Source organism: Caulobacter sp. GW821-FHT11A05 (assembly GCF_058809015.1).
Window position 1 is genome coordinate 1 of sequence record NZ_JBXASF010000014.1, and the last position, 56212, is coordinate 56212.

51 protein-coding genes and 1 tRNA gene (1 of these 52 cut by a window edge) are annotated in these 56212 nt (G+C 69.0%); 28 read left to right on the forward strand and 24 right to left on the reverse strand.

The window, feature by feature from the left end; translation table 11 throughout:
* The 12 genes from infB to AC1RSK_RS18290 form a co-directional block, all read left to right on the forward strand.
* Positions 1 to 2487 (forward strand): translation initiation factor IF-2 (gene infB / locus AC1RSK_RS18235; RefSeq protein WP_492909032.1); only part of this gene is annotated, 2487 nt, incomplete at its 5' end.
* Positions 2488 to 2562: 75 nt separating this feature from the next.
* Positions 2563 to 2994 (forward strand): hypothetical protein, encoded by a 432-nt coding sequence (locus tag AC1RSK_RS18240; RefSeq protein WP_492909033.1) that lies wholly within the window; start codon positions 2563 to 2565, stop codon positions 2992 to 2994.
* Between the two features lie 513 nt (positions 2995 to 3507).
* Positions 3508 to 3957 (forward strand): hypothetical protein, encoded by a 450-nt coding sequence (locus AC1RSK_RS18245; protein WP_492909034.1) that lies wholly within the window; start codon positions 3508 to 3510, stop codon positions 3955 to 3957.
* 65 nt (positions 3958 to 4022) lie between these two features.
* A complete protein-coding gene (locus tag AC1RSK_RS18250) occupies positions 4023 to 4553 on the forward strand; it encodes a DUF2939 domain-containing protein (RefSeq protein ID WP_492909035.1) in 531 nt (176 codons plus the stop codon).
* 11 nt (positions 4554 to 4564) lie between these two features.
* Positions 4565 to 5131 (forward strand): hypothetical protein, encoded by a 567-nt coding sequence (locus AC1RSK_RS18255; protein WP_492909036.1) that lies wholly within the window; start codon positions 4565 to 4567, stop codon positions 5129 to 5131.
* Between the two features lie 169 nt (positions 5132 to 5300).
* On the forward strand, positions 5301 to 7925 hold the full coding sequence (locus AC1RSK_RS18260; protein ID WP_492909037.1) for a glucokinase: 2625 nt from the start codon (positions 5301 to 5303) through the stop codon (positions 7923 to 7925).
* A 33-nt stretch (positions 7926 to 7958) separates the two neighbouring features.
* Positions 7959 to 8747, forward strand: a complete 789-nt coding sequence (locus tag AC1RSK_RS18265; protein WP_492909038.1) for a dienelactone hydrolase family protein — start codon at positions 7959 to 7961, stop codon at positions 8745 to 8747.
* A gap of 82 nt (positions 8748 to 8829) precedes the next feature.
* Positions 8830 to 9264: a 30S ribosome-binding factor RbfA gene (gene rbfA, locus AC1RSK_RS18270; RefSeq protein WP_492909039.1), complete on the forward strand. Its 435-nt coding sequence runs from the start codon at positions 8830 to 8832 to the stop codon at positions 9262 to 9264.
* The gene (gene truB, locus AC1RSK_RS18275; protein ID WP_492909040.1) at positions 9264 to 10196 is read left to right on the forward strand and encodes a tRNA pseudouridine(55) synthase TruB; all 933 of its coding nucleotides are present in this window, start codon (positions 9264 to 9266) and stop codon (positions 10194 to 10196) included. The genes rbfA and truB overlap by 1 nt, the downstream gene beginning before the upstream one ends.
* A 14-nt stretch (positions 10197 to 10210) precedes the next feature.
* Positions 10211 to 10486, forward strand: coding sequence for a 30S ribosomal protein S15 (gene rpsO, locus AC1RSK_RS18280; RefSeq protein WP_487299693.1), 276 nt, complete (start codon positions 10211 to 10213; stop codon positions 10484 to 10486).
* Positions 10487 to 10721: 235 nt separating this feature from the next.
* Positions 10722 to 12872 carry a polyribonucleotide nucleotidyltransferase gene (gene pnp, locus AC1RSK_RS18285; protein WP_492909041.1) on the forward strand — a complete coding sequence of 717 codons (2151 nt, stop codon included), beginning with the start codon at positions 10722 to 10724 and terminating at the stop codon, positions 12870 to 12872.
* Between the two features lie 347 nt (positions 12873 to 13219).
* Positions 13220 to 13831, forward strand: coding sequence for a TetR/AcrR family transcriptional regulator (locus tag AC1RSK_RS18290; protein ID WP_492909042.1), 612 nt, complete (start codon positions 13220 to 13222; stop codon positions 13829 to 13831).
* On the opposite strand, the gene AC1RSK_RS18295 is transcribed toward AC1RSK_RS18290, so the two are convergent.
* The 7 genes from AC1RSK_RS18295 to AC1RSK_RS18325 all read right to left on the reverse strand — a co-directional run bounded on the left by AC1RSK_RS18295 (position 13828) and on the right by AC1RSK_RS18325 (position 19939).
* Positions 13828 to 15138 carry a bifunctional folylpolyglutamate synthase/dihydrofolate synthase gene (locus AC1RSK_RS18295; RefSeq protein ID WP_492909043.1) on the reverse strand — a complete coding sequence of 437 codons (1311 nt, stop codon included), beginning with the start codon at positions 15136 to 15138 and terminating at the stop codon, positions 13828 to 13830. The genes AC1RSK_RS18290 and AC1RSK_RS18295 overlap by 4 nt on opposite strands.
* A gap of 148 nt (positions 15139 to 15286) precedes the next feature.
* On the reverse strand, positions 15287 to 16213 hold the full coding sequence (locus AC1RSK_RS18300) for an acetyl-CoA carboxylase carboxyltransferase subunit beta (RefSeq protein ID WP_492909044.1): 927 nt from the start codon (positions 16211 to 16213) through the stop codon (positions 15287 to 15289).
* A gap of 13 nt (positions 16214 to 16226) precedes the next feature.
* Positions 16227 to 17060 carry a tryptophan synthase subunit alpha gene (gene trpA / locus AC1RSK_RS18305; RefSeq protein WP_492909045.1) on the reverse strand — a complete coding sequence of 278 codons (834 nt, stop codon included), beginning with the start codon at positions 17058 to 17060 and terminating at the stop codon, positions 16227 to 16229.
* On the reverse strand, positions 17057 to 18277 hold the full coding sequence (trpB, locus tag AC1RSK_RS18310; protein ID WP_492909046.1) for a tryptophan synthase subunit beta: 1221 nt from the start codon (positions 18275 to 18277) through the stop codon (positions 17057 to 17059). Before trpB ends, trpA begins: the two co-directional genes overlap by 4 nt.
* 7 nt (positions 18278 to 18284) lie before the next feature.
* Positions 18285 to 18938 (reverse strand): phosphoribosylanthranilate isomerase, encoded by a 654-nt coding sequence (locus AC1RSK_RS18315; protein ID WP_492909047.1) that lies wholly within the window; start codon positions 18936 to 18938, stop codon positions 18285 to 18287.
* A 192-nt stretch (positions 18939 to 19130) separates the two neighbouring features.
* On the reverse strand, positions 19131 to 19634 hold the full coding sequence (mscL, locus tag AC1RSK_RS18320) for a large-conductance mechanosensitive channel protein MscL (RefSeq protein WP_492909048.1): 504 nt from the start codon (positions 19632 to 19634) through the stop codon (positions 19131 to 19133).
* Between the two features lie 23 nt (positions 19635 to 19657).
* On the reverse strand, positions 19658 to 19939 hold the full coding sequence (locus AC1RSK_RS18325) for an integration host factor subunit beta (protein ID WP_487299702.1): 282 nt from the start codon (positions 19937 to 19939) through the stop codon (positions 19658 to 19660).
* A 144-nt stretch (positions 19940 to 20083) separates the two neighbouring features.
* Between AC1RSK_RS18325 and AC1RSK_RS18330 the strand changes: the two genes are divergently transcribed.
* On the forward strand, positions 20084 to 20920 hold the full coding sequence (locus AC1RSK_RS18330; protein ID WP_492909049.1) for a hypothetical protein: 837 nt from the start codon (positions 20084 to 20086) through the stop codon (positions 20918 to 20920).
* A 7-nt stretch (positions 20921 to 20927) separates the two neighbouring features.
* Here AC1RSK_RS18330 and rpsA read toward each other — a convergent pair whose 3' ends face one another.
* The 3 genes from rpsA to aroA all read right to left on the reverse strand — a co-directional run bounded on the left by rpsA (position 20928) and on the right by aroA (position 24720).
* Positions 20928 to 22640, reverse strand: a complete 1713-nt coding sequence (rpsA, locus tag AC1RSK_RS18335) for a 30S ribosomal protein S1 (protein WP_492909050.1) — start codon at positions 22638 to 22640, stop codon at positions 20928 to 20930.
* A 119-nt stretch (positions 22641 to 22759) separates the two neighbouring features.
* Positions 22760 to 23398: a (d)CMP kinase gene (cmk, locus tag AC1RSK_RS18340; protein WP_492909051.1), complete on the reverse strand. Its 639-nt coding sequence runs from the start codon at positions 23396 to 23398 to the stop codon at positions 22760 to 22762.
* The gene (aroA, locus tag AC1RSK_RS18345) at positions 23398 to 24720 is read right to left on the reverse strand and encodes a 3-phosphoshikimate 1-carboxyvinyltransferase (RefSeq protein WP_492909052.1); all 1323 of its coding nucleotides are present in this window, start codon (positions 24718 to 24720) and stop codon (positions 23398 to 23400) included. The genes cmk and aroA overlap by 1 nt, the downstream gene beginning before the upstream one ends.
* Before the next feature lie 122 nt (positions 24721 to 24842).
* Here aroA and AC1RSK_RS18350 point away from each other — a divergent pair, with 122 nt between their 5' ends.
* The 3 genes from AC1RSK_RS18350 (at position 24843) to AC1RSK_RS18360 (ending at position 26099) form a co-directional block, all read left to right on the forward strand.
* Complete coding sequence (locus tag AC1RSK_RS18350; RefSeq protein WP_492909053.1) at positions 24843 to 25334, forward strand: TIGR02300 family protein; 492 nt, start codon at positions 24843 to 24845, stop codon at positions 25332 to 25334.
* 143 nt (positions 25335 to 25477) lie between these two features.
* Positions 25478 to 25553: transfer RNA gene (locus tag AC1RSK_RS18355), tRNA-Ala, on the forward strand.
* Between the two features lie 102 nt (positions 25554 to 25655).
* Complete coding sequence (locus AC1RSK_RS18360; RefSeq protein WP_492909054.1) at positions 25656 to 26099, forward strand: hypothetical protein; 444 nt, start codon at positions 25656 to 25658, stop codon at positions 26097 to 26099.
* Here the strand turns inward: AC1RSK_RS18360 and AC1RSK_RS18365 are convergent.
* Positions 26096 to 26806 (reverse strand): tetratricopeptide repeat protein, encoded by a 711-nt coding sequence (locus tag AC1RSK_RS18365; protein ID WP_492909055.1) that lies wholly within the window; start codon positions 26804 to 26806, stop codon positions 26096 to 26098. The two genes, AC1RSK_RS18360 and AC1RSK_RS18365, sit on opposite strands and share 4 nt — an antisense overlap.
* Positions 26807 to 26930: 124 nt before the next feature.
* Here AC1RSK_RS18365 and AC1RSK_RS18370 point away from each other — a divergent pair, with 124 nt between their 5' ends.
* The 6 genes from AC1RSK_RS18370 (at position 26931) to AC1RSK_RS18395 (ending at position 32337) form a co-directional block, all read left to right on the forward strand.
* Positions 26931 to 27356: an Hsp20 family protein gene (locus AC1RSK_RS18370; protein WP_492909056.1), complete on the forward strand. Its 426-nt coding sequence runs from the start codon at positions 26931 to 26933 to the stop codon at positions 27354 to 27356.
* Positions 27357 to 27401: 45 nt separating this feature from the next.
* Positions 27402 to 27659 carry a DUF1150 family protein gene (locus AC1RSK_RS18375; RefSeq protein WP_492909057.1) on the forward strand — a complete coding sequence of 86 codons (258 nt, stop codon included), beginning with the start codon at positions 27402 to 27404 and terminating at the stop codon, positions 27657 to 27659.
* A 206-nt stretch (positions 27660 to 27865) separates the two neighbouring features.
* On the forward strand, positions 27866 to 28858 hold the full coding sequence (locus AC1RSK_RS18380; protein WP_492909058.1) for a M23 family metallopeptidase: 993 nt from the start codon (positions 27866 to 27868) through the stop codon (positions 28856 to 28858).
* Between the two features lie 45 nt (positions 28859 to 28903).
* Positions 28904 to 29884 carry an alpha/beta fold hydrolase gene (locus AC1RSK_RS18385; RefSeq protein WP_492909059.1) on the forward strand — a complete coding sequence of 327 codons (981 nt, stop codon included), beginning with the start codon at positions 28904 to 28906 and terminating at the stop codon, positions 29882 to 29884.
* Positions 29885 to 30118: 234 nt separating this feature from the next.
* Positions 30119 to 31060 carry an ABC transporter ATP-binding protein gene (locus tag AC1RSK_RS18390; RefSeq protein WP_492909060.1) on the forward strand — a complete coding sequence of 314 codons (942 nt, stop codon included), beginning with the start codon at positions 30119 to 30121 and terminating at the stop codon, positions 31058 to 31060.
* Positions 31057 to 32337: an ABC transporter permease gene (locus tag AC1RSK_RS18395; RefSeq protein WP_492909061.1), complete on the forward strand. Its 1281-nt coding sequence runs from the start codon at positions 31057 to 31059 to the stop codon at positions 32335 to 32337. The genes AC1RSK_RS18390 and AC1RSK_RS18395 overlap by 4 nt, the downstream gene beginning before the upstream one ends.
* A gap of 191 nt (positions 32338 to 32528) precedes the next feature.
* Here the strand turns inward: AC1RSK_RS18395 and AC1RSK_RS18400 are convergent, their stop codons facing one another.
* From AC1RSK_RS18400 to mdh, 4 genes are all read right to left on the reverse strand, one after another.
* On the reverse strand, positions 32529 to 33152 hold the full coding sequence (locus tag AC1RSK_RS18400; RefSeq protein ID WP_492909062.1) for a carbonic anhydrase: 624 nt from the start codon (positions 33150 to 33152) through the stop codon (positions 32529 to 32531).
* Positions 33153 to 33155: 3 nt separating this feature from the next.
* Entirely contained in the window at positions 33156 to 33788 is a 633-nt protein-coding gene (gene maiA, locus AC1RSK_RS18405; RefSeq protein WP_492909063.1) for a maleylacetoacetate isomerase, read from the reverse strand.
* Complete coding sequence (locus tag AC1RSK_RS18410; protein WP_492909064.1) at positions 33788 to 34429, reverse strand: fumarylacetoacetate hydrolase family protein; 642 nt, start codon at positions 34427 to 34429, stop codon at positions 33788 to 33790. The genes maiA and AC1RSK_RS18410 overlap by 1 nt, the downstream gene beginning before the upstream one ends.
* Before the next feature lie 185 nt (positions 34430 to 34614).
* On the reverse strand, positions 34615 to 35577 hold the full coding sequence (gene mdh / locus AC1RSK_RS18415) for a malate dehydrogenase (RefSeq protein ID WP_492909065.1): 963 nt from the start codon (positions 35575 to 35577) through the stop codon (positions 34615 to 34617).
* Positions 35578 to 35710: 133 nt separating this feature from the next.
* On the opposite strand from mdh, the gene AC1RSK_RS18420 reads away from it, so the two are divergent.
* Both AC1RSK_RS18420 and AC1RSK_RS18425 read left to right on the forward strand, forming a co-directional pair.
* A complete protein-coding gene (locus tag AC1RSK_RS18420; protein ID WP_492909066.1) occupies positions 35711 to 36760 on the forward strand; it encodes a MaoC family dehydratase in 1050 nt (349 codons plus the stop codon).
* Entirely contained in the window at positions 36753 to 37172 is a 420-nt protein-coding gene (locus tag AC1RSK_RS18425; protein ID WP_492909067.1) for an HIT domain-containing protein, read from the forward strand. The genes AC1RSK_RS18420 and AC1RSK_RS18425 overlap by 8 nt, the downstream gene beginning before the upstream one ends.
* A 55-nt stretch (positions 37173 to 37227) precedes the next feature.
* Here the strand turns inward: AC1RSK_RS18425 and AC1RSK_RS18430 are convergent, their stop codons facing one another.
* The 3 genes from AC1RSK_RS18430 to AC1RSK_RS18440 form a co-directional block, all read right to left on the reverse strand.
* Positions 37228 to 39594 carry an FtsK/SpoIIIE family DNA translocase gene (locus tag AC1RSK_RS18430; protein WP_492909068.1) on the reverse strand — a complete coding sequence of 789 codons (2367 nt, stop codon included), beginning with the start codon at positions 39592 to 39594 and terminating at the stop codon, positions 37228 to 37230.
* A gap of 246 nt (positions 39595 to 39840) precedes the next feature.
* On the reverse strand, positions 39841 to 40503 hold the full coding sequence (locus tag AC1RSK_RS18435; RefSeq protein WP_492909069.1) for a cupin domain-containing protein: 663 nt from the start codon (positions 40501 to 40503) through the stop codon (positions 39841 to 39843).
* Positions 40504 to 40584: 81 nt separating this feature from the next.
* On the reverse strand, positions 40585 to 41145 hold the full coding sequence (locus tag AC1RSK_RS18440; protein ID WP_492909070.1) for a sigma-70 family RNA polymerase sigma factor: 561 nt from the start codon (positions 41143 to 41145) through the stop codon (positions 40585 to 40587).
* A 143-nt stretch (positions 41146 to 41288) separates the two neighbouring features.
* On the opposite strand from AC1RSK_RS18440, the gene AC1RSK_RS18445 reads away from it, so the two are divergent.
* On the forward strand, positions 41289 to 42551 hold the full coding sequence (locus tag AC1RSK_RS18445) for a polyhydroxyalkanoate depolymerase (RefSeq protein ID WP_492909071.1): 1263 nt from the start codon (positions 41289 to 41291) through the stop codon (positions 42549 to 42551).
* 74 nt (positions 42552 to 42625) lie between these two features.
* A complete protein-coding gene (locus AC1RSK_RS18450) occupies positions 42626 to 43351 on the forward strand; it encodes a M48 family metallopeptidase (protein ID WP_492909072.1) in 726 nt (241 codons plus the stop codon).
* 188 nt (positions 43352 to 43539) lie between these two features.
* On the opposite strand, the gene AC1RSK_RS18455 is transcribed toward AC1RSK_RS18450, so the two are convergent.
* Positions 43540 to 44115 (reverse strand): thiamine phosphate synthase, encoded by a 576-nt coding sequence (locus tag AC1RSK_RS18455; protein ID WP_492909073.1) that lies wholly within the window; start codon positions 44113 to 44115, stop codon positions 43540 to 43542.
* Positions 44116 to 44147: 32 nt separating this feature from the next.
* On the opposite strand from AC1RSK_RS18455, the gene AC1RSK_RS18460 reads away from it, so the two are divergent.
* Positions 44148 to 44813 carry a YggS family pyridoxal phosphate-dependent enzyme gene (locus AC1RSK_RS18460; RefSeq protein ID WP_492909074.1) on the forward strand — a complete coding sequence of 222 codons (666 nt, stop codon included), beginning with the start codon at positions 44148 to 44150 and terminating at the stop codon, positions 44811 to 44813.
* Between the two features lie 208 nt (positions 44814 to 45021).
* Here the strand turns inward: AC1RSK_RS18460 and AC1RSK_RS18465 are convergent, their stop codons facing one another.
* The 4 genes from AC1RSK_RS18465 to AC1RSK_RS18480 all read right to left on the reverse strand — a co-directional run bounded on the left by AC1RSK_RS18465 (position 45022) and on the right by AC1RSK_RS18480 (position 54813).
* Entirely contained in the window at positions 45022 to 48654 is a 3633-nt protein-coding gene (locus AC1RSK_RS18465; protein WP_492909075.1) for an ABC transporter permease/M1 family aminopeptidase, read from the reverse strand.
* Positions 48655 to 48669: 15 nt separating this feature from the next.
* Positions 48670 to 49545 (reverse strand): ABC transporter ATP-binding protein, encoded by an 876-nt coding sequence (locus AC1RSK_RS18470; RefSeq protein ID WP_492909076.1) that lies wholly within the window; start codon positions 49543 to 49545, stop codon positions 48670 to 48672.
* A 122-nt stretch (positions 49546 to 49667) separates the two neighbouring features.
* Positions 49668 to 52208 (reverse strand): hypothetical protein, encoded by a 2541-nt coding sequence (locus tag AC1RSK_RS18475; protein ID WP_492909077.1) that lies wholly within the window; start codon positions 52206 to 52208, stop codon positions 49668 to 49670.
* A 175-nt stretch (positions 52209 to 52383) separates the two neighbouring features.
* A complete protein-coding gene (locus AC1RSK_RS18480) occupies positions 52384 to 54813 on the reverse strand; it encodes a hypothetical protein (protein ID WP_492909079.1) in 2430 nt (809 codons plus the stop codon).
* 178 nt (positions 54814 to 54991) lie between these two features.
* Here AC1RSK_RS18480 and AC1RSK_RS18485 point away from each other — a divergent pair, with 178 nt between their 5' ends.
* Positions 54992 to 55957: a hypothetical protein gene (locus AC1RSK_RS18485; RefSeq protein WP_492909080.1), complete on the forward strand. Its 966-nt coding sequence runs from the start codon at positions 54992 to 54994 to the stop codon at positions 55955 to 55957.
* 69 nt (positions 55958 to 56026) lie between these two features.
* Here the strand turns inward: AC1RSK_RS18485 and AC1RSK_RS18490 are convergent, their stop codons facing one another.
* Positions 56027 to 56212, reverse strand: the 3' portion of a protein-coding gene (locus AC1RSK_RS18490; protein WP_492909081.1) for a hypothetical protein. It continues 2295 nt past the right edge of the window; 186 of the gene's 2481 nt are visible here — the last part of the coding sequence; its start codon lies beyond the right edge, outside the window; the stop codon is at positions 56027 to 56029.

The following is a 56212-nucleotide window of genomic DNA, read 5'->3' on the forward strand; positions in this document are numbered from 1 at the left end:
CCTCAGGCCGCCGCGCCGCGCCCGGCGGCTCCCGCGCCCCAGGCCCCCCGTCCGGGCGCGCCCTCCGCGCAGCCTTCGGCCGGCCAGACCCGCACCTACGAGCCGTCCCGCGATCGCCGCGACGACCGCTCCAGCACCACCACCTACCGGCCGCCGGCCCAGACCGGCAATTTCAACCAGCGCACGCCGCGGCCGGATGCGACCACCTTCAACCAGCGCGCCCCGCGCCCGGACGCCGACCGTCCGCGCAGCGACGCCCCGCGCCCCGACAACCGCGATCCGCGCGGTGGCGACAACCGTGGCGGCGACCGTCCGCAGCAGACCGTCCGCTACTCGGCCCTGGCTCCGCGTCCGGCCCCGGCCCGTCCCGGCGCGCCGCGTGGTCCGCGCCCCGGCGCCGGCCTGGCCGCCGAGGCTCCGGCGACGCCGGAAGTCACCCGCGCCACCCGCTCGGCCCCGCGGCCCGGCGGCGCGCTGCCCGACCGCCGTCCGGACGAGGACGACGATCGTCGCCGCGGCCCCGGTGGCCCGGGCGCCGGTCCCGGCAAGGCGGTTTCCCGCACCAAGGGTGAGCCCAAGCGCCGCGAAGGCCGCCTGACCATCCAGGCCGTGGCCGGTGACGACGAGGGCGCCGTCGAGCGCATGCGCTCGCTGGCCTCGGTCCGCCGGGCTCGCGAACGCGAAAAGGAAAAGCGCCGTGGCGGCGCCGCCGAACAGGCCCGCGCGGCCCGTGAAGTGGTCATCCCCGACGTCATCACCGTTCAGGAGCTGTCCAACCGGATGGCCGTGCGCGGCGTCGACATCATCAAGATGCTGATGCGCCAGGGCGTGATGCTGAAGATCAACGACGTCATCGACAGCGACACCGCTGAACTGGTGGCGACCGAGTTCGGCAACACCGTCCGCCGCGTCTCCGAAGCCGACGTCGAAGAAGGCTTCCTGGCCGCCGAGGACCACGACGACCATCAGGAGACCCGTCCCCCGGTGGTGACCATCATGGGTCACGTCGACCACGGCAAGACCAGCCTGCTCGACGCCCTGCGCACCACCGACGTGGCGGCGGGCGAAGCCGGCGGCATCACCCAGCACATCGGCGCCTACCAGGTTCGCCTGGAAAGCGGCGATCGCGTCACCTTCCTCGACACCCCTGGCCACGCGGCGTTCAGCGCCATGCGGGCCCGCGGCGCCAACATCACCGACATCGTCGTGCTGGTGGTGGCCGCCGACGACGGCGTCATGCCCCAGACCATCGAGGCCATCCAGCATGCGAAGGCGGCGAACGTGCCGATCATCGTGGCGGTCAACAAGATGGACAAGGACGGCGCCGACCCGACCCGGGTGATCAACGAGCTCCTGCAGCATGAGATCGTCGTCGAAAGCCTGGGTGGCGACACCCAGATCGTCGAGGTCTCGGCCAAGACCCGCCAGGGCCTCGACAATCTGATCGAGAACATCCTGATCCAGGCCGAACTGCTCGACCTCAAGGCCAACCCCGAGCGCACCGCCGAGGGCGTGGTCATCGAGGCCAAGCTGGACAAGGGTCGCGGCGCGGTCTCCACCGTGCTGGTCAAGCGCGGCACCCTGAAGCGCGGCGACATCGTCGTCGCCGGGGCCTCCTACGGCCGGGTTCGCGCCCTGCTCAACGAGCGCAACGAACAGCTGACCGAAGCCGGCCCCTCGACCCCGGTCGAGATTCTCGGCCTCGACTCGACGCCGTCTCCGGGTGAAGCCTTCGCCGTGGTGGAAAACGAAGCCCGCGCCCGCGAGCTGACCGAATACCGCAACCGCGTGAAGCGCGAGAAGTCGGCCGTCGGCGGCGTCGCCGGGGCCAGCCTCGCCGACATGATGGCCAAGCTCTCGGCCAAGAAGGTCAGCGAACTGCCGCTGGTCATCAAGGGCGACGTGCAGGGTTCGGTCGAAGCCATCGTCGGCTCACTGGACAAGCTGGGCACTGACGAGGTTCGCGCCCGGATCATCCTGCAAGGGGCCGGTGCGATCAGCGAAAGCGACGTGCAGCTGGCCAAGGGCGCCGGCGCCCCGATCATCGGCTTCAACGTCCGGGCCTCGGCCCAGGCGCGGGCCCTGGCCGAGCGTGAAGGCGTCGAGATCCGTTACTACGCGATCATCTACGACCTGATCGACGACATCAAAGGCGTCATGTCGGGGATGCTCTCGCCGATCCAGCGGGAAACCTTCCTGGGCAACGCCCGGGTGCTGCAGGCCTTCGACATCTCGAAGGTCGGCCGCGTCGCCGGTTGCCGCGTCACCGAAGGTGTCGTGCGTCGGGGCGCCAAGGTCCGGATCGTCCGCGACAACATCGTGGTTCTCGAACTGGGCACCCTGCAGACCCTCAAGCGCTTCAAGGACGAGGTGGCGGAAGTCACCAACGGCATGGAGTGCGGCATGGCCTTCGCCGGCTTCCAGGACATCCGCGAAGGCGACGAGATCGAATGCTTCACGGTCGAGGAAGTGGCGCGCTCGCTGTAGCGAACGGCTCTGCTTTCTGGGAAAGTCGAAAGGCGCGGACCGCAGGGTTCGCGCCTTTTGCTTTTGGGGGGATCGATGCCGGGCCGATGGATCGTCGCCGCGATGCTGGTCGCGCTCACCGTCGGCGCCTGCGCCCGCGAGCCGCAGGTGATCCCGATGATGCACGGCTGGTGCGCGCTGAAGACCGAGGGGCGGATCGAGGGCGTGGCGACGTTGGAGGGCCGGCCAGCCCTGGCCGAACCGGTTGTCGAGACCGGGCACGGGCAGTACGTGGGCCGGGCGATCCGGCAGGGTCTTGGCGGTAAGACCAGCCTGCTCTGCAGCCGGCCCGCCGACGGGCCGGCCCATTGTGTCGTGGCGTCGGTGAGCCCTGGCCACTACGGCTTCGAGGGCTGGGCGATGCGCACCGTGCCGCAGCTGGACATCCCCTCGCGGCCGAACGACCCGCCAGTGCGAGTGGATTTCGTTTTCACCCTGGTCGAGCCACGGACCTCGACCTGCGACTGATTTATCGCCAACCGACCTACGCAGTGTTCTGACGCCAGCGAGCCAGCAACGCGCGATGCCGACATGGTCGGCCAGGGCGCCGGCCTGGACCCACTACGGCCACGCCGCCGCAGTCCAAAGGATAAAAAATACCATTTTTTCAATTGCTTGTGGAATATGTCTAGACATATTCACCGGCCCTGACGGCCGTCGGCCGGGACCTGTTCCAAGGCGTTGGTCGCGGCGGCGCGCTTTCGACCAACAAACCCCGCCGATCGACCAACGCTCCGACCAACGCCCCAGGCTACAGCCACACGCCCCGGACCTACGCCAAAGCCAACGGGCCATGGCGTTTCGCCCGTTTTTCGCGGCTTTCGAGCGACGCCGCATTTTTGTTGGCCCTACGAGCGGCGGTATAATGGGTCTGGCGCTTCGATAGCGGCCGCGGGCGTCTGATCCATCGCCAACCAGCCCGGGCTGTGCTGAACTGGCTTAATCGAGCCGCCAGCGCCCGACGTGGGGGAGTTTCAGACCATGACCAATCGCGCCTTGCCCGCCATCCTCTGGGGCGGCCTTGTTTCCGGCGCCGCCGACATCGCCGCCGCCGCCCTGATCTGGAAAATCCCCGTCGATACCGTCTTCAAGTCGATCGCCCGCGGCTGGTATGGCAAGGCGGCGATGAAGGGCGGCTGGGACATGGTCGCCGTCGGGGCGGCCAGCCACTTCCTGATCACCCTGGTCTGCGCGGCCCTCTACGTCCTGGCGGCCCGGCGCGTCACGATCCTGACGCGGCAGCCGGTGATCTGCGGGGCGCTGTTCGGGCTGATCATCTATGGGGTGATGACCTATGTCGTCGTGCCGCTGTCGGCCATCGGACCGAGGCCGCAGCCGCCGGTGGACCTGACCTTCATCCTGGGCGTTCTGGCTAACGTGATGGTCGGGCTGATCATCGCCCTGTTCGCGGCGAGATACGCAAAACGTTGACCGCCACCGCTTCGTCGCGGAAAAGCCTGAAGTCTGTTCGACGCTTCCCGGCCGGAGACGACCGCATGCGCCTGTTTCGCGTAACGACCCTGATCGGCCTGGTGGCCATCCTGAGCGCCTCGTTGAGCGCCTGCGCCACCGCCACGCGGCTGGACGCGGCCGGCGACGTCCACGCCCTGCTGATCGCCATCCGTGACAACGACAAGGCCGCCTTCAACGCCCATGTCGATCGCCAGGCCCTCAAGGCCTCCATCGAGCACCGGCTGGTCGGCGAGGCCCAGAAGGCGACCGGGGACGAGAACCTGCGGGCGCTCGGGGCCCTGGCCGCCCCCTACCTGGCCGAGGCCGCCGACAAGGCGCTGATCCAGCCCTCGACCTTCCGCAGCGTGGCCTATCAGTACGGCTACAAGCCCGGCCAGCCGATCCCTGGACAGGTGGCCATCGCCGGTTCTCTGAAAGCCCTGCCCGACGGCCGTGTTTGCGCCACAAAATCCAAGGATGGGCCTTGCGTGCTGATCTTCACGCGCACGGACGGGGTCTGGAAGCTCTCGGGGTTCGAGGGCGACATCGCCGACCTGCGCGGCAAGCGTCGATAGGACCCAACTGTATGCTTCGTATCCTTTGCCTGACCGCTGTGGCGGCCGTTTCCCTCGCCGGCTTCGCGGTCCCGGCCCAGGCCGCCGAAAAGCGGATGGTGACCTTCGACAGCGCTTCATCGGAAGCCCGCCGGCTGACCGGCGCCGGCCTGACCTTCGTCTTCACCCGCCAGTATTTCCGCACCAACATCCTGGCGGTCCGCGCCACCGCCGTGCCGGTGGGCGTGGTGCCCAAGGCCTCGCACGACTCAGGCGTCAATCGCCAGCTCGACGGCCTGATGGGTCCCGAGGCCGGCAAGGGCGAGCTCTACGAGATCGATCCAGCCAAGGCCGAGGGCAAGGTGATGATCGCCGCCTTCTGCCCCGGTTCGACCAAGGGCTGGCTGGCCGTCGGGCCGGTCTACACCCGCAAGCCCCTGCGGGTTCACGCCTTCGGCGACGACGGGGCCGGCGGCGTCAAGCTGTGCGCCGCCATGGATTTCACCTGGCGCGGCGAATGGCAGATGCCCCGGCCCAAGGGCGGCAACACCCGGGCGGCGGTGACCAAGCCGACCTACGGCCGGCCGGACGGCAGCTGACGCCTCGCGGCTGTCGCCTGCGGCCCCCTGGGGTGGTATGACTGCCCCGGCGCAACCTCATGGACCTTGACGATGTTAGCGCTATCCTTAGGCTGAACATCGTTCAACCGGCGGCGTCAGATCGCTGGTGGCGCCGAGGAAGCCGGGCATAGTCCGCCAGGAGATCAGCATGGCCACCGGCGAGCTGTTCGCAACCGCCCTGGTCGCCGACATCGGTCCTCAGGCCTGCCGGTTCGCCCTGCTCAGCCAGGTCGAGGGCGACCGCCCGCTGTTCTCCCACACCGCCGAACTGGCCGTATCGCAGCACCGGGGTGCGGTGGAGGCCTTCGCGGCCTATCTGGCCTCCCTGGACCGGCCGGCCCCCACAACCCTCGGCCTGGCGGTCGCGGCGCCGGTCAATACCGAGCGGTTCGTCATCACCCAGTCCGGCTGGTCCTTCTCCGTGGAGGACCTGCGCGCCGCCTTCGGCTTCGAGACCGTGACGGCCATCAACGAGGCGGCGGCCACCGCCCTGTCGCTCGAGTGGCTGGGGGCCGGCGACACCCTGTCCATCGGCGGGTCGTCCATCCCGCCGTCGCCCCTGCCGCCCGGCCGCTACGCCATCGTCAGCCCCGATTTCGGCCTCGGGGTCTCGGCGGTGGAGATCAGCGAGAGCGGCTGCCAGGTCATCGACACCGAGGGCGGCCACATGGCCTTCGCCCCCAACAACGCCCTGGAGATCGAGCTGCTGCAGCGGTTGACGCCGACCTGGGGCCGGGTCTCCTACGAGCGGGTGATCTCCTGGCCCGGGCTGGCGGATATCTATTCGGTGATGGCGGCGCGGGAGCGCGGCCGGGCGGAGGCCTGGTCGCCGCTGGAGATCATGCTCCAGGCGCGGGATGGGGCCGACCCCCTGTGCCAGAAGGCGGTCCACTGCTTCCTCGACATCCTCGGCGCCTTCGCCGGTGACGTGGCCCTGGCGGTGGGGGCCAACCGCGGCGTCTTCCTGGCCGGCCGCTTCGTCCAGGAGGCGGCCGAGCTGATCGGCGCCAGCACCTTCCGGGCCCGCTTCGAGAGCAAGGGGCGGCTCTCGGCCGTGGTCGCCGCCCTGCCGACCTGGGCGGTGGTCTCCCGCAGCAGCGTGCTGAACGGCGTCGCCCGCCAGTTGGCGCTGAAGCGGCAGGCCGAACGCGGCGCGCCGTCGCCGGCCCCGGCCGCCAGGGCGCCGGCGAAGATCGCCAGGGCCCAGCCGGCCGACCTGATCGCCACCCTGCTGGACGGCGCCGGCTGCGGCCTGCTGGTCCTGGACGCCGCCTTGCGGATCGTGCTGACCAACGACCGCTATTGGGAGGGTTCGTCGGTGCGGCGGGACCTGCGGGCGCCGGGTCGCCCGATCCGGCCCTGTTTCGAGGCCCTGGCCGAGGGTCACGACTGGCGGCCGCAGGACGCCGCCGCCGTCCTGGACAGCCTGGCTGCCGGTCAGGCCTTCACCGCCGAACGCACGGCCCTGGGCGGGCGGGTGCTGCGGGACGAGGCGCGGCCGGTCCCCTCCGGCGGCTGGGTGTTCACCGCCCTGGACATCACCCTGTCGCGCCGCCGCGCCGTGGAGCTGGAGGCCCTGACCCTCGACCTGCGGACCGCCAAGCAACAGGCCGACGACGCCAGCCACGCCAAGACCGCCTTCCTGGCGACCATGAGCCACGAGATTCGCACCCCCCTGAACGGCGTGCTCGGCATGGCCCAGGCCATGGCCCATGAAGCCCTCTCGCCGGCCCAGGCCGAGCGGCTGGACGTCATCCGCCAATCGGGCGAGGCCCTGCTGGCCATCCTCAACGACGTGCTGGACCTGTCGAAGATCGAGGCCGGCAAGCTGGACCTGGAGCAGGTGGAATTCGACATCGGCCAGCTGCTGCAGGGCGCCAATTCCAGCTTCACCAGCCTGGCCCACGGCAAGGGCCTGTCCTTCTCCCTGCGGATCGAGCCCCGCGCCCTGGGCCGCTATCTGGGCGACCCGACCCGCGTCCGCCAGATCGCCTACAACCTGATCTCCAACGCCCTGAAGTTCACCGCTAGCGGCGAGGTCCGGGTGGTCGCTGACCGGGTCGAGGACGCCTTGAGGCTCACCGTCTCCGACACCGGCATCGGCATTCCGGCCGACCGGCTGGAGGCCCTGTTCGAGAAATTCGTCCAGGCCGACGTCTCCACCACCCGCAGCTACGGCGGCACGGGCCTGGGCCTGGCCATCTGCCGCGAGCTGACCCAGATGATGGGCGGGACCATCGAGGTCCGCAGCGAGCTGGGCCAGGGAACCTCATTCCAGGTGGATCTGCCCTTGACCCGCCTGGGCGGCGAGGTGGGCGCGGCGGCGAAGATTTCCGCCCCGGGGGCCGCCACGACCATGACCGTCAAGGTCCTGGCCGCCGAGGACAACACCGTCAACCAGCTGGTCCTCAAGACCATCCTGGGACAGATCGGCGCCGATCTGACGGTAGTCGACAATGGGCAGCAGGCGGTCGACGCCTGGGAGCGGGAGCGCTGGGACGTCATCCTGATGGACGTCCAGATGCCGGTCATGGACGGCCCCACCGCCGCCCGGCGGATCCGGCTGCTGGAAGGCGAAACCGGCCGGGCCCGCACGCCGATTGTCGCCCTGACCGCCAATGTCATGACCCACCAGACGACCACCTACCTGGCCGCGGGCATGGACGGCTGCGTCGCCAAGCCGATCCAGATCGCCGCCCTGCTGGAGGCCCTGGCCGACGCCTGTCGGCCGCCGCCGGACAGTCTCAAAAGCCAACCTGTCGGCGATCTGTGATATCGCATCCCAGGCTCAGCGGGAGGGCGGACCATGGCCGACAAGGACGTACTGGCGAGCTGGCACGAATCCCGCTTCGACGACGGACGCTGGACGCGGACGGTGTTTCGCAAGGGCGCCGGGCCGGCGGTGATCATCATCCATGAGGTGCCCGGCCTGCATCCGCTGGTCGTCGCCTATGCGGAAAAGGTCGTCGCGGCCGGCTTCACCGTCTTCCTGCCCAGCCTGTTCGGCAAGCCGGGCAAGCCGATCAGCGGCGGCTACGGCCTGACCGAGATTCTGCTCAACATCTGCGTCCGGCGCGAGTTCAATGTCTGGGCCAACGATCGCTCCAGCCCCATCGTCGACTGGCTGCGGGCCCTGGCCCGCAAGGCCCACAAGGAATGCGGCGGCAAGGGCGTCGGGGCCCTGGGCATGTGCTTCACCGGCGGCTTCGCCCTGGCGATGATGACCGAGCCGGCCGTGGTCGCCCCGGTGGTCAGCCAACCCTCCCTGCCGCTCGGCAAGAAGGGCGCGGCCAGGATCGACTGCTCGGCCGCCGAGATCGCCTGTGCCAGGCGCCGTTTCGAGGAAGAGGACCTGTCGGGCATCGGCCTGGCCTTCCACGACGACGGCTTCGTGCCGATGGCGCGGATGGACGCCCTGGAGGAGACTTTCGGCAAGGCCCGCTTCGAGGTCCACCGTATCGATCCGAAGGAGGGCAAGCAGGGCACGGGCCGGCCCCCGCACTCGGTGCTGACTGTCCATCTGACCAACAGCGGGCCCACCGCCGCCGCCGAGGCCAGGACCATCGAATTCTTCCACCAGCGGCTGGACGCCTAGACTCGGGCGCCTCGCGGCATTAGAAGCCCCGCTCCCCGCCGCAGCCGAGGTTCGATCCCTCGCCGGACGCAAGTTGGATACGATGAGCCGCAATCCGAAGACCAAGGGCCGCGAGACCGGTCCCAGCCAACGCCAGCTGCGCGCCGGCGAACTGATCCGTCACGCCCTGGTCGAGGTGCTGCGCGATGAGGCCCTGGCCGAGCCCGCCCTCGCCGGCGTCTCCCTGACCGTCTCGGAAGTGCGGATGAGCCCGGACCTCAAGCACGCCATCTGCTTCGTCGAGCCTCTCGGCGCCGGCGTTACCGGCCAGGGGACGAGCGAGATCGTCGCCGCCCTCAACCGCGCCTCCAAGTTCATTCGCGGCCGCCTGGCCCGGACCATCGACATGAAGTTCACGCCGGACCTGAAGTTCTTCCACGACGACAGCTTCAATTCCGCCGCCGCGATGGACAGGCTGTTCACCAACCCGCGCGTCCAGGCCGACATCCACAATGAAGGCGCCGGGGACGACGAGTAGTGGCCCGCCGCAAGAAGGGCCTGCCGGTCAGCGGCTGGGTCAATCTCGACAAGCCCTATGATCTCGGCTCGACCCAGGCCGTCGGCAAGGTCCGCTGGCTGTTCACCGCCCAGAAGGCGGGCCACGCCGGCACGCTGGACCCGCTGGCCACCGGCATCCTGCCGATCGCGCTCGGTGAAGCCACCAAGACCGTCAGCTTCCTGGTCGACGCCGACAAGACCTACCGCTTCACGCTGGAGTGGGGCCGCACCACCGCCACCTTCGACCGCGAGGGCGAGACCACCGCCGAGTCCGACGTCCGCCCGACCCGCGATGAGGTCGAGGCCCAGCTTGGCCAGTTCATCGGCGAGGTGACGCAGATCCCGCCCAACTACTCGGCCATCAAGGTCGACGGCGAGCGGGCCTATGACCTGGCTCGCGACGGCGTCGAGTTCGAGCTGGCCGGCCGGCAGGTGACCATCCACGACCTGCGCATCGTCTCCGTCCCCGACGCCGACCACGTCGAGCTGGAAATGGACTGCGGCAAGGGCACCTACGTCCGCGCCGTGGCCCGCGATCTGGCCCTCGCCCTGGGGGCCTGCGCCCACGTCAGCCAGCTGCGCCGCACCCGGGTCGGCCCCTTTGGGGAAGAAACCGCGATAACACTGGAAATGTTGGAAAATTTAGGCCATAAGGCCGCGCTTCCGGAGGCTCTCCTTCCGGTCTCGACCGCGCTGGACGACATCCCGGCGCTGGCCGTTACCGCCGAAGACGCATTCCGGTTGGCTCAGGGACGATCCATCGTCCTCCTTCCGCGACAGGTGGAAGCCTTGCGTGATCAGCTTTCGGGCGGGTCGCGGACGGTTTGCGCAATGGACGGAGAGAGGCTCGTGGCCCTGGCCGAGATGCGTGCGGGATCGCTCAATCCGGTGCGTGTTTTTCAACTCACCTGAGCTGGAGAAATCCGATGTCGATCACGCCCGAGCGCAAAGCCGCTCTGATCACCGAACATGCCCGCACCCCGGGCGACACCGGCAGCGCCGAAGTCCAGGTCGCGATCCTCTCCGAGCGCATCGCCAACCTGACCGAGCACTTCAAGGGTCACAAGAAGGACAACCACAGCCGTCGTGGCCTTCTGCAGATGGTTTCGCAGCGCCGGTCGCTGCTGGGCCACCTGAAGAAGTCGGATGAGGCCCGTTACGAAGCCCTCATCGCCAAGCTCGGCCTGCGTCGTCAGCACTAACTAGAGTTCCAGAGGCGGAGTCCTGGTTTCACAGGGCTCCGCCTCTTCGCATATCCGCCCATCCCTCTCAGGTCCTGGGGGTCGGCGTCGGGGGTTCCCCCCACATTATCCGCAAGAGGCCATGAGGCTTCACCGGACCTGACACCGGAGAGGAAATCGCCCGCTGGGCTCCATCCCTGTCCACCCCCGCCAAGGAATACGCCTGGTGGGATTGAGAGAAGAAAGACTCCTCAAAATGTTCGAGATTCGACGCAAAACCATCGAGTGGGGCGGCAAGTCCATCACCCTCGAAACCGGCCGCATCGCCCGTCAGGCTGATGGCGCCGTTCTGGCCACCATGGGCGAAACCGTCGTCCTGGCCACCGCCGTCTTCGCCAAGACGCAAAAGCCCGGCCAGGACTTCTTCCCCCTGACCGTCAACTATCAGGAAAAGACCTTCGCGGCCGGCAAGATCCCCGGCGGCTTCTTCAAGCGCGAAGGCCGTCCGTCGGAAAAGGAAACCCTGGTTTCCCGCCTGATCGACCGTCCGATCCGCCCGCTGTTCGTCAAGGGCTTCAAGAACGAAGTCCAGGTTGTCTGCACCGTGCTGCAGCATGACCTCGAGAACGACCCCGACATCATCGCCATGGTCGCCGCCTCGGCCGCCCTGGTCATCTCCGGCGCCCCCTTCATGGGCCCGATCGCCGCCGCCCGCGTCGCCTATGTCGACGGCGGTTACATCCTGAACCCGACGGCTGACGAGCTGAAGGACAGCAAGATGGACCTCGTCGTGGCCGGCACCGCCGACGCCGTGATGATGGTTGAATCGGAAATCCAGGAACTGGACGAAGCCACCGTTCTGGGCGGCATCCAGTTCGCCCACGACGGCATGCAGCCGGTCATCCAGGGCATCATCGACCTGGCCGAGCACGCCGCCAAGGACGCCTTCGACTTCGAGCCGGAAGACACCGACGCCATCAAGGCGGCGATGAAGCCCCTGGTCGGCGAAGACATCATCGCCGGCTACAAGATCCAGAAGAAGCAGGACCGCTACGAAGCGATCGGCGCCGCCAAGAAGAAGGCCATCGCGGCCCTCGGCAAGAGCGAAGCCAATCCGGAAGGCCATGACCCGCTGAAGCTGGCCGGCGTGTTCAAGGAACTGGAAGCCGACGTCGTGCGTCGCGCCATCCTCGACACCGGCCTGCGCATCGACGGCCGTGACGTCCGGACGGTTCGCCCGATCCTCGGTGAAGTCGGCATCCTGCCGCGCACGCACGGCTCGGCCCTGTTCACCCGCGGCGAGACCCAGGCCCTCGTGGTCGCGACCCTCGGCACCGGCGACGACGAGCAGTTCATCGACGCCCTGGAAGGCACCTACAAGGAAAGCTTCCTGCTGCACTACAACTTCCCTCCCTACTCGGTCGGTGAGACCGGTCGGATGGGCAGCCCCGGCCGCCGCGAAATCGGCCACGGCAAGCTGGCCTGGCGCGCCCTGCGCCCGATGCTGCCGTCGAAGGAAGACTTCCCCTACACCATCCGCCTGGTCTCCGAGATCACCGAGTCGAACGGCTCGTCCTCGATGGCCACGGTCTGCGGCTCCTCGCTGGCCATGATGGACGCGGGCGTTCCGCTGATCCGTCCGGTCTCGGGCATCGCCATGGGCCTGATCCTGGAAAGCGACGGCTTCGCCGTTCTCTCCGACATCCTGGGCGACGAGGATCATCTCGGCGACATGGACTTCAAGGTGGCCGGCACCAGCGATGGCATCACCTCGCTGCAGATGGACATCAAGATCTCCGGGATCACCATCGAGATCATGAAGCAGGCCCTCGCCCAGGCGAAGGAAGGCCGTGATCACATCCTCGGCGAGATGAACAAGGCCATGGACGCGCCCCGCGAAGAGCTGGGCGAGTACGCGCCGAAGATCGAGACCATGAAGATCGCCGCGGACAAGATCCGTGAAGTGATCGGCACCGGCGGCAAGGTGATCCGCGAGATCGTCGCCACCACCGGCGCCAAGGTCGACATCGGTGACGACGGCACGATCAAGATCGCTGCTTCCGAGCAGTCCAAGATCGACGCCGCCCGCGACTGGATCAAGTCGATCGCCTCGGAGCCGGAAGTCGGCGCGATCTACAACGGCAAGGTCGTCAAGGTCGTCGACTTCGGCGCCTTCGTGAACTTCTTCGGCGCCAAGGACGGCCTGGTCCACGTCAGCCAGATCAGCAACGAACGCGTGGCCCGCCCCGCCGACGTTCTGCAAGAAGGCCAGATGGTCAAGGTCAAGCTCATCGGCTTCGACGATCGCGGCAAGACCAAGCTGTCGATGAAGATCGTCGACCAGGAAACCGGCGAAGACCTCTCCAAGAAGGAAGCGGTCGAACCGGAAGACGCCGTCACCACGTAAGACGCGTCTCCACAGCTTACGGAAAGGGCGGCTCGCAAGAGCCGCCCTTTTTCGTTGTGAGGATAGAAGCCGGCCGAAGGGGGCATCGCTCTCCGCCCTTGGGGCGGAGTGGCTTTCGCGAGCGCTGCAAGCGAGCGAAACCGAGGCGGGACTTCCACCGGCGGATGTGACGGGTAAAAGCCGCCAACGGCGTGTAAGGGAACGCGCTAGCCTTCAAACCCCGGTGGGCCCGCCTCCTGGTCCGTCGCTCACGCTCCGAACCGTCCTCCGCCCAGAGGGCGGAGAGCGAATCTCGCAAAGCCGCAACAACCCTTGCCCACAAACAGGCAATCTGTATCTTTCTTTCCATGCCCGAACGCCGCCCCAACGCCCAGCGCACCCGTGAGACGCGGGGCCGCATCCTCTGGGCCGCCCGCAATCTGTTCGCCGAGAAGGGCTACGCGGCGTCCTCGACCCCGGCCATCGTCGCCGCCGCCAAGGTGACGCGGGGGGCGATGTACCACCACTTCCCGGACAAGGCCGCCGTCTTCGCCGGGGTGGTCAACGCCGAGCAGGCCGACGTTGGCCAGCGGATGGCCAAGGCGGCCCTGGCCAATCCCGACCCGGTCGAGCAGCTGATCCTCGGCGGCGAGGCCTATGTCGTGGCCATGGCCGAGCCCGGCCGGCGGCGCATCCTGCTGATCGAAGGGCCGTCGGTGCTCGGGGCCGAGCGGATGGAGGCGGTGCGGGCGCAGCACCTCAAGGGCCGGCTGGAGACCGGCCTGCGCCAGATCGTGGCGGCGGGTATCGTGCCGGAGCTGCCGATTGGCCCGCTGGCCGACCTCTTGGCGGCGCTGTTCGACCGGGTGGCTCTGACCGCCGACCGCGAGAACTTCCCGGGCTACCGGCTGGCGCTGCGGGCCCTGATCGGAGGGCTTAAGGTCCCGCCGGCGGCGGCGGGGGATTTTGTGCTGATCTAGTCGGGCCAGGTCTCGCGGCTCAGCGCCAGCACCTCGCCGGCCAGGTAGAGCGAGCCACAGATCATCACCCGGGGCGGCGGCCCCTCGACGGCCAGCGCCTGTTCCAGGGCCGCCTCGACGTCCGTGGCCGCGCTGGCCTTCAGGCCGGCGGCGCGGGCGGCGGAGACCAGCCGCTCCGGTGGGCTGGCCGTCTCGGCGTTGAAGGCAGTGGCGATGACGCGTGGGTTCAGGCTCCGGAAGGCGTCGAAGAAGCCCTCGGCGTCCTTGTTGGCCAGCAGGCCGCAGATCAGCACCGTCTCCCGGCCGTCGCGGCCCTTGAGGGCGCCAAGCGCGTCGGCTAGGGCGCGGGCCGCATGGGCGTTGTGGCCGCCGTCGAGCCAGAGGTCGGTGGAGGCGGCGCGGGCGCGGGCCGCCAGCGGGCCGGCGGTGAGCCGCTGCATGCGGGCCGGCCAGCGGGCGGTCTCGACGCCCTTGGCAATGGCCTCTTCCGGCCAGTGAAGTTGCAGGGCGGCGATGGCGGCGACGCCGGCGTTGGCGATCTGGTGCGGACCCGGCAGCGACGGCATCGGCAGGTCGAGCAGCCGGTCCTCGGCCTGCACCGTCAGCCGGCCGCCCTGGGCATAGGCATCGACGTCGCGCCCCATGGCGGTCAGGGGGCTGCCCAGGACCCGGGCCCGAGCCTCGATGACCCCGAAGGCCTCCTCGCCCTGCCAACCAACCACGACGGGGCGGCCGCGCTTGATGATGCCGGCCTTCTCGCCGGCGATGGCGGTGATGGAGTCGCCGAGGAACTCGCGGTGGTCGTGGTCGACCGGGCAGATGACGCTGACGGCCGGATGCTCGATGACGTTGGTGGCGTCCAGGGCGCCGCCGAGGCCGACCTCCAGCAGGATGAGGTCGGCCGGAACCTCGCTGAAGGCCTGGAAGGCGGCGGCAGTGGTGATCTCGAAGAAGGTGATCGGCTCGCCGGCGTTGGCGGTCTCCACCGTCTCCAGCACGGCGGCCAGGTGCTCGTCGGTGATCAGGCTGCCGGCCAGGCGGATGCGTTCGGCGAAGCGCACCAGATGCGGCGAGGTGAAGACATGCACCCGCATCCCCGCCGCCTCGGCCATGGCCCGCAGGAAGGCGACAGTGGAGCCCTTGCCATTGGTGCCGGCCACATGCACCACCGGCGGGAAACGCCGCTGAGGGTCGCCCAGAGCGGCGCACAGCCGCCGCATACGGCCGAGCGACAGGTCGATCAGCTTTGGGTGCAGGAGCCTGAGGCGTTCGAGGGCGGCGTCGTGGGGGAGCAGGTGGTCGGTCATCCCAAACACCGATCATTCCCGCGAAGGCGGGAATCCAAGCGATGCTTCAGCCGAGGCGGAAGCCAGACGTAGTCCACTGACATCTGTCGCAAGCCTTCCCGACGCATGGATTCCCGCCTTCGCGGGAACGATCGGTGGACGAGGGTGACTAAGCCGCCTTGCGCGCCCGTCCCATCATCAGGGTGCCCATCAGGCTGCCGAGGATGGCCGGCAGTTCGCCGCGCGGCACGACCCGGTCGACCATGCCCTTCTCGACCAGATACTCCGAACGCTGGAAGCCCGGCGGCAGGGTCTCGCGGATGGTCTGTTCGATCACCCGGGGACCGGCGAAGCCGATCAGGGCGCCGGGCTCGGCCAGGTGGATGTCGCCCAGCATGGCGTAGCTGGCGGTGACCCCGCCCGTGGTCGGGTCGGTCAGCACCACGATGTAGGGCAGCTTGGCCGCCTTCAGCTCCTGGATCGCCAGCGTCGTGCGGGCCATCTGCATGAGGGAGAGCGTGCCTTCCTGCATCCGCGCGCCACCGGCGGCGGTGAAGGCGACCAGCGGGCACTGGCGCTTGATGGCTTCGCGGGCCGCGGCGATGAAGGCCTCGCCGGCGGCCATGCCGAGCGACCCGCCCATGAAGGCGAAGTCCTGCACCAGCACCACGGCCGACACATCACGGATCTTGCCGGCGGCGATGGCCACGGCGTCCGGTGCGCCGGTCGCCTTGCGGGCGGCGGCCAGGCGTTCGGGATAGGGCTTGCCGTCGAAGAACTTCAGCGGGTCTTCGGGGACCTCGGGCGTCGGCAGGGCCTCATAGACGCCGCCGTCGAAGGTGTACTGGAACCGCTGCTTGGAGCCGATCCGCATATGTCGGCCGGCCGGCGTCACCCACAGGGCGGCCTCCAGGTCCGGGCGATAGATCATCTCGCCGGTGTCGGGGCATTTGACCCACAGGTTCTCGGGCGTCTCGCGCTTGGCGAAGGCCCCGCGAACCCCGGGGGCGATCCTGCTCAGCCAGCCGCCGCTGCGCTCCTTGCCGGATGCGGGGGGACGGGTGGGCTTGTCGCCCTTGGATTCTGCCATAGCCATCGTCTTTGAAGCCTCAAGCCTGACCGACTCTCGCCGACTGCACAGCTTTCGCCAATGCCTCGGCTTTGGAAAGAACGCTTTTGGTCACGTTTTCGTTCGTCCCGCCCTCCAAGGCGTCCTGGATGGCGTCGACGAAGGCGGAGCCGACAACGACGCCGTCGGCCACCCTGGCCACCGCCGCGGCCTGCTCGGGCGTGCGGATGCCAAAGCCCACGGCGACCGGCAGGCCGGAGGCCGCCTTGACCCGCGCCACCGCCGGCGCGACGTCGGCCGCGTCAGCCGACTTCACCCCGGTCACGCCCGCCACCGAGACGTAGTAGACGAAGCCGGAAGTGCGCTTGACCACGGCCGGCAGGCGCTTGTCGTCGGTGGTCGGGGCGGTCAGCCGGATCAGCGACAGGCCGTTGGCTTCCAGGGCGTCGGTCAGCTCGTCGGCCTCTTCGGGCGGACAGTCGACACAGATCAGGCCATCGACCCCGGCGTCGGCCGCCCGGGCCGCGAAGGCCTCATAGCCGGCGTTGAACAGCGGGTTGAGGTAGCCCATCAGCACGATGGGGGTGTCGCTGTCGCCCTTGCGGAACTCGGCGATCAGCTCGAGGGTCCGGTTCAGGGTCATGCCGGCCTTCAGGGCCCGCAGCGCGGCGCGCTGGATCGGCGGCCCTTCGGCCATCGGGTCGGAGAAGGCGAAGCCGACCTCGATCAGGTCGACACCGGCCCCGGGCAGACCCTTGAGGATCTCCAGCGAGGTCGCATAGTCGGGATCGCCGCCCATGACATAGGCGACGAAAGCGGCGCGCCCCTCGTCGGCGAGGGCCGCGAAGCGCTTGTCGATACGGGTATTGCTCAAATCGTCCGCCCCAGGGCTTCGGCGACGGTGAAGATGTCCTTGTCGCCACGGCCGCACATGTTCATCACGATGACGCCGTCCTTGCCCAGTTCCTTGGCCAGGTCGCCGACCCGGGCCAGGGCGTGAGCCGGTTCCAGGGCCGGGATGATCCCCTCCTGCTCGGCGCACAGCTGGAAGGCGGCCAGGGCCTCCTTGTCGGTGGCGCTGACGTATTCGGCCCGGCCGGTCTCGTGCAGGAAGCTGTGCTCGGGCCCGATGCCCGGATAGTCGAGGCCGGCGCTGATCGAGTGGGCGTCGATGATCTGGCCGTCGTCGTCCTGCAAGAGGTAGGTCTTGTTGCCGTGCAGGACGCCGGGGCGGCCGCCGGTCAGCGAGGCGGCATGCTGGCCGGTCTCGATGCCGTGGCCGGCCGCCTCGACGCCGATCAGCCGGACGCCCTCGTCGGCCAGGAAGGGGTGGAACAGGCCGATGGCGTTGGAGCCGCCGCCGATGCAGGCGACCACCGCGTCGGGCAGGCGGCCTTCCTGAGCCAGAATCTGCTCACGGGCCTCATGGCCGATGATCGACTGGAAGTCGCGGACCATGGCCGGATAGGGGTGCGGCCCGGCGGCGGTGCCGATCAGGTAGTAGGTATCCTCGACGTTCGTGACCCAGTCGCGCATCGCCTCGTTCATGGCGTCCTTGAGGGTGCCGGTGCCGGAGGTGACGGGGCGCACTTCGGCGCCGAGCAGGTTCATGCGGAAGACGTTGGGCTTCTGCCGCTCGACGTCGGTCGCGCCCATGTAGACGACGCAGGGCAGGCCGAAGCGGGCGCAGACGGTGGCGGTGGCCACCCCGTGCTGGCCGGCCCCGGTCTCGGCGATGATCCGGGTCTTGCCCATGCGGCGGGCCAGCAGGATCTGGCCCAGCGCATTGTTGATCTTGTGGCTGCCGGTGTGATTGAGCTCGTCGCGCTTGAAGTAGATTTTCGCGCCGCCGTAGTAGGTGGTCAGCCGCTCGGCGAAATACAGCGGGCTGGGGCGGCCGGTGTAGTGCTTGTGGAACCAGGCCAGCTCGGCCTGGTAGCCGGGGTCGGCCTTGGCGGCGGCGTAGGCCTCGCCCAGGTCCAGCACCAGCGGCATCAGGGTCTCGGCGACATAGAGGCCCCCAAACTCGCCGAACTTGCCGCGCGCGTCGGGCAGCGCGTTCCAATCGTTAGGTCTAGGTGGGGCGTTCAAGTCGGGCTCACAGGCTGCGGACGGCGTCGAGGAAGGCCTTGATCAAGGCGCTGTCCTTTATCCCCCGGCCCCGCTCCACGCCAGAGGAAACGTCCGCAATCGGGGCGTTTGAGAGGGTCAGCGCCTCTTTCACATTCCACGGGTCGAGGCCGCCGGCCAGGAAGTGCGGCCGGGCGTAGCGCTTGCCGGCCAGCAGGGTCCAGTCGAAGCGGGCTCCCATGCCGCCGGGCAGGTCGCTGCCCTTGGGCGGCCGGGCGTCGAACATCAGGTGATCGGCGAGGCCGTCCCACTTGTCGGCTCGCGCGATATCGGAGGCGTCGGAGACGGACAGCACCTTGATGATGCCGACGCCGGTGCGGGCGCGGATGGCCTGCGCGCGGGCGGGGGTCTCGTCGCCGTGCAGCTGGATGAAGTCCGGCCGCATGGCCTGGGCGATGTCGTCGAGCAGGGCGTCGGAGGGGTCGACCGTCACCGCCACCAGGGACGGCGGGCGGCGGGGGCCACCGCGGCGGGCCTGGACGGCCAGCCGGCCGGCGAGCTCAGGCGAGACGTAGCGCGGGCTCTTCTCGAAGAAATTGAGGCCCAGCCAGGCCGCGCCGCCGGCCATGGCGGCCTCGACGGTTTCGGGGGTTGAAAGCCCGCATATCTTGGCGCCGGCCATGGGTTATCCTTCTCCCGCTTGCCGGGAGAAGGTGGCGGCGAAGCCGACGGATGAGGGCAGCGCCAGCGGTTGGCGAGGACTCACGTTCTGACGCGGCACGGTCAACCTGCTTCTTCGAAACCTTCAAGGGGCGGTGCTGCCCTCATCCGACCCCCTACGGGGGCCACCTTCTCCCGGCAAGCGGGAGAGGGGTCACGTCTTCTTCAGGGCGGCAGGCTTCTTCGCCGCTGGCTTGCGGACCACCGCCTTGACCGGAACCACCTTCGCCGCCGGCGGGGCGACCTTCTGCGCCGCCAGCAGGTCGCGGATCTCGGTCAGCAGTTCCTCGCTCGGCGTCGGGGCCGGCGGTGCGCTGGGGGCAGGGCCTTCGGCCTCTTTCCGTCGCGCGGCGTTGACCAGCTTGACCAGCAGGAACACCGCGAAGGCGACGATGACGAACTGGATGAGGGTGTTGATGAAGGCGCCGTAGGCGATGGCCACCTCGGCGGTCTTGGTCGCGGCGTCGGCGGGGGCCAGGACGATTTTCAGGGCGGAGAAATCGACCTTGCCGAGGATCAGCCCGATCGGCGGCATGATGACACCATCGACCAGTACGGTGACGATCTTGCCGAAGGCCGCGCCGATGATGACGCCGACCGCCAGGTCGATGACGTTGCCGCGCGAGATGAACTGCCGGAATTCGCTGACCACACCCATGACTGGACTCCGCTGCTCGCGGGTCAGTCGGCGTTCAGCCGGGCCCGCAGTTCCTTGCCGCTCTTGAAGAAGGGCACATGTTTGGCTCGCACGTCCACGGTTTCGCCGGTGCGCGGATTGCGCCCCGAGCGGGCCGGGCGTGAACGCACCGAAAAGGCCCCGAAGCCGCGCAGCTCGACGCGACCGCCGTCTTCCAGCGCCGCGATCATCTTTTCCAGGATGACGCCGACCACGCGTTCGACATCGCGCTGGGTCAGGTGCGGATTTTCCGCCGCCAGACTGGCGATCAGCTCGGACTTGATCATGGTATCCCCGGTATCCCCGCCTGTCGGCGACGCGACCTTTGCCCAACTCACCTTGAGTCTTCAAGGGGTTGCGTGAAATTTGCGGGCGTTAAAGCGGGATCAAGCCTGCCTGACTAGGCTCAAGGCGAGTACGGGCGCTTAAACATGCAGCATTCTCCCGAGGCGCGAACGCCGCCGCCCGACAGCGCCGGCCTGGAGGCCATGCGCGGACCGCGTGTGCGCGTACGTCTGGCCGCCTCGGTCGGCATGGACCTGATCGTTGACGGGCGGCTGCGGCCGGCCGCCGACCTGAAGGAGGGGGGGCTGCGCGGCCGGGCCCTGTGCTACGGCCTGGTCGAGGCCGGCGGCGACAAACGGCGGGTGGCCCTGGCCAACCTCAACACCGTCGACGCCGAACGGGTCGACCTCGCCGTTCTCGACGCCGCCTTCGCCGCCGCCGGCCCGCCGGTCGCCGGCGAGCGGCCGCCGCTGCTGGTGCTGCCGGTCAGCTGGAGCACCCTGCGGGCCGAGAAATCGCGGCGCAAGCTGCTGCGGCGCGTCGCCGCCGGCCAGATCGAGCACGGCGTGCTGGCCATCTGCGAGGTGGTCGGCCTTGAGCAGGGCGCACCCCAGACCGCGGTGCGCGAGGTGGTCGGCGGCCTGAAGCCCATCTTCCGCGGCGTGCTGGCCCGCACCCCGCTGCAGCCGAGGCTGGTGCGCGCCCTGGAGGGTTGCGGCTTCAACGGCGCGACCCTTGAGACCGACGATCTTGAGCTGGCCGACGACGAGACCGAGATGCGGCGCCGGGTGGCGATGCTGCGGGCGATCGGCCCGGGCGTGCTGATCCATGGCGTCCGTTCGGTCATCGGCCTCAACGCCGTTCGCGGGGCCGGGGCCAGCTGGGCCAGCCTCGACATCCAGCCCGGCGGCGAAAACCTGATGGTCGAAACGAAAGCGGCGGCCGGGTCGCCCCGGCCGCCGCGATACGTCTTGGTGGACTAGAAGGAGATTAGTCCTTCGAGGCCTTCTCGCGGAGGGCCGCGCCGAGGATGTCGCCCAGCGAAGCGCCCGAGTCCGAGGACCCGTACTGCTCGATGGCGGCCTTCTCGTCCATCATCTCCAGGGCCTTGATCGAGACGGACACCCGACGGGCGGCCTTGTCGATGGCGGTGACCTGGGCGTCGACGCGGTCGCCGACGGCGAAGCGTTCCGGACGCTGCTCCTGACGATCGCGCGACAGGTCCGACTTGCGGATGAAGGCGGTCATCGGGGCGTCTTCTTCACCGAACTTCACTTCGATACCACCCGAGGTGATTTCGGTGACGGTGCAGGTGACGGTCTGGCCCTTGCGGAAGGTGTCGCCGGCCAGCGGGTCGCCGGCCAGTTGCTTGACGCCCAGGCTGATGCGTTCCTTCTCGACGTCGACGTCGAGAACGCGCGCCTTGACCATGTCGCCCTTCTTGTACTTGGCCAGGGCTTCTTCGCCCGACACGGCCCAGTCCAGGTCGGACAGGTGGACCATGCCGTCGATTTCCCCGTCCAGGCCGATGAACAGGCCGAACTCGGTGGCGTTCTTGACTTCGCCCTCGACGGTCGAACCGATCGGGTGATCGGCCAGGAACTTCTCCCACGGGTTGGCCGCGGCCTGCTTGAGGCCCAGGCTGACGCGGCGCTTGGAGCTGTCGACATCGAGAACGATGACGTCAACTTCTTGGCTGGTGGAGACGATCTTGCCGGGGTGGACGTTCTTCTTGGTCCAGGACATTTCCGAGACGTGCACCAGGCCTTCAACGCCGGCTTCCAGCTCAACAAACGCGCCGTAGTCGGTGATGTTGGTGATGCGGCCCGTGAACTTGGCGCCGACCGGGTACTTGGCTTCCACGCCGTCCCAGGGGTCGGACTGCAGTTGCTTCATGCCCAGGCTGATGCGTTGGGTGTCGGGGTTGATCTTGACGATCTGGACTTTCACCGTGTCGCCGACCGCGAGCACCTGGCTCGGGTGGTTGACGCGCTTCCAGCTCATGTCGGTGACGTGCAGCAGGCCGTCGATGCCGCCGAGGTCCACGAACGCGCCGTAGTCGGTGATGTTCTTGACGACGCCTTCGCGGATTTCACCCTCTTGCAGCTGGCTGACCAGCTCGGTGCGCTGTTCGGCGCGGGCTTCTTCCAGGATGGCGCGACGCGAGACGACGATGTTGCCGCGCGGACGGTCCATTTTCAGGATGGCGAAGGGCTGTTCCTTGCCCATCAGCGGGCCGACGTCGCGCACCGGGCGGATGTCGACTTGCGAACCCGGCAGGAAGGCGCTGGCGCCGCCCAGGTCGACGGTGAAGCCGCCCTTGACGCGGCCGACGATGGCGCCGTTGACCGGCTCATTGCGGGCGAAGACTTCTTCCAGACGGGTCCAGGCTTCTTCGCGCTTGGCCTTTTCGCGGCTGATGACCGCTTCACCCAGCGCGTTCTCGACGCGCTCGAGGAAGACTTCGACGGTGTCGCCGACCTTCAGGGTGGCCTTGCCGTCGGCGTCGACGCCGAATTCCTTGACGCTGATCCGGCCCTCGGTCTTCAGACCGATGTCGATGATCGCGACGTCTTTTTCGATCCCGACGACCTTGCCCTTGATCACGGTGCCTTCAGCGAAATCGCTGGCGCCGCCGAGGCTTTCATCGAGAAGGGCCGCGAAATCGTCGCGGGTCGGGTTGAAGTTCATATCATCAGCCATGTGGCTACTTACGTCTCTGTTGGGGAACGGCGGATGGCGCAGGGCCGGAGTCCGGACGTTCGGTTTCTTTAAGGTGGGTACTGAAGGGCCCGCGGTTTCAGAGGTGCGGCGCGGTTGGATTAGCTCTTGTGAGCGCGCGCCGTCTCGACAATGCGGCGGGCCGCATCGAAGGCGCGGTCTATAGTCATTTCCGTCGTGTCGAGCAAGACCGCGTCGTCTGCGATGACCATCGGGCTGTCGCTGCGGGCGCTGTCCCGTTCGTCGCGGATATGGATGTCGGCGAGGATGTCCTCATAGGTCACGCTCTCGCCCTGACCGGTCAGCTGCTTCCAGCGGCGCATGGCGCGCACTTCCGGGGTGGCGGTGACGAACAACTTTGCATCTGCCCCCGGGGCGATGACGGTGCCGATATCGCGGCCGTCGATGACCACCCCCGGCTCCTGGTTGGCGAAGTTGCGCTGGAAGGCGCGCAGGGCTTCGCGGACGGAGGTGTAGACGGCCACCCGGCTGGCCGCCTCGCCGGCCCGGCGGGTGCGGACTTCGGGATTTTCCAGGGTGGCGGGGTCGAGGGTCTCGGCGACCCGCGTGGCATGGGCCATGTCCGAGAGGTCGCCGCCCTCGGCCAGCACCCGCACCCCGACGGCGCGATAGAGCAGGCCGCTGTCCAGCACCGGATAGCCGTAGAGGGCCGCCAGCTTGGTGGCGATGGTGCCCTTGCCGGAGGCGGCGGGTCCGTCGACGGCGATCACGAAACCCATCAGCCCAGCTCCGCCCCCAGGCCGGTCATCAGCTCGACAAACCCCGGGAAGCTGGTGGCGATCATGCCGGGCTCGTCGACCTCGACGTCGCCCTGGGCGGCGAGGCCCAGCACCAGATGGCTCATGGCAATGCGGTGGTCGCCGTGGGTGACGACGCGGGCTCCGCCGCGCACCGGATGGTTGCCCCTGGCCGTGCCGACCACGGTGAAGCCCTCCGGCTCCTCCTCGACGCCGACGCCGCAGGCGGCCAGGCCGGCCGCCATCAGGGCGATGCGGTCGCTCTCCTTGACCCGCATCTCGCCGACGCCGCGCATCACCGTCGACCCGCTGGCGAAGGCGGCGGCCACGGCCAGGATGGGATATTCGTCGATCATCGCCGGGGCCCGCTCGGGCGGCACGACGACGCCCTTGAGGGCCGAGTGGCGGGCGGTGATGTCGCCGACCTCCTCGCCGCCGGCGCTGCGGCGGTTCGAAATGGTCAGGTCGGCGCCCATCTCGATCAGGGTGTCGAACAGGCCGGTGCGGGTGGCGTTGAGCATCACCCCCTCGACGGTGACCTCCGACCCCGGGGTGATCAACGCCGCGACGATCGGGAAGGCGGCCGAGGACGGGTCGGCCGGCACATCCACGTGGCAGCCGGTCAGCTTCTGGCCGCCGGCCAGCTTGATCAGCCGGCCCTCGGGCTCGTCCGACACGTCAACGGTCGCGCCAAAGGCCCGCAGCATCCGTTCGGTGTGGTCGCGGGTCGCTTCCGGCTCCAGCACATAGGTGTCGCCGGCCGCGTTCAGTCCCGCCAGCAGCACCGCCGACTTCACCTGCGCCGAGGCCATCGGCAGCACATAGCGGATCGCCGTCAGATGCCCGCCGCTCAGGGTCAGCGGCAAACGTTCGCCGGCCCGCGACAGCCATTTGGCGCCCATCAGGCCGAGCGGGGTCAACACCCGCCCCATCGGCCGTTTCTTCAGCGAGGCGTCGCCGGTGAAGGTCGCCCGGACGTCGAAACCCGCCGCCGCCCCCATGATCAACCGCACGCCGGTGCCGGCGTTGCCGCAGTCGACGATGTCGGCCGGTTCGGAAAATCCGCCCTGGCCCTCGACGGTCCAGGCCTTTTCACCGGTTCGTGTGACCTTTGCGCCGAAGGCCTGCATGGCCCGCCCGGTGGCCAGCACATCGTCGCCTTCCAAGAGGCCGGTGATGGTCGTGGTTCCGGTGGCGAGCGCCCCCAGGATCAACGCCCGGTGGGAAATCGACTTGTCGCCGGGCACGCGGATCGTTCCGCGCAAGGCCGCGCCAGGGCGGGCTCGGAGGGCGGCGGTGGTCATGCCGAGGCTTCGGCTCCCGTGAAGATAGGCTGGAATTGGGGGAAAGCCTTTTGACAGCGCCCCTGTCGCGTGGCAAGGGAGCCGCCGCTTTTCCAACACCCTACATAGAGAGGCCGCCCGCCTTGGCCAGCCCAGAACTCGGCGTCAAGCAGCTCTGCCCGACCTGCTCGGCGAAATTCTATGACCTGAACCGCCGTCCGGCCGTCTGCCCCAAGTGCGGCGAGTCGTTCGACCCGGAAGAGGCGGTCCGTAACCGCCGCGTCCGCGCTCGCGCCACGCCCGTCGATTACGAGGACGAGGTCGAGAAGGACGAAGAGGGCGCCGAAACCAAGAAGAAGGCCGCCCCCGAGGACGAGGACGGCTTCGAGGAAGAACCCGATACGACGCCGGAAATCGACGACGAGGCCGCCGCCGAGCCGATCGAAACCGACGACGAGGAAGGCGACGCCCCCGCCGCCGCTCCGGCCGATGACCTGGGCGTCGATTTCGCCGAGGACGAGGACCTGGCCGAAGACGAAGCCGACGACGTGCCGTTCCTCGAGGACGAAGACGACGACGACTTCCCGGAAGACGAGATCGACGGTCTGCCCGGCGAGGGCGACGAGGAGGTCTGACGAATTTCCAATGCGGCCGGGGCGTTTCGACACGCCCCGGCCCGCAGCGGAAAAAAACTGATGGGGAAGGCTTGATCGGCGAAAGCCGACAGACTAAGACCCCGCCCTCGCCGCCGGGCCACCGGCGACGTACCCGAGACTTCGGGGCTATAGCTCAGCTGGTAGAGCGCTTGAATGGCATTCAAGAGGTCAGCGGTTCGACTCCGCTTAGCTCCACCATAAGGGCCGCATCCGACGAGGATGCGGCCCTTTCCATTTTCAGCCCCTCGACAGACGTCCACGGCCCGCCGTAACTGGCCGCCAGTTGCGTGGGGGAAATCGATGAAGCGGATGTTTGCGGTCCTGATTGTGGCTCTGGGCCTGATGGCCTTCGTCGGCCCCTCCGACGATCCCCACCTGCTGCCGCGCGCCTATTTCGTGGCCGTGCAGGCGACCCCGGACGCCAACAACGGCCAGCCGGTCGCGGTCGATGTGGTGGTCAGCTGCGACGCGACGGTCGGCCGGCTGCTGACATCGATGACCGCCGCCCAGTGGTTTGCCCAGCGCGCCCAGCTCGGCAACGCCTCGGCCTCGCTCAACATCACCGGCTGGGAGGTGGCGCCGGGAACCTCGGTCGGCCGGACGAAGGCCGTCGCCCGCAAGTGCGCCAAGGCGGCTGTCGTCTACGCCAACTACGGCACGCCGGGCGACCACCGCCTGGTGCTGGGCCGGGACAGCCACGTCACCGTCCTGCTGCAACGGGACGGCATGGTCCTGAAGGACTAGCGCGGGTCGCCGAACGTCCGCTTCCAGTCGATCTTGATCTCTTCGGTCTTGCGCCGGTCCTCGACCGACAGCGTCTTGCCCAGCTCCTGCAGCATCGGCCCGGCGTTCCGGTCGCCGCCTTCGCGGGCCATCTCGGCGTAGGCCTGGCCGGTCAGGCTGTCGGCGGGGCCGCCCTCGCCGGTCAGCAGCATGAAGGCCAGACCGCGCAGGCCGTGGGCCGAGCCCTGTTCGGCGGCCTTGCGGTACCAGGCCCGGGCGGCGACATCGTCCTCCGCCACCCCCTCGCCGGTCGCCAGCATCACCGCGGCGCTGATCTGGCCGTTGGCATAGCCGGCCTGCGCCGACCGCTGGACCCAGGTCCAGGCCTCGGCGGGATCCTTGCCGACGCCCTCGCCGTCCAGCAGGGCCATGCCCAGATGCCATTGCGCCACCGGATGGCCCCGGCCGGCCGCCTGGCGGAAATAGTCCGCCGCCGCTTCGGCGTCCGCCGGCCCGCCGATCCCCAACTGCAGATAGACGCCCAGCGCGTCGAGCGCGGTCGGATCGCCCGAGGCCGCCGCCTGCCGGATGAGGCCGAAGGCCTTCACGGGGTCGCTGTCGACAACGGCGTTGGCCTGTTCGATCAGGGCGATCGGTCCCGGCTGGGCCATGACCGGCTCAGCCAGCCCCAAGACCCCCAGGGCCGCCAGTATGGCCAATCTCCGCATCGCCCCCTCCGCCTTGCGAACCGCCTCGACAATCGCCACCTATCGTAACAGCCGCAAGGGCCGTCGCCGATCTCGGGGTGGCCTTTCGCGGGAGTCGCTTGAACAGGACTCGAGGACGAAGACGATGACGACCCGAACCGTGTTGTTCGACAGCCCCTTCCTGCTGGGCTTCGACCACACCCGCGGCCTGATCGAACGGGCCCAGCGGGCGGCCACCGAAGGCTACCCTCCCTACAACGTCGAGGCCCGCGAAGACGGCGGACTTCGCATCACCCTGGCGGTGGCCGGCTTCTCGCCGGACCAGCTGGAGGTGACCGTCGAGGGCGAGATGCTGACGGTGTCGGGCAAGCGCGGCGACGGCGCGGACGGCCAGGACAGGGCCTATCTGCACCGGGGCATCGCGGCCCGGGGGTTCCTGCGAACCTTCATCCTGGCGGACGGCATGCTGGTCGACGGGGCGACCCTCGAACATGGCCTGCTGCACGTCGATCTGGCCCGGCCCCAGGCCGAGCGCCTGATCCAGAAGATCCCCATCCGGACCGGCGGCTGAACCTATAGCGCCTGTTCCGCGTTCGTTTTGAAGGAGGTGGTCGTAATGACGCCCGTGAGATTGACCAACGAAGCCTTTGCCGCCCTGGGTGGCCCGAACCTGGTCTATGTGCGCCCCGTGACCGGCGCCGAGATCATCGCTTCGTCGCCTGCCGCCGCGCTCGCCCATGTCGAGCTCGAGCCGGAGCAGACCCTCTACGCGGTGCACCGCGCCGACGGTGAACGCCTGGCCGTGATGAGCGACCGCGACAGCGCCGTCGCCGCCGCCCTGGCCCACGAACTGGCCCCTGTTTCGGTCCATTAGGACCGCCTGAACCTGGCCCCGCGCGCCGGCCGCGCGGGGCCCAAGGTTGCCTTTCCGCCATCGAACCCGTAAGAGGCCGCCCTCTTCTCGCCAGATTGACCGGGCAAATGCGCCCCTCGATCTGCTCCGAGCAGAGCTTTTTTGTCGCGTCCGATCGTCCAACCTCGTCGATCGAACTTATGGCGCGGCCCAGACGAGGTTGACCAGTGAACGCCAGCGTCTCGGCCCAGAAGGGCCCCTACAGCGCCGCTATTCCGGTTGTCGCCGGCATCGTCGGCGGCGCCTTCGCCATGACCGCGGCCTTCGCCATGGGCTCCGTCGCCCGCCCTGACCGCCCCACCGAAGTGGCCGCCGCCTCGCAGAAGGCCAAGCCGGCCGCCACCGTCGCCGCCCATATGGTCGCCGCCTCGCGCGATCCGATGCTCAAGGTCCTGGCCTTCAACGCCCCGGTCCCCGGCTTCTCGATCAACTCGCCGTTCGGCATGCGTCGCATGCCCTGGGAAGAGGGCGGCCGGCTGCATGAGGGCGTCGATATCGCCGCTCCGGCCGGGACCCATGTCGCCGCTACCCTGCCGGGCGTCGTCACCCGCGCCGGCCTCAGCCTCTCCTACGGCCGCTTCATCGAGGTGAAGCACGAGGACGGCCTCGTCTCCTTCTACGCCCACCTCAGCGGCACGGCGAAGGGCCTCAAGGCCGGCTCGCCGGTCGCCGCCGGCCAGACCATCGCCTATGTCGGCGGCACCGGCCGCTCGACCGGCTCGCACCTGCATTTCGAGATCCGCAAGAACGACCGGCCGATGAACCCGGCCCTGTTCATCGGCCGCAGCTTCGCCTCCGCCGACGTCCTGCCGGTCAAGGACGCCCTCAAGGTCGGCCGCACCCGCGTCGCCGTGGTCTCCAACTGGCCGGCCAGCGTCCGCGCGGCCGCCAACAACGCCAAGACCCCCAAGACTCCGGGCGTCATCCAGCTCGCCTCCAACACCGACGGCCGCGTCCATGCGGTGATCAACGCGGGCGGCCCGATCCAGATGGTCGCCCGCGACCCGGTCAAGGCCGCCGAAGCCCGCGCCAGGCTGCGCGTCCTGCAGGACGCCGGCGGCCCCAAGCTGATGGTCGAAGAGATCAACAAGCCGGCCCTGAAGGTCCCGCCGGCGCGTCCGGCGCCGGCCGAGGACGACGAGCCGATCCCGACCTCGTAAGCCTCACCGCTTCCGAAAGGTCCCGACCGTCCCTAGATTGACGCCATGCTCAAGATCGCCGCTCGCCGGGCTGCATTGGGGGCCGGGCGCGGGGTCGCTGTCCTGGCGCTTGGCCTGATCCTCTCCATCGCCTTCGGAGGCCTGATGACCGCCATCGCCGCCGCCCATCCGCCCGGTCGCCTGGTCGACATCGGCGGCCGCAAGCTGAACCTGGTCTGCGCCGGTCCCGCCGACGCCGCCGGGCCGCTGGTCGTCTTCGAGGCCGGCGCCTTCGGCCTGTCGGCCGACTTCGGGGCCATCCAGGACGGCCTGATCGCCAAGGGCGTGCGCAGCTGCGCCTACGACCGCGCCGGCCTCGGCCGCTCCGATCCCGGCCCATCCCCGCGCGACTCGACCGCCATCGTCGGCGATCTCGAAAAGCTGCTGGCCGCCTCCGGTGAGAGCGGCCCTTACCTGATGGTCGGCCACTCCATGGCCGGGCTGCACCTGCGGCTGTTCACCGCCCGCAACCGCGACAAGGTGGCCGGCTTGGTCCTGCTCGACGCCGCCCCGCCGGAGGCCGCCGACCTGCCGGTCGCCCGCACCTGGATCGGCCGCTTCGGCACGGCCTCCCACCTGGCCGGGGGCGCCGCGACGCTGGGCCTTCTGACCCCGCTCGGGCCCTTCATGGGCGACGGCATCGGCCTGCCGCCGGCCGCCGCCCGTGAAAAGCGCCGCGCCTTCGCTTCGGGCCGTCATAACCGCTGGTCGGCCCGCGAGGTTTCCGCCTGGCTGGCGAGTTCCGAACAGGGCAAGGTCGTGGCCCCCTATGACCCGGACCTGCCGATCGGCGTCGTCACCGCCGGCCCGCAACGCCAAGGCGCCCTGTCGGACTGGAAGAAGTTCCAGTCCGAGCCGGCCCGGGTCAGCAAGACCGGCTTCCATGTCAACCTGGACGACGCCAGCCATGCCGACATGCTGGGGCTCAAGCACCGTGACAAGGTGGTGGAGGCGATCATGAAGGTGCGGGTGGCGGCCAGGAAATGATCCCTCTCCCGCTTGTCGGGAGAGGGTGGCCCCGCGCAGCGGGGTCGGGTGAGGGCAGCGCCGCCCTTTCCGGAAGGGCGCGTTCTGGCGTAGTCACTTGAAGCTGGCGCCGCCCTCATCCGTCGGAGCAGTTTATCCTCGGGCGCGCTTCGCGCGACCCGGGGGCCGCCACCTTCTCCCGACGAGCGGGAGAAGGAATCCAACGTTAACGTCTGACTGGCCACTGTCCCGCCCATGACCGACGCCGCGTTATCCCTGACCAACGTGACCAAGCGCTACGGCGCCTTCACCGCCGTCGACGACCTGTCCTTCACCGCCCAGCGCGGCCGCATCCTCGGCTTCCTCGGGCCCAACGGGGCCGGCAAGACCTCGACGCTGCGCATGGTGCTGGGCCTCAGCGAGCCCACCGCCGGAACCCTGAGCGTGCTCGGCGCCCCCGACGGCCGCAGCGTCCGCGACCGCATCGGCTTCCTGCCCGAGGAGCGCGGCCTCTACCGCCGCATGACCCCCGTCGAGGCCATCGTCTTCCTGGCCGGCCTCAAGGGGGTGCCGGCCGGCGAGGCGCGCAAGCGGGCCAGGACGATGCTCGAGGAGCAGGGCCTGGGCGAAGCCCAGAACCGCCAGATCCGCCAGCTCTCCAAGGGCATGGCCCAGAAGGTCCAGCTGATCGCCGCCGTCGCCCATGAGCCGGAGCTGGTCATCCTCGACGAACCCTTCAGCGGCCTCGACCCGGTCAACCAGCAGACCCTGGAGGCCACCATCCGGAGCCTGGCCCAGCGCGGCGCCACCGTCGTCTTCTCCACCCATGTCATGCAGCACGCCGAACGGCTCTGCGAACACGTCGTCCTGCTCGCCAGGGGCCGCAAGGCCTTCGACGGCACGGTCGGCGAGGCCAAGGCCCGCGCCCCCCGCGCCCTGGTCCTGGAGGGCCACCTCGACGCCGCCCCGGCCGGTGCGCTGCCGGGCATCGCCAGTGTAAGCACCACGCCGCTGGAGGCCGGCGCCCAGCGCCATGTCTGCGCCCTCAAGCCCGGCGCCTCCGGCCAGGAGGCGCTCAAGAAGGCCTTCGCCCAGGGCCTCGACATCCAGCGCTTCGAACTGCGCGAGCCCAGCCTGCACGACGCCTTCATCGTCCTCACCGGCGAACAGCTGGACAGCCCGGAGTTGGCCGCATGAGACGCCTGCTCCGCATCGCCCAGCGTGAATACGTCGCCTATGTCCGCACGGTTGGCTTCTGGCTCTCCATGCTGGCCCTGCCGCTCGGCATGGCCCTGGTCATGGGGGCCAGCGGCTGGATGGAGGCCTCCGCCCCGCCGCCGGCCCTGGTGCTGATCGACCAGACGCCCGGCCAGGCCTACCTCGCCCCCGTCACCCAGGCGTTGACCACCAGGAACAACATCGGCCGACCCCGCAACGAGGTGGTCGCCGCGCCGCTCACCCTGCCTGCCGACCCGGCCGCCATCGGCCCGGCCCTGAAACCCTGGCTGGCCGGCGACAACCGCCTGCCTGGCAAGCGCAAGCTGGCCGGCGCCTTCGTCATCCACGGGTCGGGCGAGGCCGTCGCCGTCGATGTCTGGACCGACAACCCCCTGCTCGGCGCCACCGAGACTGTCCGCCGGGCCATCGCCGGCCGCATGACCCAGGCCAAGCTGGAGGCCGCCGGGGTCAGTCCCAAACTGCTGGCCGACGCCCAGGCCCTGGAACCGAAGATCACCGATTACTCGCCCAAGACGGCCGGTAAGGCCTCCCTGCTGACCCGCCTGCCGGGCCTGATCGGCTTCGGGGCCGCCATGCTGCTTTGGAGCGTCATCTTCACCGGGGCCGGCATCCTCCTGAACGGCGTCATCGAGGAGAAGTCCTCCAAGGTGCTGGAGGTGCTGCTGTCCTCGGCCACCGTGCCGGAGATCCTGTTCGGCAAGATTCTCGGCGTTGCCGGGGTGACCTTCACCGTGCTCGGGGTCTGGGGCGGAGTCGGGGCCGTGCTGATGAACATCTTCGCCCCGGCCCAGGCGGCCGATATCGCCAAGGTCCTCTTCAGCGGCGGCCTGTTGTTCTATTTCGCCTTCTACCTGGTCTGCGGCTACCTGATGTACGCGAGCGTGTTCACCGCCATCGGCAGCTTCTGCGAGACCACCCGCGAGGCCCAGACCCTGCTCGGGCCGATCATGATCCTGCTGACCATCCCGGTGATCTTCCTCAGCCAGGCCCTGCGCCGCCCCGACACACCGGCCCTGGAGATCCTCTCCTGGGTGCCGCCCTTCACCCCCTTCATGATGACCGCCCGCGCCGCCTCGGGCCCGCCCCTCTGGCAGGTGTTCGCCACCGGCGTGCTGATGCTGGCCACCGTCGCCGTGGTGGTCTGGATCGCCGGCCGGGCCTTCCGGGCCGGGGCGCTGTCGACCGGCAAGGTCGACCTCAAGGGGCTGGTGGCCAAGCTGCGCGGCGGGGAGTAGGGGACTGGTTGTCCGCGTCCCTGTCGCGGATAGGCGTACGCCAGGCCCTGCCCGGATAACCTGTCCCCGACGGTCCACCGCCGATCCGGAAGGTGCTGGCGTCAACGGGGCGGGCCTGTCGGGGACAGGTTGTCCGTCAGCTGTCGGCGCCAAAAGGCCAATGGCCGGGCGCGGACAACCAGTCCCCAGCCCTAGAAGTCGTACAGCCGGTCCGACGCCTCGTCGAAATTGCCGACCGTGACGCCCAGGTCGTTCACCAGGCCGTTGCTCAGCGAATAGACCCAGCCGTGGACGTTCAGGGTCTGGCCCCGGGCCCAGGCGTCCTGCACGAAGATGTCCGAGGCGACGTTCTTGACCTGGCGGATGACGTTCAGCTCGACCAGCCGGTCCCACCGGGCCCGCTCGCCGTCGATGGCCTCCAGCTCATGGCGGTGGTGCTCATGCACCTCGCGGATCGGGTGCAGCCAGTGGTCGACCAGCCCGCGCCGCTGGCCGTCGACCGCCGCCGCCACCCCGCCGCAGCCGTAGTGGCCGACGACCATGATGTGCTCGATCTTGATCACATCGACCGCGAACTGCAGCACGCTGAGGTAGTTGGCGTCCTGCGGCGGGGCCAGGTTGGCGACGTTGCGGTGGACGAACAGCTCGCCGGGATCCAGGCCGACGATCTCGTTGGCCGGCACGCGGGAGTCGGAACAGCCGATCCACAGGTATTTCGGGCTCTGCTGGTTCTCCAGCCGCCGGAAGAAGTTGGGGTCGACCTGGGTCTTCTTGGCCGACCAGGCGCGGTTGTTGGCTTTGAGGTCCTCGAGCATGCGTCAGACCTTCGCGTCGGGTTGCAGGTTGGGGTGTGCGGCGGCGATGGCCGGGTGCTTCAGGGCGTGCTCGCCGGCCGCGATCAACGCCGGATAGGGCGTCAGGTCAACGCCGAAGCGGGTGGCGTTGTAGATCTGCGGCACGAGCAGGCAGTCGGCCATGGTCGGCGTCTCCCCGAAGGCGTAGCCGGCTCCGTGCCGGGCGATCATCGGCTCCAACGCCGAAAACCCCTCGCCGATCCAGCGCGCCACCCAGCTGTTGCGGCCGTCCTCGTCGACGCCCATCGCGCTGAGCTGCTTGAGGACCCGCAGGTTGTTCAGCGGGTGGATGTCGCAGGCGATGACGCCGCACATGGCCCGCACCCGCTGGCGGTCCATCGCGCCCTTCGGCAGCAGCGCCGGCTCCGGATGCGTCTCTTCCAGCCATTCCAGCATGGAGAGGCTCTGGGTCATCCGCTCGCCGTCGACCTCCAGGGTCGGGACCAGGGCCTGGGCATTGACGGCGCGATAGGCCTCGCCCCGCTGCTCGCCGGCCACCAGGTCGATGGGGACGTAGTCGTAGGCCAGCCCCTTGAGGGCCAGCGCGATCCGCAGGCGATAGGGCCCCGACGCCCGCCAGGCGCTGTAGAGTTTCATCAGACGATCTCGAAGCTCAGCGAGCCGACGCCCTCGACCGACCCCTCGACCAGGTCGCCCCTGTTGAGCGGCCCGACGCCTTCCGGCGTGCCGGTGAAGATCAGGTCGCCGGCCTGCACGTCCCACAGCTTGCGCGCTTCCTCGACGATCTCCGGCGCCGACCAGATCATGTCGCCGATCTGGGCCTTCTGGCGCACCTCGCCGTTGACCGACAGGCTGATGGCCGCGCCCCCCAGCTTGTCGAGCTTGCGGATGGCGCTGATCGGCGCGGAATGATCGAACCCCTTGGCCGCGTCCCAGGGCTGGCCCTTGGCCTTCGCCGCCGCCTGCAGGTCGCGCCGCGTCAGGTCGACCCCGACCGCGTAGCCGAAGATGCCGTCTGGCCCGATGGCCACCACCAGCTCGATCTCGTGATGCAGGTCGGCCGTCGCCGTGGGGTAGGGCACATCCGCGCCCGGCGGCACGATGGCGTCGGCCGGCTTGGCGAAGAAGAAGGGCGGATCGCGGTCGTCTCCGCCCATCTCGGCCCGGTGGGCGGCGTAGTTGCGCCCGACGCAGAGGACGCGGCGCACCGGAAACGGCTTGTCGCCGTCGACGGGAACAGTGGGCCGGGGGCGAACGGTGAAGGCGTGCTCAGGCATCTAGCGCTCCAGTTGCTCCCCCTCTTGGGGGAGCTGGCAGCGGCGCAGCCGCTGACTGAGGGGGTCCCCACAATAGTCGACGACAAGCGGAGGGAGTTCCAGCCCAACGGCCGGTGGGGACCCCCTCCACCATCGCTGCGCGATGGTCCCCTCCCCCGAGAGGGGGAGGAACACCGCGCCCAGTTTTACGCCAGCGACGGCTCGATCACCTTGCAGGCCTCGATCAGGCCCTGCACGGACTCGACCGACTTGGTGAACATCGCCTTCTCCTCGTCGTTGGTGGAGAATTCGATGATCTTCTCGGCGCCGCCGGCCCCGATCACCACCGGCACCCCGACGTAGAGGTCCTTGAGGCTATACTGGCCCGACAGATAGGCGGCGCAGGGCAGGACGCGCTTCTTGTCCTTCAGGAAGCTGGTGGCCATGGCGATGGCGCTCTCGGCCGGGGCGTAATAGGCGCTGCCGGTCTTCAGGAGGGCGACGATCTCGCCGCCGCCGCCGCGCGTGCGCTTGACGATGCCGTCGAGCTCTTCCTGGGTCATCCAGCCCTGGGCGACCAGCTCGGGCAGCGGCAGGCCGCCGACCGTCGAGTGGCGCACCATCGGCACCATGTCGTCGCCGTGGCCGCCGAGCGTCCAGGCATGGATGTCCTCGACCGACACCCCGGTCTTCTCGGCCAGGAAGTAGGCGAAGCGGGCGCTGTCCAGCACCCCGGCCATGCCGACCACCTTCGCGTGCGGCAGGCCCGAGAACTCGCGCAGGGCCCAGACCATGGCGTCCAGCGGGTTGGTGATGCAGATGACGAAGGCGTTCGGGCAATGGGCCTTGATGCCCTCGCCGACGGCCTTCATGACCTTCAGGTTGATGCCCAGCAGGTCATCGCGGCTCATGCCCGGCTTGCGCGGCACCCCGGCGGTGACGATGCAGACGTCGGCCCCGGCGATGTCGGCGTAGTCGTTGGCGCCCTTCAGCGACACGTCCTTGCCGAACACCGAGCTGGCCTCGGCGATGTCCAGAGCCTTGCCCTGCGGCGTGCCCTCGGCGATGTCGAACAGGATGACATCGCCCAGCTCTTCGCGCGCGGCGATGTGGGCCAGGGTGCCGCCGATCATGCCGGCGCCGATGAGGGCGATCTTGGCTCGAGCCATGGGAGCAGGTCTCTCTGATGTTAAAAAAGGTCGCGCGCGGTCTAGACCCGCGTTCGCCTCCCCTCAAGCCCCCTTTCGCAGATGCGAAGGGCGCGGCATTAGACGCTGCACCGAACGCGGAGAGCCTTGATCCATGTCGAAGACCGATCCCGGCAACTATTTCGAGGACTTCCGCCTCGGCCAGCTCATCCGCCACGCCACCCCGCGCACGGTGACGGCCGGCGATGTCGCCCTCTACACGGCCCTCTACGGCCCGCGCTTCGCCCTGTTCAGCTCCGACGAGTTCGCCCGTTCCTGCGGCCTCGCCGGCGCCCCGGTCGATCCGCTGATCGCCTTCCACATCGTCTTCGGCAAGACGGTGCCCGACATCAGCCTCAACGCCGTCGCCAACCTCGGCTACGCCGAGGGCCTGTTCCTGCAGCCCGTCTTCCCAGGCGACACCCTGACCGCGACCAGCGAGGTCATCGGGCTGAAGGAGAACTCCAACCGCAAGACCGGCGTCGTCTACGTCCGCACGGTCGGCGAGAACCAGCACGGCGAGCCGGAGCTCAGTTATGTGCGCTGGGTGATGGTTCGCAAACGCGATGAATCGGCGGAGATCCCCGAACAGAAGGTCCCGGACCTCAAGGCCGCCGTCCCCGCCGCCGACCTGGTCATCCCCAAGACGCTCGATTTCAGCAAATACGACTTCGCCCTGGCCGGCGCCCCGCACGCCTTCGAGGACTATGCGATCGGCGAGAAGATCGACCATGTCGACGGCATGGCCATCGAGGAGGCCGAGCACCAGTTGGCCACGCGGCTCTACCAGAACACCGCCAAGGTCCACTTCAACCAGTATGAGCGCGCCAAGGACCCGTCGGGCCGCCGCCTGGTCTACGGCGGCGTGGTCATCTCCACCGCCAAGGCGCTCAGCTTCAACGGCCTGCAGAACGCCGGCCTGATCCTCGGGATCAACGGCGGCCGCCATGTGAACCCCTACTTCGCCGGCGGCACGGTGTTCGCCTGGAGCGAGGTGCTCGACAAGGCCCTGCTGGAGCCGGGGATCGGCGCCTTGCGCCTGCGCCTCGTCGCCACCAGGGACCGTCCCTGCGCCGACCTGCCGGACAAGGACGAGGCCGGCGCCTATCCGGCCGAGGTCATCCTCGACTTCGACTACTGGGCGGCGGTCCCGGCCCGTGGCTGAGTTCGCCATCGATCCGGCCTTCGTCGCCACCAGCCACGCGGTCGGCGACCTCACCCTCTGCCACGTCCGCCTGCAGGACGACGCCCGCTACCCCTGGCTGGTGCTGATCCCGCGCCTGCCGGGGCTGACGGAGATCGAGCAGCTGTCGGTCGAGGACCGGGCGCGGTTGATGGAAGAGACGGTTCTGGCCGGGCAGGCGGTGCGGGTGCTCGGGGGCCTGCTGGGCCTTGCCGTGGACAAGCTGAACATCGGGGCGCTGGGCAATGTCACGGCGCAGCTGCACGTGCATGTGGTCGGCCGTCGGGCGGATGACCCGGCCTGGCCGGGGCCGGTGTGGGGGCACAGCGCGGGCGAGGCCTATGGGGACGCCGCCGACGCTGTCCTGGTGGCCCGCAAGGCCCTGGGACTCTGACCCTCATGTCCGCTCATCCCGATTTTCGTCGGGATGAGCGGGTTGAAGAGGAATCCTACGGTGGCGCCCCGACGAGGATTTCGCGCTTGCCGGCGTGGTTGGCGGCGCCGACGATGCCTTCGCGCTCCATCCGCTCCATCAGCGAGGCGGCGCGGTTGTAGCCGATCTGCAGCCGGCGCTGGATGTAGCTGGTCGAGGCCTTGCGGTCGCGGGTGACCACGGCCACGGCGTGGTCGTAGAGGTCGCCGCCCGAGCCGTCGGCGGCCACCGCGCCCTCGCCGTCCTCGTCGTCCTCGCCGCCGGCGGTGACCTCCTCGAGGTAGTTGGGCTGGCCCTGGTCGCGCAGGAAGCGGGCCACGGCCTCGACCTCGCCGTCCGACACGAACGGTCCGTGCAGGCGCGTCGTGCGGCCGCCGCCGGCCATGTAGAGCATGTCGCCCATGCCCAGCAGCTGCTCGGCGCCCTGCTCGCCCAGGATGGTGCGGGCGTCGATCTTGGACGTGACCTGGAAGCTGATGCGGGTCGGGAAGTTGGCCTTGATGGTGCCGGTGATGACGTCCACCGACGGGCGCTGGGTGGCCATGATCAGGTGGATGCCGGCGGCGCGGGCCATCTGGGCCAGCCGCTGGACGGCGCCTTCGATATCCTTGCCGGCCACCATCATCAGGTCGGCGACCTCGTCGATGACGACGACCAGATAGGGCATGTGCTCGGGGCGGATCTTCTCGCTTTCGTAGATGGCGCGGCCGGCGTCGTCGAAGCCGGTCTGGACGGTGCGCTCGAAATGCTCGCCCTTTTCCAGCGCTTCCTTGGCCCGCTCGTTGTAGCCGCCGATGTTGCGCACGCCGATCTTGGACATGCGGCGATAGCGGTCCTCCATCTCGCGGACGGTCCACTTCAGGGCGACGATGGCCTTCTTGGGATCGGTGACGACGGGGGCCAGCAGGTGCGGGATGCCGTCGTAGACGCTGAGTTCCAGCATCTTGGGGTCGATCATGATGAAGCGGCAGAGATCCGGCGGCAGCCGATAGAGGATCGACAGGATCATGGCGTTGACCCCGACCGATTTGCCGGAGCCGGTGGTGCCGGCGATCAGCAGGTGGGGCATCTTGGCCAGGTCGGCGATGTAGGGCTCGCCGCCGATGCCCTCACCCAGCGCCATCGGCAGGATGGTGCCGGGCTTTTCGTAGTCGGGGCAGGACAGCAGGTCGCGCAGGTAGACGGTCTCGCGCTTGGCGTTGGGCAGCTCGATGCCGATGGCGTTGCGGCCCTGGACGACGGCGACGCGGCAGGCGGCGACGCTCATCGAGCGGGCGATGTCGTCGGAAAGGGCGACGACGCGGGCGTGCTTGACGCCCGGGGCGGGGGTCAGCTCGTAGAGGGTGACGACGGGCCCGGGGCGGATCTGGTCGATGGCCCCGCGGACGCCGAATTCCGACAGCACGCTTTCCAGCAGGCGGGCGTTCTGGCGCAGGCTTGCCTCGTCATAGACGCTGGCGCGGGGCTTGGGCTGGGCCAGCATGGAGAGTTCGGGCAGCTGGAAGCCGCCGGTCTTGCCCTCGTCGAAGTCGAAGGCCGGCTGGCGTTCGCGGGTCTCGCGGGCGGTGCGGGCCGGGGCCTTGGGCTGACGGATGTTGAGCACCGGCTCGGCGGCGACGGGCGCGGCGATGGGGATGTCTTCGGCGTCCTCGATCGGCGGCAGGGCGGCGCGGGAGATCGGCTGGCGGGTCTTGGCGGGCTTGCGGACCGGGGCCGGGGCGGGGGGCGCCCCCCTGCCTTCTTTTGGCGGCTCGCGGTGCATGAATTTGGCCAGGCTTTCCGGATCGATGCCGGCGGCCAGCTTCTGGAGGCCCAGGGACCAGACGGTGGCGGTGATGCCGCCGGCCGCCAGCAGCAGGCCGGCGAACAGGGCGGCGCCGGGCAGATGGACGAAGCCGAACAGGTCTCGCACCAGGTTGAACAGTCCCTGGCCCCACAGCCCGCCCAGGCCCAGCGCAAGAGGCCAGGCGGCCGGCGGCGGCGGGGCGGCGACGGCGGCCGACAGCAGCAGCACGCCCAGGGTTCCGACGGCGGCCTTGATGCGCAGTGACCGGCGACCGCGATCGGGCTCGGCGTCGAGCACCCGGGTCATGCCGAAGGCGGTCATCAGGATGGCGGTCAGCCAGGCGCCCAGGCCCAGCGACTGCATGAACAGGTCGGCGATCAGCGCCCCGGCCCCGCCGAGCGCATTGGTCGCCGCGCCATCGGTGGCGGCGTTGAAGCTGGGGTCGGCCGGATTGTAGGTGGCCAGGGCCACGGCCAGGGCCGCGCCGGCCGCCGCCGTCACCCCGCCCCGGAAGCGCGCCGTCCCAGGCAGGCCCCAGGCGATGACCGCCGCTTCCACCAGCAGTTCCGCGCCAGACCGCCGCGCCGCCTTCGCCATACCAAAGCCCTTCGAACCTATTGAGAGCCCGTTGTGCGCGCGGAGGGTTAAGAGGCGATTTACCTTGCACGCACCTTGGGTGCGACGAATGTGTGGGGACTGGTTCGCCGCGCAGAAAAGTAAGGGATTGGGACGAGCGGTTGGGGCGGCGTACCTGTCCCCGACCTGCGCCGATCGGGGACAGGTACCCCGGGACCTAGTGATTGTCGTTCTGAAGCCGCGGGGACGCGGGGAACCAGTCCCCAGCTACCGCCCAAACCCCGTCAGCTTTTGCAGCAGGCCGATGGAGCCGTCGAACTTCGCCGAGCCGTAGGAGACGGCCAGGGCGAAGCAGACCTCGCCGGGCAGGGCCTTGGGCTCGTGCTTGAAGCCCGGGATGCCGACGTTGATGTCGCCCGGGTAGAAGGTGTCGTGGCCGTCGTTGAAGGCGCCGGTCAGCACCAGGGTGAATTCCTCGCCCTCGTGGTCGTGGTTGGCGACGCCGGCCCCGGGCTCGATGCGCAGGAGGTCGACCTGGCCCGGGCCGTCCATGGGGATCGACAGGCGTTTGATGCCGAAGCCGGCGAAACCGAAGTGCTTGCCGCCCATGATCGCCCCGAAGGCGGCCTCGCGCACCGGGTCGGGCAGGCCCATCAGTTCGTTCAGGCCCTTGGCGGCGCCGGTCGCGGCGGCGGGGGCCCGGGCGTCGAGGTCGCCGAGCGCGTCGATGCGGGCCAGGGCGGCGTCGGCGCTGCTGATTGCGAGCGCGACGGGAGCTTCCTCGTCGAGGAAGGCGCCGGCCAGGTCCTCGTTGGGGGCTGGACGGTCGTCGCGCACCGCCGCCGCCGCCGAGGCGAGCAGCTTCAGCCCCGCGTCGGGCGCCTGCCGCAAGCGGTCGGCGAAGACCTCGATGTGGGCGTCGGCGGTCACGTCAAAAGCAGCCTTTGCTGTCATGGATAGGCGATATGGACCGCTTCGAGAGGTCGTCAAGGCGACGAAGACTGCGACACTTCATGCCGGCTCCTCCAGAACGGCGCGCAGCTTGCCGAATGCCAGTCGCAGCCTGGATTTCACCGTGCCCAGCGCCAGTCCGGTCGCCTCGGCGATCTCGCTGTGACTGAGGTCGTCGTAGAAGGCGCGGCGGACCAGGTCTCGCTGTTCTTCGGGAAGATTCATCAGGGCGGCGGCGATACGGCGCTGTTGCTGTCCGGCGTGCAGCTCCTCGTGCGGCCCGGCCAGCTCCGGCGGCTGCAGCGACGGCTCGTCCGGATCGAGATCGGCAGTGCGATCCCTACGGTAGATGTCGATGCGCCGGTTGCGGGCGATACGGAAGATCCAGGTGGAGACCGAGGCCCGCTTGGCGTCGAAGCTGCCGGCCTTGCGCCAGACGGTGACCAAGACCTCCTGCGCCAGCTCCTCGGCGCGGGCGCCGTCGAGGCCCAGCCGGGCCAGATAGCCCTTCACCCGCGGGGCGTAGTGGTCGAACAGCTGGCGGAAGGCGGCCCGGTCGCCGCGCTCGGCGATGGCCAGGACCAGGGCCGCGTAGGGATCGCTCTCCGCCTTGTCCCGCACGCCCCGCACCGCCCTATGGCCTCCATTCCTGCCGACGAACATAGACCATCGGTCGGCCAGATGAGCAACCGCCGCGACCTTTTTGGTGCTGGACTTCGTTAAGTGAACGGGTGTTATGCTGCGCTGCAATAAAGGTCGGACACATGCTCTACACCCTGCAGGAAGCCACCTACTACGCCTCGACGCCCATGCGCTTTGCGGCGCGGGCGGCCCGGGACTTCTGGTCCTCGCCGCTGAACCCGGCCAAGGATTCGGTGATGGGGCGCAGCCTCTACGCCGCCTCCGACCTCTACGCCAACGTCACCCGCCGCTATGGCAAGCCCGACTGGGGCATCAAGTCCACCGAGGTCAACGGCGTCACGGTCAAGGTGCGCGAGACCGTCGTCTGGGAAAGCCCCTGGTGCCGGCTGATCCAGTTCGACCGCGACATGGGCGACATGCGCCGGGCCGGCAAGATGCAGCTGGACCCCGCCGTCCTGCTGGTCGCGCCGCTGTCGGGCCACTACGCCACCCTGCTGCGCGGCACGGTCGAGGCGCTGATTCCGCACCACGCCGTCTTCGTCACCGACTGGGTCAACGCCCGCGACGTGCCGATGATGGAGGGCCGCTTCGACTTCCACGACTACATCGACCACGTCCGCGAGATGCTGGGGGTGATGGGGGCGCGGGCCCACGTCATCGCCGTCTGCCAGCCGGGACCGCCGGTGCTGGCCGCCTGCGCCCTGATGGCGGCCGACAAGGATCCCAACCGGCCGCGCAGCATGACCTTCATGGGCTCGCCCATCGACGCGCGCCTCTCGCCCACCGTGACCAACCAGCTGGCCGAGCAGCGGCCCTTCGCCTGGTTCCAGTCGAACATGATCTACACCGTGCCGCCGCCCCATCCCGGCGCCCTGCGGCGGGTCTATCCGGGCTTCGTGCAGCTGGCCTCCTTCATGTCGATGAACCTCGACAAGCACCAGGAGGCGCACCAGCGCTACTTCGACCACCTGGTCGACGGCGACGGCGACAGCGCCGAGAAGCACCGGGTGTTCTACGACGAGTACCTGTCGGTGCTCGACCTGACCGAGGAATTCTACCTGCAGACGGTCGAGATCGTCTTCCAGAAGTACCTGCTGCCCAAGGGCGAGCTGATCCATCGCGGCCGCAAGGTCGACCTGACCGCCGTCACCGACATCGCCCTGATGACCGTCGAGGGCGAGCTGGACGACATCTCCGGCGTCGGCCAGACCCAGGCGGCGCACGGGCTGACGCCGAACATCCCCGAGGATATGAAGGAGCTCTACGTCCAGAAGGGCGTCGGCCACTACGGGGTGTTCAACGGCCGCAAGTTCAAGGAGGAGATCGCCCCCCGGGTGGCCGAGTTCATCCGCCGGGTCGATCCCGATTTCAGCAGCAAGGCCTGAAGTCCTCCCGCGTTTCAGCGCCGCAATGAAATGATCGTTTTCCCGCCCCGATTTACGCGGTAGTCGGAAGGACGATGAGTCTGTTCAAACCCCCGGCCTACAGCCACGGCGACCGCCTCGAGGCGGCCGGCCATGTGCTGCGGCTGAGCGTCAATCTCCGGGCCCGTCGCATCTCCCTGCGCGTCGACCGCACCCGCCGCGAGGTGATCGCCACCGCGCCGTCGGCCAAGCGCCTCTCCGAGGCTGTCGCCTTCGCCCGCGAGCGGGTCGGCTGGATCGAGGCCCAGCTGGCCGACCTGCCCGAGGCCCGGGTCGTGGCGCCCGGCATGACCGTCGAGCTGTTCGGCCGGCCCTTCCGGCTGGAGACCAAGACCGGCCGGGCGAAGATCGACCTGGAGGCCGGCGTCATCGCCGCGCCGGACGACGCGGCCTTCGGCGACCGGGTCATGCGGCTGATCAAGACCGAGGCCAAGCGCCGGTTCACCGAGATGACCGCCGCTTACGCCGCCCAGCTGAAGGTCCCGACCCCCAGCGTCAGCGTCGTCGACGCCAAGGCCCGCTGGGGCAGCTGCACCCCGGCCCGGATCGCCCGGCCGGCCTCGATCCGCTACAGCTGGCGCCTGGCCCTGGCTCCGTTCGCGGTGGCCGACTACGTCGCCGCCCATGAGTGCGCCCACCTGATCGAGGCCAACCACGGGCCGCGGTTCTGGGCCCTGGTCGACCAGCTGTTTGGCGATCCGGCGCCGCACCGGGGCTGGCTGCGGGCGCACGGCGCGGGACTGCACGCCTTCGGGCGCTGAATTTCGATCATTGTAGCACGGTTGTGTCGAAGTTTCTTCAATAAAATCAACCGACTGGTGTCCACCGGGGCGACGGCCCGACAGGCTGATTCCACAGGCTGCCGACCGGCGTCTGACCCCCTCAAGACCACCCCGAAACCCCAGCGGTCCGGCATGGCGACGCGGCCTCTTCGGCGGTCGGAATAATTTTACCCAGGCAAAAAGGCTTCGATACCGGCCAGGCCCGCCGCGCCGCTGAATTGAAGCCTGGGCGCGGTCCGCGCCGTCACGCCGCCGAGCGCATAGACCGGGGCCGGGGCGGCGGCGACCAGGGCGGCGAAGGCGTCGAGACCGAGCGGAGAGCCGGCGGAGGGGCTGTTCGAAGGGAAGACCGGCGAGACCAGCAGGGCGTCGGCCGTCGCGGCGGCCCGGGCGGCGGCCAGGCTGTGGGCGGCGGCGGTGAGGATCCAGCCGGGGTAGTTCGCACGCAGGGCCGGCAGCTGGTGGGCAAGGCGCTCGGGCAGGTGCAGGCCATCCGCGCCGATGGCCAGGGCGAGCTCGGGGTCGGCCCCGGCCAGCAGGGTCAGGCCGCGTATCCGGGCGATGGCGGCGAGGCGGCGGCCGGTCTCGACGGCGTCCGGGGCGCCGAACGGGCGGTAGATGACGCCGACCTCGGGCGGCAGGGTGGCGAGGACGGCTTCGGGGTCGGGGGTTCGCTGTGGGTCGGTCAGGAACAGCAGGCGGGGCAGGGGCTTGGCAGGCGCGCGCGCCGGGCGTAGGCGCATCGCTGCCTCAACCATCGCCGCGAGCCCGCCCTGTGCCAACCGAACCCTCCATCGCTGAGCGCCGCGCCGAGATTCTGCGCCGTATCGCCGGGGCGGCGAAGGGAGCGGGACGGGCGGCGCCCGACGTCACCCTTGTGGCCGTCTCCAAGCTGCAGCCGCAAGAGAAGATCGCCGCCATGCTGGACGCCGGGCAGCGGGTGTTCGGCGAGAACCGGGTGCAGGAGGCGGCCGGGCGCTGGGCGGGACCCTTGCGGGACGGGGTCGAGCTGCGGCTGATCGGGCCGCTGCAGAGCAACAAGGCGGCCGAGGCGGTGGCGCTGTTCGACGTCATCGAGACGGTGGACCGGGAGAAGATCGCCGGGGTGTTGGCCGAGGCGATGGCCAAGAGCGGGCGGACGCCGCGGCTGTATGTGCAGGTCAATACCGGGGAGGAGCCTCAGAAGGCCGGGGTGGCGCCGGGGGAGGCGGACGGCTTCATCGCGGCGTGCCGGGCGCGGTATGGGCTCGTCGTGGAGGGGCTGATGTGCATTCCGCCGGAGAACGAGCCGGCGGGGCTGCATTTCGCGCTGCTGGCGAAGATCGCCGCGCGGAACGGGGTAGCGAAGCTGTCGATGGGGATGAGCGGCGATTTTGAAACCGCGGTACGGTTCGGCGCGACCAGCGTGCGGGTGGGGACGGCGCTGTTCGGGGGGCGGTGAGGCGCTGGTCCTCCCTCCCCTTTATGGGGAGGGACAGCGAGGCGAAGCCTCGCAGGGTGGGGAACTCAGGTTCAGGCGCGGACGGTCGGTGGTCTTGGGATCCCAAGACGACAGGCTTTGGGTGGGCGGCATCCGACCTCCCCACCCTGGCGGCTTCGCCGCCTGTCCCTCCCCATAAAGGGGAGGGAGGAACGCTGCCGTTTCGTGCCTAGCTGCCGATCTTGAACAGGTTGTCGTCGGAGTTGCGGTCGATGAGGATGTTGTAGGGATCGGCCCCCACCCAGACCGGCTTCCTGGACACCGTGTAGGTCAGGGTCTGCTTGCCGCTGTGGATGGCTTTCCGTTCCAGGACCAGGATGTCGTCCTTGCCGAAACCCTTCTTGCCCGGCTGCTCGGTGAACAGGCCGATGTCGAGCATCTCGTTCATCGGGGCCTCGGTCTCCTTGCCCTTGCCGTCGGCGTAGAGCTTCTTGGCCGACACCGTCAGGGTCACCTCGTACCTGCCGCCGGGGCGGGGGGCGACCTTGGCGTCGGTGACCTTCACATCATAGAGGGTGATCTTCTCGAACAGGTCGGTGATCAGCGCCTGCTTGTCGGCCGGCGCGCGGGCGCGGAACAGAGCGACCAGATCGGTCGAGATCGGGTAGGGCGCGCCCTTGAAGGCGTGATCTTTCAGGAACTGGGCCAGAGCGGCGTTGACATTGTCCTCGCCGATCTCCTCGGCCAGCCGGTACATGACCAGGGATCCCTTGCGGTAGTGGATATAGCCCTGGCTGCCCTCGACGCGGACCAGCGGCTTCTCCTCAAGCGCCTGGCCGCCGCGGGCCCGCAGGTAGTTGTTGAGCTCGTACTTGAGGAACTTGCGGATCTGGTCCTCGCCATAGAGCTTCCGCATCACCCGCAGGGCCGAGTACTGGGCAAGCGTCTCGGAGGTCATGGTCATGCCCTCCTGGTCGGCGCCGACCACCTGATGGGCCCACCACTGGTGGCCGATCTCATGGGCCCCGACATAGGTGATCATGTCGATCTTCTCGGGCTTGCTGTAGTCGGCGATGAAGAACAGGTTTTCCGACCAGGGCATGGTGCCGGCGAAGGCCTGGGCGAAGTCGGCGTAGCCCGGGAACTCGACGAACCGCATGTGGTCGAACTGGTAGGGGCTGAAGTTGGCCTGGTCGTAGTCGAGCGAGGCCTTCATCGCCGTGAACATGCGGTCGACGTTGTAGGCGTGGGCCGGCCAGTAATAGACCTCCAGCTCGATGCCCTTGTACATCTGCTTCTTGACGGCATAGCGGGCCGACTGGATCGAGAAGAAGGGCATCACGGGCGCTTCGGTCACGAAGTGCGCCTGGCGGCGTTTGCCGGTCGGGGTGTCGATCAGGCGGTCGGAGACGCGGCGGCCGGGCGCGATCGGCGTCTGGTCGGCCTCGGTGGTGATGGTGATGTCCGAGGTCATGAAGTCGGCGTCGTGGCGCAGGTAGTTGAACTGCCGTGACGGGACATCGCCCAGCTTGGCGGCCGGCTGGTCGGGGTTGAGGCCGTACTTGCGCCGCTTGGCGCGGTCCTGCAGGCCGTTGCCCGGCCAGATGCCCAGGGCCGGGGCGAACTCCATCGAATTGACGAAGGTCCCGTTGTCGACGACGCGGGTCTCGTTGCCGCGGTTCTTGAAGCCCTTCTGCGAGCGTTCGGTGATGAAGCTCATGGTCAGCTCATCGCCGGGCTTCATGGGCTTTTCGAGCGCGAAGATGCGGTAGTTGAACTTCGCCAGGGTCTCCTTGGGCCAGGCGCCCTCGATGCTGAGGCCCTGGACCTTGAGGTCGCGGTCGAAGCGGACGTGGACTTCCTTGATGTCCTCGGTCGTCATGTTCTTGATGACGTAGGTCCCGTTGACCCGCAGCATCGGCAGGTGGGGCCGCAGGTCGACGTCGAGCTTCATCGACTGGATCTTCGGCTGCGGCACCTTGTCGAAGTGACGCTGGTTAATCAGCGTCTTCTCGTAGGAGGCCAGCCACTTCTCGTCGTCGATGGTGGTGCGATGCTCGTTCCAGACGTCGGTGTTGACGAAGATGTAGCCGCCCACAGCGCCGGCCCCGAGCAGGGCGACGGCGAACACCACGCCCGTGGCGCTCATCAGCCGGTGCGGCAGGCGGGCGATGCGCGGCCACAGCCGGGTCTCGGTCCCGCGCCGCCACAGGCCCCAGCTGAGCACGACCAGCAGCAGGGCGAACAGCGACCAGTAGGTCCGGGCGATCGTGGCCCCGATCCAGAACTTGCCCAGGCCGTTGATGTCCGACAGCGGCGTGCCGAAGCCGCCGTTATCCGGCACGGCGCCGTAGTTGTAGAGGACGTGGTCGAAGCCGAGGAAGCCGAAGGTGATGGTGGTGATGAAGTAGAGGACCATCAGGCCCCAGCCGATGAACTTGTGGGGGCTGATCGCCTGCAGGAAGACGGCCAGCACCGCCAGCAGGATCCAGTCGATGGTCTGGGGCAGGACGTACCACAGCAGCCACTTGTCCAGCTCGAAGTCGGTGAAGCCCTTGAGGGCCTGGATCGCCAGCCCGGCGACGACGCTGATCAGCAGCGTCGACAACAGGACCAGGGAGATGGCCGCCACCTTGGGCAGGACGAACGACCAGTTGGCCACCGGCGCGGCGTCTATGATCTCGTGGGTCTTCTTCTCGCGCTCGCGCCAGACCAGTTCGCCGGCGTAGTAGATGGCGATGATGATCGGGATCAGCGAGAAGCTGCCGGTCAGGGCCGGGATCATCACCCGGGTCAGCGGATGGATGGAACCGCCGTACTCGGCGTCATCGGTCACGCCCCACAGGCCGCCGACGGCGTTGAACAGGCCGATCGCCAGCAGCACCAGATAGGCCGGACTGCCGAACACCTGTCCCATGTCCAGCGCCGTGCGGACGCGCAGCTGGGCCCAGAGGGAGGCGGCCCCGAAGCTCGGTTTTGGCAGGGCGCGCAGGGCGGCCGGCGGGGCGGCGGAGGGGGCGGCGGCGGCGGCCAGCTTGGCCTGGCGGGCCCGCTTGCCCGACAGCCGGCCGGGGGTGAAGCGGAACAGGACCAGCGGCAGGGCCAGGAAAAAGGCGGCCAGCGACAGGGTGAAGACCCGGTTCCAGAGCATGAAGCCCTCGAAGGCGGGCGTCAGGCTGTTGCGCTCGGTGGTCGTCCAGTACTTGACCGCCAGACCGAAGGCGCCGGTGCCGAGCGGCTCCCAGAGGGCGGCGATCTGCTCGAACTCCGGCTTGCGCAGCAGGATGCGGCCAACGGTCCAGACTACCAGGAAGCCGATGACCCCGATGTAGGTCCACATCATCGAGCGGGTGACGGTGGCCAGGGCGAAGAACATCGCCGAGGTCAGCAGGATGTTGGGCAGGGCCAGGGCGAAATAGCCGAACAGGAAGGGCTCCGCGGTCAGCGGACCCATGGTTTCCTTGTCGACCCAGGGCATGACGCTGCCGACGACAATGCCCAGCGGCACCGAGAGGAAGGCCAGGGCGGCGGCCAGGAAGGCGCCGCTGAAGCGGCCATAGAGGTAGTCGAAGCGCTTGACCCGGGTGGACCGCAGGATGGCTCCGAAGCCGGTCTCGTCGTCGCGCACGATGACGTTGGAGACAAAGGCGGTGGAGACGAACATGAAGAACAGCGTCCAGATCAGATGGAGCTGGGCGATCATGAACGGCGAGTTCTTGTGCATGCTCCCGCCGCCGTTGATCGTAATGGCGTCGATGGCGACGGCGCCGAAGGTCAGCAGGAAGAAGATGACCGCCGCCACCCAGAACACCGGGTTCTTGAGCTGGTAGCGGAATTCGAAACTGGCGATCTTGCCGAACATGACCTGTGCGCCCTCTTAAGCGGCGCGAGAGGTGCGCAGGGTCGAGAAGTAGACGTCCTCAAGGCCGCCCTCGACGGGGGTGAAGCCGTCGCCCGGATCGCTGTCGGCCTCGACGTGGACGACGGTGCGGCCGGTGAACAGGCGGGTGTGGATGACGTGGTAGCGGCTCTTGACGTCCTCGAGCTCGGCCTTGTCGAGGGTCTTTTTCCAGATCCGGCCCTTCAGGCCCGCGACCAGCTCGGCCGGCGCGCCCTGCTTGACGATGCGGCCCTCGCAGATGATGGCCATGGCCGGGCAGAGGTCGGAGACGTCCTCGACGATGTGGGTCGAGAGGATGACCACCACGTTCTCGCCGATCTCGGCCAGCAGGTTGAGGAAGCGGTTGCGCTCCTCGGGGTCGAGGCCGGCGGTGGGCTCGTCGACGATGATCAGGGCCGGGTCGCCGATCAGGGCCTGGGCGATGCCGAAGCGCTGGCGCATGCCGCCGGAGAAGCCGGCCAGGGCCCGCTTGCGCACGGCCCAGAGGTTGGTCTGGTTGAGCAGGTATTCGACCGTCTCGCGGCGCTCCTTGCCGTTGGAGACGCCCTTGAGCACGGCCATGTGGTCGAGCATGTCGTAGGCCGAGACCCGCGGATAGACGCCGAAGTCCTGCGGCAGGTAGCCGAGCACCTTGCGCAGCTCCTCGGGGTCTTTCAGCACGTCGATGTCGCCGAAACGGACGTGACCCTCGGTCGGGGCCTGCAGGGTGGCGATGGTCCGCATCAGGGTCGACTTGCCGGCCCCGTTGGGGCCCAGCAGGCCGTACATGCCCTTGGGCACGGTCAGGCTGACCTCATCGAGCGCCTTGGCGCCGTTCGGATAGACGTGAGTCAGATTCTCGACGATCAGCATGGCTGCTCGAACCCCTTCGAAACGATCCTGTTCCGGCCGAACCTGGCCGGTTACTCCCCCGTCAGCAGTCATGGCGGGGGAGGCCGGAAGGGGCAAGTGAAACAACGGTAACCGCGTAGGGTTTAGAGCACCCAGCTGGCGGTATCGCCGGTGACGTCGCCGTTGATCTTCAGCTGGTAGTCGGCCTTGCCGTCGCCGTTCAGGTCGAGCTTCAGGGTGGTGATCCCGCCGGCGAAGGTCAGGGTCATCTCGCCGGCCTGCTTGCCGAAGGCGCCGACCAGGGTGAAGGCGTCGTCGGCCCCGCCGGCGATGGCGTCGATGGCCGAGAGGTCGATCCAGTCGTTCTCGGCGGCGGAGAAGTCGAAGATCTGGTCGGCTTCCAGGCCGGCGGCGAAGGCGTGGGCGACGACGAAGGCATCCGCCCCGATGCCGCCGCGCATGAGGTCGCCGCCGAGGCCGCCGACGATGCTGTCATCGCCGTCGTTGCCGTTCAGGGTGTCGTTGCCTGCCCCGCCGTCCAGGCTGTTGGCTCCGCTGTTGCCCTGGATGTTGTTGGCCAGGCCGTTGCCGGTTCCGCCCAAGTCGCCCGAGCCCTGCAGCTCCAGCCCCTCGAGATTGACACCCAGCACCCAGCCGTCCAGCGCGGTGCGGACGATGTCGTAGCCTTCGGCGGCCGCCTCGACCGTCTGGTCGCCGGCGGCGTCGACGATGTAGATGTCGTTCTCGGTCCCGCCGGTCATGAGGTCGCCGCCCGCGCCGCCGTCCAGATAGTCATTGCCCGCTCCGCCGGTCAGCCTGTCGAAGCCGGCGCCGCCGTCGAAGCGGTCATTGCCGAGGCCGCCGATCAGGGCGTCCGCGCCAAGCCCACCGTTCAGCTTGTCATGACCCGTGCCGCCATCGATCTGATCATTGCCGTCGTCGCCGTTCAGCACGTCGCCCCCGTCGCCGCCCAGCAGGTCGTCCGCCCCGTCCCCGCCGAACAGGACATCGCCCATCGCCCCGCCGTCCAGGACGTCGTCGCCGGCCAGACCGCTGAGCACGTCGTTGCCGTCCAGGCCGCTGAGCAGGTCGGCCCCGGCCCCGCCATCGTAGCCGTTGGCGCCAGCCGTCCCGACCTCGACCACCGAAGCCGGCGCCGCCCGGCCGTAGATGACGTAGCTGGCGCCGGAGTAATGGCCGTTCGGGTCGGCGCGCGACGCTCCGACGATCAGGTCGTCCAAGCCATCGCCGTTGACATCCCCCGCCGCGGCCACCGAGTAGCCGGTGTAGTCCCAGGCCGCCGCGCCGTTGATCCGGAAGCCGTTGCTTCCATCCAGGTCGGAGAGGTCAAGGTCGGCTTCAAAAAACGGCGAGGCGCTGCCGAACATCACAAAGGCGGCGCCGGGCTCGCCCTTCGAGAAGGTGCCGGGGGCCCCGATGATCAGGTCGCCCAAGCCATCGCCGTTGACGTCCCCCGCTGAGGCCACCGACCAGCCGCTGCGGTCGTAGGTCTCGGCGCCGCCGATCCGGAAGCCATTGCTTCCGTCCAGATCGCCCAAGGCCAAGTCGGCCTCGAACGCCCCCTCGGCGGCCGTGTCCTTGCCGAACACCACATAGCTGGCGCCGGCGCGGCTGCCGATCAGGCCCGCGTACAGGGCTCCGATGATCAGGTCGTCGACCCCGTCGCCGTTGATGTCCCCCGCCGAGGCCACCGAGAAGCCGCTGTTCTCGAAGGCCGCCCCGCCGTTGATGCGGAAGCCGTTGCTTCCGTTCAGGTCGCTTGAGGCCAGCTCGGCCTCGAAGTTCCCCGAGGTGGCCGTATCCTTGCCGAACACCACATAGCTGGCGCCGGAACTGTCGCCGTTCGGATCGGCGTGGGGCGCGCCGATGATCAGGTCGCCCAAACCATCGCCGTTGACGTCCCCCGCCGAGGCCACCGACCAGCCGCTGCGCTCGAAGGGCGCCTCGCCGTTAATCTTGAAGCCGTTGCTGCCGTCCAGGTCGCTCAGGTCGAGGTTGTCCAGGAAGGGGCCGTCGTCGGCGGTATTCCTGCCGAACACCACATAGCTGGCGCCGGCGTCGTACGGCATATTCGGGTCGGCGCGATCGGCCCCGATAATCAGGTCGTCGATGCCGTCGCCGTTGATGTCGCCCGCCGCGGCCACCGACCTGCCACTCAAGTCGCGGTCGGCCTCGCCACTGATCCGGAAGCCGTTGGTTCCCGTCATGCCGGCGAGGTCAACCCAGAAGTCGAACCCGGCGGCGTTGCCGAATACCACATAGCTGGCGCCGGAGCTGGCGGCGTTCGGGTCGGCATAAATGGCCCCGATGATCAGGTCGCCCAAGCCATCGCCGTTGATGTCCCCCGCCGAGGCCACGGACCAGCCGCTGCGGTCGCCTCCAGCCGTACCGGAGATCCAGAAGCCATTGGTTCCGTCCAGGCTGTAGGGATCCAGATTGGCATCAAACCCTGCGGCGTTCCCGAACACCACGTAGCTTGCGCCGGAGTACTGGCCGACGGTGAAAGCCCCCGGGGCTCCGATGATCAGATCGTCGATGCCATCGCCGTTGACGTCTCCCGCCGAGGCGACCGAATGACCGACCTCGTCGCCCGCCACCCCGCTGAACCGAAAACCATCGGCGATGGCGAGAGTGCTGAGTTCGATGACGGCGGCGAAGGGCATGGCGGACTCCGTCGGCGGGCCTTGGGGGATCGTGGCGATCTCCCACCGGCTTGGCCGCGCGCCCGAGGGCGAGGCGGAACCAATCAGAGAAGCCGCCGCCCCGGCAGTGGAAATTTTTGGTGTCTCGCGGCCGGTTGCGAGGTCATGACGGGCTTCGCCGCCAATCCCGGCCGCGCTACAGCAGCCAGCCGCCGCTCTCGCCGGTGACATCGCCGTTGATCTTCAGCTGGTAGTCGGCCTTGCCGTCGCCGCCCACGTCGAGCCTGAGCGTGGTGATGCCGCCGGCGAAGGTCAGGGTCACCTGACCGGCGGCCTTGCTGAAGGCGGCGACCAGGGTGAAGGCGTCGTCCGCTCCGCCGGCGATGGCGTCGATGCCGGAGAGGTCGATGCGGTCGTCCTCGGCGGCGCTGAAGTCGTGAATGAAGTCGGTCTCGAGGGCCGCCGCGAAGGCGTGCGCGACGATGAAGGTGTCCATGCCGACGCCGCCCCGCAGCTGGTCGCCGCCGAGGCCGCCGATGATGATGTCGTCGCCGTCATTGCCGTTGATCGTGTCGTTGCCGGCCAAGCCCGACAGGGTGTTGGCGCCGCTGTTGCCCTGGATGTTGTTGGCCTCGGCGTTGCCGGTTCCGCCGATGGCGGCCGAGCCCTGCAGCTCCAGCCCTTCGAGGTTGGCGCCAAGCACCCAGCCGGGCAGCGCCGTGCGGACGATGTCGTAGCCCTGGCCCGCCGCCTCGACCGTCGTGTCGAGGGCGTTGTCGACCAGATAGACGTCGTTGCCCAGCCCGCCGGCCATCGCATCGGGGCCCGCGCCGCCGTCGAGATAGTCGTTGCCCTCGCCGCCGATGAGGCTGTCGGCGCCCTCGCCGCCCTCGAACCGGTCATTGCCCAGTCCCCCGTCCAGGGCGTCGGCGCCGGCGCCGCCGTTGAGCCTGTCGGCCCCATCGCCGCCGCTCAGCTGGTCGTCCCCCCCATCGCCATTCAGCACGTCCCCATCGGCCCCGCCGATCAGGTCATCGGCCCCGTCGCCGCCATTCAGGGTGTCCGCCCCGCCGCCGCCGATCAGCTCGTCGTCGCCGCCCATCCCGCTCAGCACGTCCCGGCTGGCGCTGCCCGTCAGGGTGTCCGACGACGCCCGACCCACCAGCGTCCCACCGCCGGCGGGCGCGGTGAGGCTGAACCGGCCGTAGATGACGTAGGCGCCGCCGAAGTTGTTGTTGGCCGACGGCGCACCGACGATCAGGTCGCCCAGCCCGTCTTGGTTGAGGTCGCCGGCGGCGGACACCGACACGCCGCTGGCGCCGTAGAGCGCCTCGCCCGCGATCGCGAAGCCCTCGCCGGGCGCGAGATTGCCGACGTCGATGGCGGCCGCGAAGGTCGTCCGGCCGAAGACGACATAGGTGACGCCGCTGTCGCTGTTGGTCCTGGCCGCCCCGACCAGCAGGTCGTCGATCCCGTCGCCGTTCAGATCCCCGGCCGAGGAAACCGAGGTCCCAAGTTGCCCGAAGACGAACGACCGCAGCTTGAAGCCGTCGGTCCCGTCGAGCTGGCTGAGATCGATGGTAGCGTCGAAGCCTCCCGCCTTGCCGAACACCACATGGGCGGTCCCGTTCGCGTATCCGGAGTCCCAGGCGAACATGTTGCCGACCATCAGGTCGTCGAAGCCGTCGCCGTTGACGTCGCCGGCCGACGACACCGCCGCGCCGGTGGCTCCATAGCCGGGGCCGCCCACCATCCGAAAGCCGTTGGTCCCGTCCACGGCGCCGAGGCTGATTACCGGCGCGAAGCCGGTGGTCTTGCCGAACACAACATAGCTCGAGACGCCGCCCACCTGTTGCGACTTGGATCCAATGATCAGGTCGCCGATCCCGTCGCCGTTGATGTCGCCGGCGGAGGCAACGTCGATGCCGGTGTACAGGTCTTGCGGCGCGCCTTCGAGCCGGAAGCCCGTGGTTCCGTCGAGCGCCAGCAGGTTCATGTAGGGGTCAAAGGGCGTCGTCCTGCCGAACACGACGAAGGTGGCGCCGTCGCGGTGATTATTGGCGGTGGAGCCGGGCGCCCCGATGACCACGTCGTCGAGTCCGTCTCCGTTGACGTCCCCAGCCGAGGACACCGACGTTCCCGCGTAGCCGCGATCGGTTCCAGGCGAGGCCTTGAAGCCGTTGGTCCCATCGAGCGCCGAGAGCTGCAGATCGGCCGGAAACCCATCGCTGTTTCCGAAAACCACGTAGGCCGCTCCTGACCAGAACCCGCCGTTGGTGTTGTGATGGTCGCCGATGATCAGGTCGCCGACGCCATCGCCGTTCAGATCGCCCGCCGCCGAGACCGAGAAGCCGCTCGCGTCCCCGTCCTCGCGACGAATACGAAAGCCGGTCTGGCCGTCGATCGTCCCCAGACCGAACTGCGCGGGGAACGGCGTGGCTCGGCCGAAAATCACATAGGTCACGCCTGCCCGGGGCGAGCCGATGACGAGGTCGTCCAGTCCGTCGCCGTTGACGTCCCCGGCCGAGGCGACCGAGCGGCCGAAGTCAGACTGCCAGGAGCGACCGGCGATCTCGAAGCCGTTGGCGCCATTGAGCGCCGACAGTTGAACGACCTGGGTGGGCATTGGCTCGCCTCGCGAAGGGGACGCCGGCCGGCCCGGTTATTCAGCCCCGACAGGGACCCCCGCGCGAGGCAGACCACGGCCGGCCGCCGCCCGGCAGTGTAAATTTTTGGCGCCTTGGCTGATTTCGGGTAGTTGCTATCCCGATGGAACAGTCGGTATGGGCGGGGGCCGGGCGGCGTTGACGGATCTCGCAGCGGCCCGGGCGGCCTATCCACCGCGTGACTTTCCCTCGCCGCCGTTGCCGGCGGCCGACGTCCACGACCTGCGCTTCCTGGTCCTGGAGGTCATCAAGCAGGACGACCTCGACTGGCTGGCGGACCATCCCGCTTTCGCCGACACCGCCCGGCGGACCCTCGGCAACTGGGTGCCGCCCGGGGCCGAGCACCAGGCGATGGGGCGGCTGCTGCGGGACCTGGCGCTGTTCATGGCCGGCAGCTGGGCGCTGCAACTCGACGCCCAGCCGGACGGCATGACCCGCGCCAGCCTTGAGGGGATCATGGCCGACTGGGGGGTGGCCAGCGTCGGGCGGATCGGGGCGATCCTGGTCTATCTGCGGTTGGTGCGGTTGATCGAACCGGTGACGTCCGACGGCGCGGGGATCAAGCGCTATCGCCCCACGCCGGCCTTGCGGCGGATGTTCCAGGAGCGGTTTCGCCGCGAGCTGACCACCTGCCTGCCGGTCATGCCGGGCGTCGCCCGGGTGTTGGCCCGTTGGGATGAGCCGGGCGTCTTCGACGGCTTCATGGTCGCCAACGGCCGGATCCTGCTGGGCAGCCAACAGAGCCTTGAGCCGGGCGCCCCCACGCTCAGCGCCTTCACCCATCACAAGTCGGGCATGACCATCCTTGGCCAGATCATCCTGGCGGCCGGCGCCGACGGACGGTTCCCTCCGCCCGGGCCGGTGCGGCTGAACATCTCCGATCTGTCGCGGATCAGCACCGCCTCGCGCGGACAGGTCAAGAGCGTCATCCGCACGGGCGTCAGGGCCCGCTTCCTGCGCCAGGACGCCGAGGGCCTGACGCATTTTTCCCCCGAGCTGCTCCACCACGTCTCGGCGATGGTGCGCATGTACTGGACCATGATGGCTTGGGCCGGTGACCAGGCTCTGGTCTGGGCCGATGCACGTCCCGGCGCCCCGAACTGAGGTCGACATGAGCCCCCGGCCCGCGCGCTATCCGCGCGCGCCGACATCAGCGCCAGGTGGCCCGGTCCGCTACAGCACCCAATCGCCGCTTTCGCCGGTGACGTCGCCATTGATCTTCATCTGGTAGTCGGCCTTGCCGTCGCCGTTGATGTCGAGCCGCAGGGTGGTGATCCCGCCCGCGAAGGTCAGGGTCATCTCGCCGGCATGCTTGGTGAAGCTGGTCCCGACATAGGTGAAGGCGCCGCCGACGGCGCC

Excerpts from the sequence above, each read along its gene's own strand:
- AC1RSK_RS18240 (WP_492909033.1), top strand. The coding sequence starts at position 2,563 with ATGCCGGGCCGATGGATCGTCGCCGCGATGCTGGTCGCGCTCACCGTC.
- AC1RSK_RS18245 (WP_492909034.1), top strand. The coding sequence starts at position 3,508 with ATGACCAATCGCGCCTTGCCCGCCATCCTCTGGGGCGGCCTTGTTTCC.
- AC1RSK_RS18250 (WP_492909035.1), top strand. The coding sequence starts at position 4,023 with ATGCGCCTGTTTCGCGTAACGACCCTGATCGGCCTGGTGGCCATCCTG.
- AC1RSK_RS18255 (WP_492909036.1), top strand. The coding sequence starts at position 4,565 with ATGCTTCGTATCCTTTGCCTGACCGCTGTGGCGGCCGTTTCCCTCGCC.
- AC1RSK_RS18260 (WP_492909037.1), top strand. The coding sequence starts at position 5,301 with ATGGCCACCGGCGAGCTGTTCGCAACCGCCCTGGTCGCCGACATCGGT.
- AC1RSK_RS18265 (WP_492909038.1), top strand. The coding sequence starts at position 7,959 with ATGGCCGACAAGGACGTACTGGCGAGCTGGCACGAATCCCGCTTCGAC.
- rbfA (WP_492909039.1), top strand. The coding sequence starts at position 8,830 with ATGAGCCGCAATCCGAAGACCAAGGGCCGCGAGACCGGTCCCAGCCAA.
- rpsO (WP_487299693.1), top strand. The coding sequence starts at position 10,211 with ATGTCGATCACGCCCGAGCGCAAAGCCGCTCTGATCACCGAACATGCC.
- pnp (WP_492909041.1), top strand. The coding sequence starts at position 10,722 with ATGTTCGAGATTCGACGCAAAACCATCGAGTGGGGCGGCAAGTCCATC.
- AC1RSK_RS18290 (WP_492909042.1), top strand. The coding sequence starts at position 13,220 with ATGCCCGAACGCCGCCCCAACGCCCAGCGCACCCGTGAGACGCGGGGC.
- AC1RSK_RS18295 (WP_492909043.1), bottom strand. The coding sequence starts at position 15,138 with ATGACCGACCACCTGCTCCCCCACGACGCCGCCCTCGAACGCCTCAGG.
- AC1RSK_RS18300 (WP_492909044.1), bottom strand. The coding sequence starts at position 16,213 with ATGGCTATGGCAGAATCCAAGGGCGACAAGCCCACCCGTCCCCCCGCA.
- AC1RSK_RS18315 (WP_492909047.1), bottom strand. The coding sequence starts at position 18,938 with ATGGCCGGCGCCAAGATATGCGGGCTTTCAACCCCCGAAACCGTCGAG.
- mscL (WP_492909048.1), bottom strand. The coding sequence starts at position 19,634 with ATGGGTGTGGTCAGCGAATTCCGGCAGTTCATCTCGCGCGGCAACGTC.
- AC1RSK_RS18325 (WP_487299702.1), bottom strand. The coding sequence starts at position 19,939 with ATGATCAAGTCCGAGCTGATCGCCAGTCTGGCGGCGGAAAATCCGCAC.
- AC1RSK_RS18330 (WP_492909049.1), top strand. The coding sequence starts at position 20,084 with ATGCAGCATTCTCCCGAGGCGCGAACGCCGCCGCCCGACAGCGCCGGC.
- rpsA (WP_492909050.1), bottom strand. The coding sequence starts at position 22,640 with ATGGCTGATGATATGAACTTCAACCCGACCCGCGACGATTTCGCGGCC.
- cmk (WP_492909051.1), bottom strand. The coding sequence starts at position 23,398 with ATGGGTTTCGTGATCGCCGTCGACGGACCCGCCGCCTCCGGCAAGGGC.
- aroA (WP_492909052.1), bottom strand. The coding sequence starts at position 24,720 with ATGACCACCGCCGCCCTCCGAGCCCGCCCTGGCGCGGCCTTGCGCGGA.
- AC1RSK_RS18360 (WP_492909054.1), top strand. The coding sequence starts at position 25,656 with ATGAAGCGGATGTTTGCGGTCCTGATTGTGGCTCTGGGCCTGATGGCC.
- AC1RSK_RS18365 (WP_492909055.1), bottom strand. The coding sequence starts at position 26,806 with ATGCGGAGATTGGCCATACTGGCGGCCCTGGGGGTCTTGGGGCTGGCT.
- AC1RSK_RS18370 (WP_492909056.1), top strand. The coding sequence starts at position 26,931 with ATGACGACCCGAACCGTGTTGTTCGACAGCCCCTTCCTGCTGGGCTTC.
- AC1RSK_RS18375 (WP_492909057.1), top strand. The coding sequence starts at position 27,402 with ATGACGCCCGTGAGATTGACCAACGAAGCCTTTGCCGCCCTGGGTGGC.
- AC1RSK_RS18385 (WP_492909059.1), top strand. The coding sequence starts at position 28,904 with ATGCTCAAGATCGCCGCTCGCCGGGCTGCATTGGGGGCCGGGCGCGGG.
- AC1RSK_RS18390 (WP_492909060.1), top strand. The coding sequence starts at position 30,119 with ATGACCGACGCCGCGTTATCCCTGACCAACGTGACCAAGCGCTACGGC.
- AC1RSK_RS18395 (WP_492909061.1), top strand. The coding sequence starts at position 31,057 with ATGAGACGCCTGCTCCGCATCGCCCAGCGTGAATACGTCGCCTATGTC.
- AC1RSK_RS18400 (WP_492909062.1), bottom strand. The coding sequence starts at position 33,152 with ATGCTCGAGGACCTCAAAGCCAACAACCGCGCCTGGTCGGCCAAGAAG.
- maiA (WP_492909063.1), bottom strand. The coding sequence starts at position 33,788 with ATGAAACTCTACAGCGCCTGGCGGGCGTCGGGGCCCTATCGCCTGCGG.
- AC1RSK_RS18410 (WP_492909064.1), bottom strand. The coding sequence starts at position 34,429 with ATGCCTGAGCACGCCTTCACCGTTCGCCCCCGGCCCACTGTTCCCGTC.
- mdh (WP_492909065.1), bottom strand. The coding sequence starts at position 35,577 with ATGGCTCGAGCCAAGATCGCCCTCATCGGCGCCGGCATGATCGGCGGC.
- AC1RSK_RS18420 (WP_492909066.1), top strand. The coding sequence starts at position 35,711 with ATGTCGAAGACCGATCCCGGCAACTATTTCGAGGACTTCCGCCTCGGC.
- AC1RSK_RS18430 (WP_492909068.1), bottom strand. The coding sequence starts at position 39,594 with ATGGCGAAGGCGGCGCGGCGGTCTGGCGCGGAACTGCTGGTGGAAGCG.
- AC1RSK_RS18445 (WP_492909071.1), top strand. The coding sequence starts at position 41,289 with ATGCTCTACACCCTGCAGGAAGCCACCTACTACGCCTCGACGCCCATG.
- AC1RSK_RS18450 (WP_492909072.1), top strand. The coding sequence starts at position 42,626 with ATGAGTCTGTTCAAACCCCCGGCCTACAGCCACGGCGACCGCCTCGAG.
- AC1RSK_RS18455 (WP_492909073.1), bottom strand. The coding sequence starts at position 44,115 with ATGCGCCTACGCCCGGCGCGCGCGCCTGCCAAGCCCCTGCCCCGCCTG.
- AC1RSK_RS18465 (WP_492909075.1), bottom strand. The coding sequence starts at position 48,654 with ATGTTCGGCAAGATCGCCAGTTTCGAATTCCGCTACCAGCTCAAGAAC.
- AC1RSK_RS18470 (WP_492909076.1), bottom strand. The coding sequence starts at position 49,545 with ATGCTGATCGTCGAGAATCTGACTCACGTCTATCCGAACGGCGCCAAG.
- AC1RSK_RS18475 (WP_492909077.1), bottom strand. The coding sequence starts at position 52,208 with ATGCCCTTCGCCGCCGTCATCGAACTCAGCACTCTCGCCATCGCCGAT.
- AC1RSK_RS18480 (WP_492909079.1), bottom strand. The coding sequence starts at position 54,813 with ATGCCCACCCAGGTCGTTCAACTGTCGGCGCTCAATGGCGCCAACGGC.